Annotated in this window: 61 protein-coding genes, 1 tRNA gene and 1 pseudogene (1 of these 63 running past the window's edge); 27 read left to right on the top strand and 36 right to left on the bottom strand. The window is 64.9% G+C overall.

Going from position 1 to position 55,589, the window contains the following annotated elements; all coding sequences use genetic code 11:
- The 12 genes from BST27_RS08155 to BST27_RS08205 all read right to left on the bottom strand — a co-directional run.
- Positions 1-354, bottom strand: a 354-nt coding sequence (locus BST27_RS08155; protein ID WP_139805062.1) for a hypothetical protein, incomplete at its 3' end; no start/stop codon positions are given.
- Positions 355-371: 17 nt separating this feature from the next.
- The gene (locus tag BST27_RS08160) at positions 372-1,223 is read right to left on the bottom strand and encodes a phage major capsid protein (RefSeq protein ID WP_069419761.1); all 852 of its coding nucleotides are present in this window, start codon (positions 1,221-1,223) and stop codon (positions 372-374) included.
- Positions 1,224-1,377: 154 nt separating this feature from the next.
- Positions 1,378-1,899, bottom strand: a complete 522-nt coding sequence (locus tag BST27_RS08165) for a hypothetical protein (RefSeq protein WP_069419760.1) — start codon at positions 1,897-1,899, stop codon at positions 1,378-1,380.
- A complete protein-coding gene (locus BST27_RS08170) occupies positions 1,896-2,195 on the bottom strand; it encodes a hypothetical protein (RefSeq protein ID WP_069419759.1) in 300 nt (99 codons plus the stop codon). The genes BST27_RS08165 and BST27_RS08170 overlap by 4 nt, the downstream gene beginning before the upstream one ends.
- Entirely contained in the window at positions 2,192-2,419 is a 228-nt protein-coding gene (locus tag BST27_RS08175; RefSeq protein ID WP_069419758.1) for a hypothetical protein, read from the bottom strand. Before BST27_RS08175 ends, BST27_RS08170 begins: the two co-directional genes overlap by 4 nt.
- The gene (locus BST27_RS08180; protein WP_139805063.1) at positions 2,416-2,634 is read right to left on the bottom strand and encodes a hypothetical protein; all 219 of its coding nucleotides are present in this window, start codon (positions 2,632-2,634) and stop codon (positions 2,416-2,418) included. The genes BST27_RS08175 and BST27_RS08180 overlap by 4 nt, the downstream gene beginning before the upstream one ends.
- Before the next feature lie 5 nt (positions 2,635-2,639).
- On the bottom strand, positions 2,640-2,861 hold the full coding sequence (locus BST27_RS34980; RefSeq protein WP_428842030.1) for a zinc finger domain-containing protein: 222 nt from the start codon (positions 2,859-2,861) through the stop codon (positions 2,640-2,642).
- Positions 2,858-4,606, bottom strand: coding sequence for an AAA family ATPase (locus BST27_RS08185; protein ID WP_139805064.1), 1,749 nt, complete (start codon positions 4,604-4,606; stop codon positions 2,858-2,860). The genes BST27_RS34980 and BST27_RS08185 overlap by 4 nt, the downstream gene beginning before the upstream one ends.
- 26 nt (positions 4,607-4,632) lie before the next feature.
- Positions 4,633-4,938, bottom strand: a complete 306-nt coding sequence (locus BST27_RS08190) for a DUF2742 domain-containing protein (RefSeq protein WP_197518121.1) — start codon at positions 4,936-4,938, stop codon at positions 4,633-4,635.
- A complete protein-coding gene (locus tag BST27_RS08195; RefSeq protein WP_069419755.1) occupies positions 4,935-5,243 on the bottom strand; it encodes a hypothetical protein in 309 nt (102 codons plus the stop codon). The genes BST27_RS08190 and BST27_RS08195 overlap by 4 nt, the downstream gene beginning before the upstream one ends.
- Positions 5,240-5,755, bottom strand: a complete 516-nt coding sequence (locus BST27_RS08200; protein ID WP_069419754.1) for a hypothetical protein — start codon at positions 5,753-5,755, stop codon at positions 5,240-5,242. The genes BST27_RS08195 and BST27_RS08200 overlap by 4 nt, the downstream gene beginning before the upstream one ends.
- 98 nt (positions 5,756-5,853) lie before the next feature.
- Entirely contained in the window at positions 5,854-6,066 is a 213-nt protein-coding gene (locus BST27_RS08205; protein ID WP_069419789.1) for an excisionase family DNA-binding protein, read from the bottom strand.
- A 109-nt stretch (positions 6,067-6,175) separates the two neighbouring features.
- Between BST27_RS08205 and BST27_RS31260 the strand changes: the two genes are divergently transcribed.
- Both BST27_RS31260 and BST27_RS08210 read left to right on the top strand, forming a co-directional pair.
- A complete protein-coding gene (locus BST27_RS31260; protein WP_139805066.1) occupies positions 6,176-6,763 on the top strand; it encodes a helix-turn-helix domain-containing protein in 588 nt (195 codons plus the stop codon).
- Entirely contained in the window at positions 6,756-7,925 is a 1,170-nt protein-coding gene (locus BST27_RS08210; protein ID WP_069419788.1) for a tyrosine-type recombinase/integrase, read from the top strand. Before BST27_RS31260 ends, BST27_RS08210 begins: the two co-directional genes overlap by 8 nt.
- Positions 7,926-8,003: 78 nt before the next feature.
- Here the strand turns inward: BST27_RS08210 and BST27_RS08215 are convergent.
- Positions 8,004-8,075 (bottom strand) — tRNA-Thr (locus tag BST27_RS08215).
- A 20-nt stretch (positions 8,076-8,095) separates the two neighbouring features.
- Entirely contained in the window at positions 8,096-9,043 is a 948-nt protein-coding gene (locus BST27_RS08220; protein WP_069419753.1) for a hypothetical protein, read from the bottom strand.
- 163 nt (positions 9,044-9,206) lie between these two features.
- Between BST27_RS08220 and phoP the strand changes: the two genes are divergently transcribed.
- Both phoP and BST27_RS08230 read left to right on the top strand, forming a co-directional pair.
- The gene (gene phoP / locus BST27_RS08225) at positions 9,207-9,929 is read left to right on the top strand and encodes a two-component system response regulator PhoP (protein WP_069419752.1); all 723 of its coding nucleotides are present in this window, start codon (positions 9,207-9,209) and stop codon (positions 9,927-9,929) included.
- 45 nt (positions 9,930-9,974) lie between these two features.
- Positions 9,975-11,417, top strand: coding sequence for a sensor histidine kinase (locus tag BST27_RS08230; protein WP_069419751.1), 1,443 nt, complete (start codon positions 9,975-9,977; stop codon positions 11,415-11,417).
- On the opposite strand, the gene BST27_RS08235 is transcribed toward BST27_RS08230, so the two are convergent.
- Positions 11,410-11,814, bottom strand: coding sequence for an HIT family protein (locus BST27_RS08235; RefSeq protein ID WP_069419750.1), 405 nt, complete (start codon positions 11,812-11,814; stop codon positions 11,410-11,412). The genes BST27_RS08230 and BST27_RS08235 overlap by 8 nt on opposite strands.
- Before the next feature lie 141 nt (positions 11,815-11,955).
- Here BST27_RS08235 and BST27_RS08240 point away from each other — a divergent pair, with 141 nt between their 5' ends.
- Positions 11,956-12,879, top strand: coding sequence for a C1 family peptidase (locus tag BST27_RS08240; protein WP_170062285.1), 924 nt, complete (start codon positions 11,956-11,958; stop codon positions 12,877-12,879).
- Between the two features lie 113 nt (positions 12,880-12,992).
- A complete protein-coding gene (locus BST27_RS08245) occupies positions 12,993-14,438 on the top strand; it encodes a hypothetical protein (protein WP_069419748.1) in 1,446 nt (481 codons plus the stop codon).
- A gap of 77 nt (positions 14,439-14,515) precedes the next feature.
- On the opposite strand, the gene BST27_RS08250 is transcribed toward BST27_RS08245, so the two are convergent.
- From BST27_RS08250 to BST27_RS08290, 9 genes are all read right to left on the bottom strand, one after another.
- The gene (locus BST27_RS08250; protein ID WP_069419747.1) at positions 14,516-14,935 is read right to left on the bottom strand and encodes a ketosteroid isomerase family protein; all 420 of its coding nucleotides are present in this window, start codon (positions 14,933-14,935) and stop codon (positions 14,516-14,518) included.
- Positions 14,936-14,952: 17 nt separating this feature from the next.
- Complete coding sequence (locus BST27_RS08255; protein WP_069419746.1) at positions 14,953-16,962, bottom strand: FAD-dependent oxidoreductase; 2,010 nt, start codon at positions 16,960-16,962, stop codon at positions 14,953-14,955.
- A gap of 15 nt (positions 16,963-16,977) precedes the next feature.
- The gene (locus BST27_RS08260; protein WP_069419745.1) at positions 16,978-18,105 is read right to left on the bottom strand and encodes an NDMA-dependent alcohol dehydrogenase; all 1,128 of its coding nucleotides are present in this window, start codon (positions 18,103-18,105) and stop codon (positions 16,978-16,980) included.
- A 137-nt stretch (positions 18,106-18,242) separates the two neighbouring features.
- Positions 18,243-18,788, bottom strand: a complete 546-nt coding sequence (locus BST27_RS08265) for a Cif family virulence factor (protein ID WP_069419744.1) — start codon at positions 18,786-18,788, stop codon at positions 18,243-18,245.
- 2 nt (positions 18,789-18,790) lie between these two features.
- Positions 18,791-19,000 carry a ferredoxin gene (locus BST27_RS08270; RefSeq protein ID WP_069419743.1) on the bottom strand — a complete coding sequence of 70 codons (210 nt, stop codon included), beginning with the start codon at positions 18,998-19,000 and terminating at the stop codon, positions 18,791-18,793.
- 5 nt (positions 19,001-19,005) lie between these two features.
- Entirely contained in the window at positions 19,006-20,364 is a 1,359-nt protein-coding gene (locus tag BST27_RS08275) for a cytochrome P450 (RefSeq protein WP_069419742.1), read from the bottom strand.
- Positions 20,357-21,187: an SDR family oxidoreductase gene (locus BST27_RS08280; protein WP_069419741.1), complete on the bottom strand. Its 831-nt coding sequence runs from the start codon at positions 21,185-21,187 to the stop codon at positions 20,357-20,359. The genes BST27_RS08275 and BST27_RS08280 overlap by 8 nt, the downstream gene beginning before the upstream one ends.
- Positions 21,188-22,405, bottom strand: a complete 1,218-nt coding sequence (locus BST27_RS08285; RefSeq protein ID WP_069419740.1) for a cytochrome P450 — start codon at positions 22,403-22,405, stop codon at positions 21,188-21,190.
- Positions 22,402-23,028 carry a TetR/AcrR family transcriptional regulator gene (locus tag BST27_RS08290; protein ID WP_069419739.1) on the bottom strand — a complete coding sequence of 209 codons (627 nt, stop codon included), beginning with the start codon at positions 23,026-23,028 and terminating at the stop codon, positions 22,402-22,404. The genes BST27_RS08285 and BST27_RS08290 overlap by 4 nt, the downstream gene beginning before the upstream one ends.
- A gap of 182 nt (positions 23,029-23,210) precedes the next feature.
- On the opposite strand from BST27_RS08290, the gene BST27_RS08295 reads away from it, so the two are divergent.
- Genes BST27_RS08295 through BST27_RS08310 form a run of 4 tightly spaced genes read left to right on the top strand, consistent with a single transcriptional unit; the run spans position 23,211 to position 26,759 of the window.
- Entirely contained in the window at positions 23,211-24,680 is a 1,470-nt protein-coding gene (locus BST27_RS08295; protein WP_069419738.1) for an aldehyde dehydrogenase, read from the top strand.
- An 11-nt stretch (positions 24,681-24,691) separates the two neighbouring features.
- Entirely contained in the window at positions 24,692-25,444 is a 753-nt protein-coding gene (locus BST27_RS08300; RefSeq protein WP_069419737.1) for an SDR family oxidoreductase, read from the top strand.
- Complete coding sequence (locus tag BST27_RS08305) at positions 25,441-26,322, top strand: NAD(P)-dependent oxidoreductase (protein WP_069419736.1); 882 nt, start codon at positions 25,441-25,443, stop codon at positions 26,320-26,322. The genes BST27_RS08300 and BST27_RS08305 overlap by 4 nt, the downstream gene beginning before the upstream one ends.
- On the top strand, positions 26,322-26,759 hold the full coding sequence (locus BST27_RS08310) for a carboxymuconolactone decarboxylase family protein (RefSeq protein ID WP_069419735.1): 438 nt from the start codon (positions 26,322-26,324) through the stop codon (positions 26,757-26,759). The genes BST27_RS08305 and BST27_RS08310 overlap by 1 nt, the downstream gene beginning before the upstream one ends.
- Positions 26,760-26,835: 76 nt before the next feature.
- Here the strand turns inward: BST27_RS08310 and BST27_RS08315 are convergent, their stop codons facing one another.
- On the bottom strand, positions 26,836-27,921 hold the full coding sequence (locus tag BST27_RS08315) for an aldo/keto reductase (protein WP_069419734.1): 1,086 nt from the start codon (positions 27,919-27,921) through the stop codon (positions 26,836-26,838).
- Between the two features lie 82 nt (positions 27,922-28,003).
- Here BST27_RS08315 and BST27_RS08320 point away from each other — a divergent pair, with 82 nt between their 5' ends.
- The 3 genes from BST27_RS08320 (at position 28,004) to BST27_RS08330 (ending at position 30,312) form a co-directional block, all read left to right on the top strand.
- Positions 28,004-28,411 (top strand): MarR family winged helix-turn-helix transcriptional regulator, encoded by a 408-nt coding sequence (locus BST27_RS08320; RefSeq protein ID WP_069419787.1) that lies wholly within the window; start codon positions 28,004-28,006, stop codon positions 28,409-28,411.
- 25 nt (positions 28,412-28,436) lie between these two features.
- Positions 28,437-29,705: a phosphoribosylamine--glycine ligase gene (gene purD / locus BST27_RS08325; protein ID WP_069419733.1), complete on the top strand. Its 1,269-nt coding sequence runs from the start codon at positions 28,437-28,439 to the stop codon at positions 29,703-29,705.
- Between the two features lie 142 nt (positions 29,706-29,847).
- On the top strand, positions 29,848-30,312 hold the full coding sequence (locus tag BST27_RS08330) for a hypothetical protein (protein ID WP_069419732.1): 465 nt from the start codon (positions 29,848-29,850) through the stop codon (positions 30,310-30,312).
- On the opposite strand, the gene BST27_RS08335 is transcribed toward BST27_RS08330, so the two are convergent.
- The 3 genes from BST27_RS08335 to BST27_RS08345 all read right to left on the bottom strand — a co-directional run bounded on the left by BST27_RS08335 (position 30,306) and on the right by BST27_RS08345 (position 35,184).
- Positions 30,306-32,459, bottom strand: coding sequence for an Rv1355c family protein (locus BST27_RS08335; protein ID WP_069419731.1), 2,154 nt, complete (start codon positions 32,457-32,459; stop codon positions 30,306-30,308). The genes BST27_RS08330 and BST27_RS08335 overlap by 7 nt on opposite strands.
- 197 nt (positions 32,460-32,656) lie before the next feature.
- Complete coding sequence (gene ggt, locus BST27_RS08340) at positions 32,657-34,240, bottom strand: gamma-glutamyltransferase (RefSeq protein WP_139805068.1); 1,584 nt, start codon at positions 34,238-34,240, stop codon at positions 32,657-32,659.
- Between the two features lie 32 nt (positions 34,241-34,272).
- Positions 34,273-35,184: an alpha/beta hydrolase-fold protein gene (locus BST27_RS08345; RefSeq protein WP_069419729.1), complete on the bottom strand. Its 912-nt coding sequence runs from the start codon at positions 35,182-35,184 to the stop codon at positions 34,273-34,275.
- Between the two features lie 61 nt (positions 35,185-35,245).
- Here BST27_RS08345 and BST27_RS08350 point away from each other — a divergent pair.
- From BST27_RS08350 to BST27_RS08365, 4 genes and pseudogenes are all read left to right on the top strand, one after another.
- A pseudogene (locus BST27_RS08350) lies at positions 35,246-35,857 on the top strand (TetR/AcrR family transcriptional regulator); the annotation flags it as partial.
- A 150-nt stretch (positions 35,858-36,007) separates the two neighbouring features.
- The gene (gene purB, locus BST27_RS08355; RefSeq protein WP_069419728.1) at positions 36,008-37,426 is read left to right on the top strand and encodes an adenylosuccinate lyase; all 1,419 of its coding nucleotides are present in this window, start codon (positions 36,008-36,010) and stop codon (positions 37,424-37,426) included.
- On the top strand, positions 37,423-38,676 hold the full coding sequence (locus BST27_RS08360) for a cytochrome P450 (protein ID WP_069419727.1): 1,254 nt from the start codon (positions 37,423-37,425) through the stop codon (positions 38,674-38,676). The genes purB and BST27_RS08360 overlap by 4 nt, the downstream gene beginning before the upstream one ends.
- Positions 38,677-38,683: 7 nt before the next feature.
- On the top strand, positions 38,684-39,658 hold the full coding sequence (locus BST27_RS08365; protein WP_069419726.1) for a tellurite resistance/C4-dicarboxylate transporter family protein: 975 nt from the start codon (positions 38,684-38,686) through the stop codon (positions 39,656-39,658).
- Here the strand turns inward: BST27_RS08365 and BST27_RS08370 are convergent.
- Positions 39,639-40,256 carry a hypothetical protein gene (locus BST27_RS08370; RefSeq protein ID WP_069419725.1) on the bottom strand — a complete coding sequence of 206 codons (618 nt, stop codon included), beginning with the start codon at positions 40,254-40,256 and terminating at the stop codon, positions 39,639-39,641. The two genes, BST27_RS08365 and BST27_RS08370, sit on opposite strands and share 20 nt — an antisense overlap.
- 52 nt (positions 40,257-40,308) lie before the next feature.
- On the opposite strand from BST27_RS08370, the gene BST27_RS08375 reads away from it, so the two are divergent.
- Positions 40,309-41,202 carry a phosphoribosylaminoimidazolesuccinocarboxamide synthase gene (locus BST27_RS08375; RefSeq protein ID WP_069419724.1) on the top strand — a complete coding sequence of 298 codons (894 nt, stop codon included), beginning with the start codon at positions 40,309-40,311 and terminating at the stop codon, positions 41,200-41,202.
- Positions 41,199-43,316, top strand: a complete 2,118-nt coding sequence (locus BST27_RS08380; protein WP_069419723.1) for a S9 family peptidase — start codon at positions 41,199-41,201, stop codon at positions 43,314-43,316. The genes BST27_RS08375 and BST27_RS08380 overlap by 4 nt, the downstream gene beginning before the upstream one ends.
- Here BST27_RS08380 and BST27_RS08385 read toward each other — a convergent pair.
- A complete protein-coding gene (locus tag BST27_RS08385; RefSeq protein WP_069419722.1) occupies positions 43,278-43,724 on the bottom strand; it encodes a DoxX family protein in 447 nt (148 codons plus the stop codon). The genes BST27_RS08380 and BST27_RS08385 overlap by 39 nt on opposite strands.
- A gap of 96 nt (positions 43,725-43,820) precedes the next feature.
- On the opposite strand from BST27_RS08385, the gene BST27_RS08390 reads away from it, so the two are divergent.
- Positions 43,821-44,384, top strand: a complete 564-nt coding sequence (locus BST27_RS08390) for a TetR/AcrR family transcriptional regulator (protein WP_069419721.1) — start codon at positions 43,821-43,823, stop codon at positions 44,382-44,384.
- A 5-nt stretch (positions 44,385-44,389) separates the two neighbouring features.
- Here BST27_RS08390 and BST27_RS08395 read toward each other — a convergent pair whose 3' ends face one another.
- Positions 44,390-46,015 (bottom strand): DHA2 family efflux MFS transporter permease subunit, encoded by a 1,626-nt coding sequence (locus BST27_RS08395; RefSeq protein ID WP_069419720.1) that lies wholly within the window; start codon positions 46,013-46,015, stop codon positions 44,390-44,392.
- 115 nt (positions 46,016-46,130) lie between these two features.
- Here BST27_RS08395 and BST27_RS08400 point away from each other — a divergent pair, with 115 nt between their 5' ends.
- Together BST27_RS08400 and BST27_RS08405 are read left to right on the top strand one after the other, a co-directional pair.
- The gene (locus tag BST27_RS08400; protein WP_069419719.1) at positions 46,131-46,835 is read left to right on the top strand and encodes a DUF2334 domain-containing protein; all 705 of its coding nucleotides are present in this window, start codon (positions 46,131-46,133) and stop codon (positions 46,833-46,835) included.
- A gap of 33 nt (positions 46,836-46,868) precedes the next feature.
- Positions 46,869-48,542 carry an FAD-binding dehydrogenase gene (locus tag BST27_RS08405; protein ID WP_069419718.1) on the top strand — a complete coding sequence of 558 codons (1,674 nt, stop codon included), beginning with the start codon at positions 46,869-46,871 and terminating at the stop codon, positions 48,540-48,542.
- A gap of 70 nt (positions 48,543-48,612) precedes the next feature.
- Here the strand turns inward: BST27_RS08405 and BST27_RS08410 are convergent, their stop codons facing one another.
- Positions 48,613-49,251 (bottom strand): MBL fold metallo-hydrolase, encoded by a 639-nt coding sequence (locus BST27_RS08410; RefSeq protein WP_069419717.1) that lies wholly within the window; start codon positions 49,249-49,251, stop codon positions 48,613-48,615.
- Here BST27_RS08410 and BST27_RS08415 point away from each other — a divergent pair.
- The 4 genes from BST27_RS08415 to purQ all read left to right on the top strand — a co-directional run bounded on the left by BST27_RS08415 (position 49,228) and on the right by purQ (position 51,785).
- Positions 49,228-49,956 (top strand): ATPase, encoded by a 729-nt coding sequence (locus BST27_RS08415; RefSeq protein WP_197518120.1) that lies wholly within the window; start codon positions 49,228-49,230, stop codon positions 49,954-49,956. The two genes, BST27_RS08410 and BST27_RS08415, sit on opposite strands and share 24 nt — an antisense overlap.
- 64 nt (positions 49,957-50,020) lie before the next feature.
- Positions 50,021-50,773 (top strand): LLM class flavin-dependent oxidoreductase, encoded by a 753-nt coding sequence (locus BST27_RS08420; protein WP_069419715.1) that lies wholly within the window; start codon positions 50,021-50,023, stop codon positions 50,771-50,773.
- A 101-nt stretch (positions 50,774-50,874) separates the two neighbouring features.
- Positions 50,875-51,114 (top strand): phosphoribosylformylglycinamidine synthase subunit PurS, encoded by a 240-nt coding sequence (purS, locus tag BST27_RS08425; RefSeq protein ID WP_069419714.1) that lies wholly within the window; start codon positions 50,875-50,877, stop codon positions 51,112-51,114.
- Positions 51,111-51,785, top strand: coding sequence for a phosphoribosylformylglycinamidine synthase subunit PurQ (purQ, locus tag BST27_RS08430; protein WP_069419713.1), 675 nt, complete (start codon positions 51,111-51,113; stop codon positions 51,783-51,785). Before purS ends, purQ begins: the two co-directional genes overlap by 4 nt.
- Positions 51,786-51,879: 94 nt before the next feature.
- On the opposite strand, the gene BST27_RS08435 is transcribed toward purQ, so the two are convergent.
- Positions 51,880-52,686 carry a lysophospholipid acyltransferase family protein gene (locus BST27_RS08435; protein ID WP_069419712.1) on the bottom strand — a complete coding sequence of 269 codons (807 nt, stop codon included), beginning with the start codon at positions 52,684-52,686 and terminating at the stop codon, positions 51,880-51,882.
- Positions 52,687-52,859: 173 nt separating this feature from the next.
- Positions 52,860-53,333, bottom strand: coding sequence for a YbjN domain-containing protein (locus BST27_RS08440; RefSeq protein ID WP_069419786.1), 474 nt, complete (start codon positions 53,331-53,333; stop codon positions 52,860-52,862).
- A gap of 205 nt (positions 53,334-53,538) precedes the next feature.
- On the opposite strand from BST27_RS08440, the gene BST27_RS08445 reads away from it, so the two are divergent.
- Positions 53,539-53,937 (top strand): VOC family protein, encoded by a 399-nt coding sequence (locus tag BST27_RS08445; protein ID WP_069419711.1) that lies wholly within the window; start codon positions 53,539-53,541, stop codon positions 53,935-53,937.
- Positions 53,938-53,970: 33 nt separating this feature from the next.
- On the opposite strand, the gene BST27_RS08450 is transcribed toward BST27_RS08445, so the two are convergent.
- Both BST27_RS08450 and BST27_RS08455 read right to left on the bottom strand, forming a co-directional pair.
- A complete protein-coding gene (locus BST27_RS08450; RefSeq protein ID WP_069419710.1) occupies positions 53,971-54,426 on the bottom strand; it encodes a cupin domain-containing protein in 456 nt (151 codons plus the stop codon).
- A 13-nt stretch (positions 54,427-54,439) separates the two neighbouring features.
- Positions 54,440-55,589 carry the 3' portion of a dihydrolipoyl dehydrogenase family protein gene (locus BST27_RS08455; RefSeq protein ID WP_069419709.1) on the bottom strand. 308 nt of this gene lie beyond the right edge of the window, so the window shows 1,150 of its 1,458 coding nt (coding positions 309-1,458); its start codon lies beyond the right edge, outside the window; the stop codon is at positions 54,440-54,442.

Consider the following 55,589-nt stretch of genomic DNA (forward strand, 5'->3'; position numbering starts at 1 on the left):
GGGTGGCCCCCATGGGGGGCGGGGTGGCTGCTGAGCGGCTGGTTGCGCGGCGCTGTGCGCGTCGGTGCGGCGTTGTCGTGCTGGGTCGTTGGTGGTCGGGCTGGTGTCGCGCAGCTCGTCGCTCGCGCCCAAGGACAGGGCGGTCGTGGCGGCGGCTTGCACGGTCGAAGTGTTTGACGCGGCACCAGCGCGGCCGGTCTGGGGTTGGATGCTGTCGGCGAACCGTTGTCTGAGCCAGCGGGTGGCGAGGTGTTCGGGGACGTCGTGGATGATTCCGCTGCGGTGGTGTCCGTTGAAGTAGACGAGTGTGCCGGCGCGGACTTCGACGGTGTACACCTTGGCTGGCGTGGTCATGGTTTGGGCTGGGTTAGTTAGCTGCCGCCGGTGTCGGTGGTGATGCGCACGATGGCCGCCGGGTTGGGGAACCCGAAGCCGATGCGCAAGATGGCGCGTACGGCTACGCGGTCGCTGGTGAAGAACACTGACCGGTCGGCTTCGACTTCGGCGGCTTCTCGGATGACCATGTAGGCCATTGCTTTCGGGACTGCCCAGACGGTGTCGTCGACGGTGGTGACGTACGGCGACGTGAGCAGCGGGATGCCGAGGATCTGGCGTTTGCCCGGCATCGTTGGGTCTGCCTGTAACAGCGGGGTGTTCAGGTCGGTTCCGCTTTTGAGGCGTGCCAGCTTCATCGCGGTGGCCGGGTTGGTGACGAACGCGGTGATGACTCCGTTGTGCTGCTCGGCGGTGTAGACGGCATCGCTGAAGGGGTCGATGTTTGCGTAGTCGCCTTCGGCGTCGACGGTGGAGACGCCGCTGATGCCGGGGATGCCGCCGGGGCCGTCGGGGGTGGTGGCGGTGAACAGGGCTTGGTCGGTCTTGCGGATGAGGTCGCGGACGATGCCTTGGCCGACGACGTCGACGGCGGCTGGGCTTGAGTCGTTGGCCAGCTCGCGGGTGATGACGGTCAGGGCGGCCAGCTTCTTTGGGGTGACTAGCTCTTCGTCTATTCCTGCGTCGCTGACGTCGATTTCTTCGCCTTCGGCAGTCCAGCTGGCGGAGGGGTCGTCGGTGACTACGGGGATGCGGTATTCGTGGCTGCTGGTGGTCACGGGGGTCAGGACTTGGCCGGCGACGCTGTTGACGATCAGCGGTTGGATGACGAGTTCGCCGACCTGTTCTGGGGTCAGGATGGACGCGAAGGTGCTGGTGTTGGATGCCATGGTGTTGCTCCAAATGGGGGTGAGTGCGCTTGTGGCGCAGCGGGATTACGGATTGGTTTTCCGCGTGCTCACCCGGAGCGACGTGGTGGGCGGTCTAGCCCATCGGTTGAGTCTGGCCCGGTGCCTGCCGTCTGTCCTGACTCAGACGCAGATTCTACCGGCCCTTGATGACAGTGTCCCATCCTGCGGCCGAGGGGCCGGGTGGTGTCGCCCCGTTTTGACCCCACAGGTTCGGCGTGTGCACTTCGGGTCGGGCCAACCGGGGCCGCTGAGCTATGAGCGCTTCGGCGGCCGCGCGGACCGCGCCGGCGTCGAGGCTACCGTCTTCGCCGTAGAACGCGGCGTGGTCGGCTCCGCCGAGGTCCCACAGGTCCGCCGGCACTTCGAGCAGGTTGGCTATGGCGGCTTCGCATTCGCGGCGCTGGTAGCCGGCTAGCCGCTCGGCCAGGGCGTCGCGTTCGGCTTCGGCGGCGCGGAGTTTGGTGCGCCAGCGGGCGGCCTCAGCGTTGTGTGACTCGGTGGTGTCGTCGGGTGCCTCGGCGGCCGGCTGCGTGGGGGCGGCCGGTTCCCGCGGCGCCGGCTGCGATAGAGGTTCTGCCGGCAGGGTCGGTGTCGGCGCGGCCGGTGTATCGGCCGGCGTCGCGGCTTCCGTTGCTGCGGTGGCTGTCTCAGTCATTGTTCCTCGCTTTCCAGTGCGGGCCAGGTGCGGCGGCGCAGTGTCTCGGTCTTCCATTCCACGTGCGTTTCGAGCTCGTCGGGCAGCTCGAATCCCAAGTGTTCCAGCAGTTCTCGTTCGGTGGCGGTCGCGGGCCGCACCCACACCCATTTGCCGTCGATGCGCTGCGGGCGGCCGTGTCGCTGAAAGTCGTGGTACTGAGTCGCGTCCTCGGCGCGTTGCAGCTCGGGCGGCAGGGACTCGAAGACGAGCCAGCCGCGCGGGTCGTTGGGCACCTGGGGGCCGATGACGGTCATGGAGTTTCCTCTCCTGCCTCAAGCAGCGCTTCGCGAAGCCAGATTTGGAGCCGCTCGTCGATGTCGGTGTCGAAGTGGCGTAACACGGCGAGCACGTAGCCGGCCAGTTGGACACTGACGTGCACCAGGTCCGCGTGGGCGGCGACAGCGTACGCGCCGGGCACGTCGCCCTGGTGCAGCGCGCGGACCAACAAGACCGCGTCGGCGGCTGCGCGGCGACTCACTGCCGCCCCTTGCTACGGCGGGCTTCGCTCGCTACCTCAACCAAAGCGGCTGCCAACTCTTCCGCGTCGTCGATGCCGAGGTCGAATTCAAATGCTCCGTCGAACGCGATCGTCACGGGCCGGCCCCGTTCCTCCGTCGTGTACACGCGGGGGCGGATGATGCGGCGGCGCAGCCGCATCCGCCCGGCGTAGGCGCTTTCGTCGTCGTCGGTCATCTGGGTCATCCTTTCGCTGGGTGTCTCGGCTCGCTGAAATCGCGGTACTTGTCGGCTTGTGCCACAACGAGGCTGGCTTCGGACGCGCGCACAACACACGGCACTCGGCGGACTCTGCCGTCCGGTCTGGTACACCAATTGCCTTGCTGGGCTCCGCAATGTGGGCACTCAATCGCCAAGGCGTTGCAGTCGTTGTAGGCAGCCCAAATGGCTTTCCCGGCCTTCACGATGCCTCCTCGGCGGGTTTGAGGTGCCAGATGTGGGCCTGTCTGGGGTTGTCACCGGGAGCTGGTCGCGACTCGATGCGCGGATGCTCGTATGCCGACTTGCGCACGTTGGACCAGCTGTAGCCGGCCGCCTCGCCAGCTGCGCGCAGATCGGCCCGATCAACCTCCCTGACGTCAGGGGGCAGCGCGGCAAGGTACTGATCGACCCATTCGGCGGCCGGCTTGTATTCGGTTTGCTCTGAGGGGTCTATGCACCAGGTGGTGTTGCCCATCGTGCGGCTGATGACACGAACATCGGGGTGGCGGTTGGCCGCTGCGATCAGGCTCTGACGACCGTAACCGAGCGCTTCCCCTTCGGCGTAGACAGCAAACGACTCCACGGTCTTCTGACCGGCGCGCTGCAGCTCTGCGATGCGTTGCGCGAACCACTTCACCGCTGACAACGTCGGGTGCCCGTTTTCCGGTGATCGACGGGAATCTAGATCTGTGACGGTCGCACCGGCGCTCTGTCGTTCTGTTTGCTGGTGCTGTCGTCGGCAGCGTTCGCAGTAGCCGTGTTCGAGGGACTCGGGGGCGAGTAGGCGTTGCCCACACTCCGCGCATTTGGCTGCCTGATCGTCAGTCGGCTCACTCTCCGGACTGTGAGCTGACTGGAAAATACGCTCAGTCGGCTCATCTTGTTTGTGCTGGTCAGGTCCAGTTGGCTCAGTTGGCTCACGGTTTTCAGAGACGGGGGGTGTGCTGAGCTGACTGGGTAGGTACCACGTCGAGGTGCGGGGGAAGCCTGAGGAGCGGTCTTCGACGCCGAGCTTTTTCTTTGCTCGCTTCAGGGTGGCCTCGCTGAAGCGTTCCTTGGCGGCGTCGTTCTTGACGACCTTGGACGCGGTGGGGCCGTTGACGTTCAGGTAGTCCTGCAGCCAGTGCTCGGCGGCGGTCCGTTCGTCGCTGTCCTCTTCGGATTCGGGTGCGGCGAGCAACCCTCGTGCGTCGTGGTGGGTGGTGCCGAGCCACTCAACGCGGGCGACACCATGGTCCGGGCTGTCGACTAAGCGGTACGCCAGGGATTGCGGCATGACGCCGAGGTTGGACTTCACGCAGGCAAGCACCCGCTGGGTTGGGTCGTTGGGGTCCGCGGCCACCAGCAGGCCAGCCCGGGCGGCACCGACGATTCCGATCGACCCACCACCGCGATACATCGGGTCTCGGGACGCGCCCTTGTTCAGGTGCCGCAGCAGAAGCACGGTGCAGCGGTTGCGGTCGGCGGCCGCGCCCAGCGCCGACAGAACCCTGCGGACGTCCTGGTCCTTATGAGCATCGGTTCCGGCGGGTAGGAACGCCATGAGGACGTCGACGACCAGCAGGCGCGCATCGGTCGTAGCCATGGCGGCGTCGAGGTCCAGAACGTCGGCCAGATTGAGCGGGCGTAGGTAGCGTTCTCCGCTGTTGGGGTCGATCAGCGTCTTGCCCTCAATGGCGTGAACGCGGTTGACGTCGGCGCCGGCGGCATCCAGTCGTGGACGCACTGTGTCGGCCAGGCCGTCTTCGGCTGAGAGCAGCAGTACATCACCCGGGTGCTGGCAGCGCTCGCCAGTGGGCCACTGTCCGCCGGTTGTGACTGTGGCCGCGAAGCTGAGCGCAAGGGTGCTTTTGCCTAGGCCTGGGTCTCCGTCGGCGGTGACGATCTTGCCCAGCGGTAATCGGCTTTGCCAGAGCCATTCCACTCGCTCAGCCTTGACGTCGGACATGCGCGTGAGCTTGAGGCCATCGCCGTTCAAACTGCCCTCCGTATGTAGACCTCGCGGTGGCGGCCGATGCTGCGAGCGATGGCTGTCCAGTCGGCGGAGGCCGAGATCGCTTGGGACGCCTCGGCGAGAGCAGCGCCGATCATGTCGTTTCGGAGTGTGTCGCGGCGGCCGCCGTCCAAGACTGATGCGAGTTTCTTGGGGTCGGTGTCGTCGAGGGCTTGCCAGGCAAGGGAGCCGGCCAGCGGCCAGCTCCCCGCCCGGTCAAGCACCGGAACGACGAACAAGTGGACCGCGTAGAAGTCCACTGCCCGTGATCCGAGTCCGTGGCTCATCGGCACTCCCGCAGCAACTCGGCGGTCTTCGCCGAGACCGCGGCGAGGTCGTCGAAGATGCCCGGATGTGTGGCCAGCACGTCGGCGACGCCGGCGGTGTCTGGCAGGCCGTCGATGTAGGCCTCGAATCCGACTTCGAGCGGGCGGCGGTCGCGCTCATCCCAATACGCGAAACGCCGGACTAGTGAGACGATTTCGCCGGCGCGCACCTCCGCGCAGGTGTCCAGGACGAAGATCGGATCATCCCCTGGCTGCGGCGTTGGGAGCGGCGGCAACTCAAACCGTTGGACCGTGAGTTCGTTCATCGTGCACCGTCTTCGATCTCGTCGGCGACGGCGACCAGGTGCGCGGCGAGCTGGCGGGCCTCGAGGGGGGTCATCTTGAACGAGTCATCGACCTGTCCGTCTCCGTGGCCGACGAGTATGAAATTCATGTTTATGCAGGGCAGCTGGTTGTAGCCGCGGTAGGCGGCTACGGCGACGAATGACGGCCAGACGTTACGGCTCTGGCCTTCGCCTTTGAAGTTGACCTCGGCCTCTTCGCAGGACAACTCCACGTAATAGCTCTTGCCCCAACAAATCTGCTCGGAGCGGCCGGTAGCAGTGGTGTGCCCGTCGTTGTCCTCACACCAAACGGTGCAGGTAATCGGACGGAGTGCCGGGAACGGGCCACTGGGGTGGCTCTCCTCGAGAAGGTCGCCTCGACAGTCCCGAGTGTGGTTGCCGATACCGGAGCAGCACGGCCGGGTCGTCGAATCGACCGGGAACGGATTCCCGCCTTCCGCGGCCCGGTCGTCGTCGAGGCGTGGTTGTGCCATGATGGTGGAACCTTTCTGTTCTGTGATGGATGGGTAGCGACGACCCCCACTAGGTGCTGCAACACCGGGGGTCGTTGTTGTCATTTGGGGGAGCAGCATTAGGCCGCGCCTTTCGGCGAGCTGGCGTCAATCTGCTGGATGTATTCGCAGAGTGCGGCCTCTGAGACCAGTCGCCTGCGACCGATCTTGACGGACCGCAGTGCCCCACTTGCGATCAGTTCGAACACGGCAGATCTGCCGATGCTGAGTCTCTGCATCACCGTTTCTACGGGGTGTAGCTGCGCGTTGATCTTGTCAACCGCGGCGTCCATTGGATCCTCCTGTGTCATTTCAGCCCAAAACCGACCGGATATGTGTCGATTGATGACATGTTGACACACAGTGTTGGATCCGCACAAGTACCAGCTAGTCTGTGTTGATATGGCGCAATGGGTAGAAGATCTCCATGAGCGAGTGGCCGCAGCAGTACGGGATGCCCGTAGGGGGCACTCGGCCCAGTGGCTGGCCGACGAGACGGCTCGCCTTGGCTACCCGATCAGTCGATCAGCTATCGCGAACTACGAAAATGGACGCAAGAAGACCCTGGACATTGCTGAATTGCTGGTCCTCGCGGCAGCTCTGGATGTACCTCCTGTAATGCTTCTTTTTCCGGAGCAGCCTGACGGAGTTGTTGAAGTACTCCCCGGTGAGAGCGTGACCAGTATCGTTGCTGCGGAATGGTTTTCGGGTTCCGATGACCTGCCGTCCATGCGGGATAGGCCTGTGTCGAAAAGCGCCAATCTGATGAGGCTCGCTCACCGCAGGTATGAGTGGTCCCGCTATTTGACGAGCCGAATTTCACTGCGATTAAAACTCAACGGCGACTCGCACAACGTCCCTGAACGGCGTGCTGAGTGGGAACGTCAGTACCTTGACGAGATTCGACAGATGAATGCTGAGATCCGTGCTGCCGGCGGCTATGTCGCTGATGACGACGCCCGTGATCCTGCCGGAGGCCGCAATGCCTAGGCAGCGGATGGCGCCTGGGGAACATGGGCGCATTTCCGTAACGCAGTGCGGCAAGGGGATTTTCGAGGCGCGCACCTATGTTCGCGATAGTGACGGGGCGCGGCGGAAGGTGCGTCGTACTGGCCGGTCGGATGAGGATGCTCGCCGCGCCTTGCAGCGTCATCTGAGGCAGCGGACGGCACCGCTCACAGGCCAAGTCATCAGCGACACAACGACTCTCACTGAGCTGTTTGACGTTTGGATCACGCGCAAGGTCAGTGAGGATCGCCTGATGCCGCAGTCTGAGGCGCAGTACCGGAAGGTGTGGCGTGTCCACGGTGCGGGCAAGCTCGGGGCGTTGCGGATTCGGGAGCTGTCGACGAGTCGCGCCGATGCCCACTTGAAGAGCGTGCAGTCGGTGCGGCAGGCGCAGCTGTTGCGGATCGTGCTCAAAGGCATGTTCACGCTTGCCGTGCGGTTCGACGTGGTTGCTGTGAATCCGATCGTGGAAGCGCGGCCAAATAGGGCATCGAAGCGGGTTGTGCGGGCGGCTACTCCCGAGGAGTTCCGCAGGATCAGGCAGGCCGTCGCCGAGTATGCAGGCGCGGCGGTACGGGGGCCGCAGCGCGGCCGGTACTTGCCGGCTTTCGTCGAGGTCGCAATGGCCACGGGGGCGCGGCCGGGGGAGGTCCTGGCGATCCGCTGGGAAGACGTCGACTTGCTGGCCGATCCGCCCACGGTGACGATCAACGGCACGATCATCGATCACCAGACCATTCCGGGAATGCCAGCGCACCGCCAGGACGTCCGCAAGCACGGGGCTCCGCCGCTGACAACGATCCTGCCGGCGCATGGGGTGGAGGCGTTGACGGAGCTGTTCGGCGCGACCGGGCCGGCGGGTCTGGTCTTCAAGAATCGCGACGGAGGTCCGATGTCCGCATGCAACCTGCGTCGGTCGATGCGCGCCGCGCTGCCCGAGGATTTGCGTTGGTGTACACCGCATTCGTTCCGTCGCACCGCGGGCACGGTCGTCCGGGACGCGCACGGTGTCGAAGCGGCGCAACAGCAGCTCGGTCACGCGCACCTAGCCACGACTGAAGGTCACTACGTCGAGAAGAAAGCCATCGGCCCCGACGCCCGGAAGGCGCTTGATGCGTTCATGGACGGGGAAAGTGGCCGGTGAATGTAGTCGGAAAGTAGTCGATTCTGGCCAAGCTCCGGAGTGAGCGCGGCCTGTAATCAGCGTTTCCGCTGGTAGTTGAGCCCCCTGTCAGGATTGAACTGACGACCGCTCGCTTACAAGGCGAGTGCTCTACCACTGAGCTAAGGAGGCCGGTTAAAACCGGTGCAAGCCTAACCGGAGTCGTCCGCGTCGATCACACGCTGGGACCGAACCGTCCGAGATGACGAGGAACGTCGGGGTGTGCGCCGCGGCAGTGGGATGCGTTCGGCGATGTTGCTGAGCGGATTGACGACCAGGGTCAGCGCGGTGACGGCATCCTGCAGGGTTTGAATGGCCGGCTCGAGAGCCTCCATCCCGGGCGCCAGTCGGCCCAGCGTGTCGGCGAGGTCGGTGAGCTGCTCGATCGGCCCGTTCTGCGCGGTCAGCAGGTCGATCACGCCGCCCTCGGCAAGCAGCCGTTGGGCCACGCCATCTTCGCCCAGCAGTCGGTCGATCAGCCCATCCTCGGAAGTCAGCGAATCGACCACCCCACCTTCGGCGAGCAGCCGGTCGGCCAGCCCGCCCTCGGCCAGCACCCGGGCCACCGGTCCGTCATCCGCGAGTATCCGGTCGGCTAGTCCGCCCTCGGCCAGCACGCGAGACACCGGTCCGTTTTCGGCGATGATCTTGTCGGCCAGTCCGCCCTCGGCCAGCACGCGAGACACCGGTCCGTCCTCGGCGATGATCTTGTCGGCCAGTCCGCCAGGCTGCAGTGCGCGCTGCACAACGCCGCCCTCTGCTGTAAGCCGGTCGAGCAATCCACCTTCGGTGGTCAGAAGGTCGACCAACCCGCCGGGACGCAGAAAACGGTCCAAGACGCCGTCCTGCGCGATGGCCCGCCCCAACGGCATGTCGTCGTCCAGCAGCCGGGCCAACCGGTTGGCGCGCGCCAGCGCGACTTCGTCGATCCCCAGCATGCTCGCCATGGCCCGCGAACCGCTGGTGCCGCGGGGATCACCCACCGCTTGCTTGGCCACGCCAACTGCAGCGTTCGCCAGATTCAAGCCCGCCCCGACACCGGCGAGCCAGATGCGCGCGGGCGCGGTTGCTAAATCCACCAACGATTTGCCGAGAGCCATCTCGCCAGTGTATTCGCGGGTACCGATCCGAATGTGGCGCGGGTTACTAAGCAATTGCCCGGTTTCCTGGCAGACTATTAGCAGATTGCTAGCACCGAGCTCCCAGGAAATACTCAATGACTATTAAGCAAATGTACAAGAAGTCTCTCGGGGGTCTGGCGTCATGACTGCGCCAAATCCAGGCGCAGCCGCCACGCCCGAGGCCCGCATCCTCGTTGTCGACGACGAAGCCAACATCGTTGAGCTACTTTCCGTGAGCTTGAAGTTCCAGGGATTCGAAGTTCATACGGCCACCAACGGCGCGCAGGCGCTGGACAAGGCCCGGGAAGCCCGCCCCGACGCAGTGATTCTCGACGTCATGATGCCGGGGATGGACGGTTTCGGAGTACTGCGCCGTTTGCGAGCAGACGGCATCGATGCGCCCGCGTTGTTCTTGACGGCGCGAGACTCATTGCAGGACAAGATCGCCGGCCTCACGTTGGGTGGCGATGATTACGTCACAAAGCCTTTCAGCCTGGAGGAGGTCGTTGCCCGGCTGCGTGTCATCCTGCGGCGCGCCGGAAAGGGCAGGGCCGAACCTCGCAACTCCCGCCTCACGTTCGCCGATATTGAACTCGACGAAGAGACGCACGAGGTGTGGAAGGCCGGCCAGCCAGTCTCCTTGTCGCCCACCGAATTTACGTTGCTGCGCTACTTCGTCATCAACGCGGGCACCGTACTGAGCAAGCCAAAAATCCTCGACCACGTTTGGCGCTACGACTTCGGCGGCGATGTCAACGTCGTCGAGTCCTACGTCTCATATCTGCGTCGCAAGATCGACACCGGTGAGAAGCGGCTGCTGCACACGCTACGCGGAGTGGGCTACGTGTTGCGGGAGCCCCGGTGATCGCCGCCGTGAGCGGCACGGCCTCACCGGCCTAGGTAGCAGGTCATGGCCCCACGCCGTCCACGCGGAGTGCCACTGCGGGTAGGCCTGGTGGCCGCCATGCTGGTGCTGGTGGCGGGGGGATTGTTGACATCGGGCATCGCGGTCACCTCGATCCTGCGGCACAGCCTGATCAGCCGCATTGATGCGGCGCTGCTGGAAGCGTCCCGCACCTGGGCGCAGTCACCGTGGAAGCACGACCCGAACCGCGGCAACGCCGATCCTGCCCGGCCGCCCTCGAAGTACTACGTGCGGGGCGTGAGCCCCGACGGGCATACCGTGACAGCGATCAACGACCGCAATGCCGAGCCCGCATTGCCGCCCAACAATGACGTGGGCCCCAACCCGGTCACGTTGCCCTCGGTTCGCGGCTCCGAAATCGAATGGCGCGCTGTGACCGTGCACGGATCCCATGGGGGCTTGACCACGGTCGCCATCGACCTGACCGACGTCGAGCACACCATCTGGTCGTTGGTCTGGCTGCAGGTCGGCATCGGGGTGGTGGTGCTGGTTGTGCTCGGGATCGCCGGTTTCGTGGTGGTGCACCGCAGCCTGAAGCCACTGGCCGAAGTGGAGGGGACCGCGGCGGCGATCGCCGCCGGTCAACTGGATCGACGCGTCACGGAACGCGATCCCCGCACCGAGGTGGGCCGACTTTCGTTGGCGCTCAACGGAATGCTGAGCCAAATTCAACAGGCGGTGGCCGCCTCGGAAGCCTCGGCCGACACCGCCCGTCGCTCCGAAGAGCGCATGCGGCGCTTCATCACTGACGCCAGCCACGAATTGCGCACCCCGTTGACCACCATCCGAGGCTTCGCGGAGCTGTATCGCCAGGGGGCCGCACGCGACGTGGCAATGCTGCTGTCGCGCATCGAAAGCGAGGCCAGCCGGATGGGCCTGTTGGTGGAGGATCTGCTGCTGTTGGCCCGGCTGGACACGCCGCGACCGCTGGAGAACCACCGGGTCGACCTGCTCGCGCTTGCCAGCGACGCGGTGCACGACGCCCGCGCCATCGACCGCAACCGCAAGATCACCTTGGAAGTCCTCGACGGCCCCGGCACGCCGGAGGTGCTCGGCGACGAAGCGCGGCTGCGCCAGGTACTGAGCAACCTCGTTGCCAACGCGCTGCAGCACACGCCAGAAAGTGCGGACGTGACCCTCCGGGTCGGCACCGAAGGCGACGACGCAGTGTTCGAGGTCGCCGACAAGGGACCGGGCATCAGCCCGGAGGACGCGGCACGGATCTTCGAGCGGTTCTATCGCACCGATTCATCGCGGGCACGCGCCAGCGGCGGGACCGGACTGGGACTGTCGATCGTCGATTCGTTGGTACGCGCCCACGGCGGTTCCGTGACGGTGACAACCGCACCCGGCGAGGGTTGCTGTTTCCAAGTCCGGATGCCGCGCGTGAGCGACGTGGCGGCGACGGTCAGCGAAACGGTCAGCTGAGCTGCGCCAGCGCCGCCTTGATCCGGGCCTGCGCGTCGTCCAGCGACTCCGGTGACGGGTTGCGGTCGACGTTGGCGAAACCGAAGTCGCTCAGGCTGCGGGTGGGGAACACGTGCACGTGCAGATGGGGCACTTCCAGACCGGCGATGATCAGACCGGCACGCTCGGCCTGGAACGCTTTGGTGACGGCCTTGCCGATCAACTGGGCTACCGACATCACGCGACCGAAGGTCTGCGCGTCGACGTTTTGCCACTGATCGATTTCGGCGCGCGGCACCACGAGCGTGTGGCCCTGTGTCATCGGCTCGATCGTCAAGAAGGCGACGACGTCGTCGTCCTCGTAGACGAAGCGGCCAGGGAGTTCACGGTTGATGATCTTGGTGAAGATCGACGCCATTGCTCAAGCATATGCGGCCGGCCTTTCTCGCCGAGATTGCCGCCACGGCTGTAGCCGCCGCCCGAATCGCGACCCCAGCGGCAATCTCGACGCACCCGCGCGCGATGGGGCACGCTTTTGCGCGTGGCGATGCGCGTGGAGATGAGTAGGCGCTCAATGTTGGCGCTGGCGGGAGCCGGCGTCCTGGCGGCTGCGTTGCCTGCCTGCACGGACCCCGACAACGACGCAGTCGAGGAGCCGTACGAGCTCGACAGCTATGGCTACGACCCCGACGTCGCCGAACCGGTCCCGGTCGAGGTGCCGGCAGGCCGTGGCACGGTACCGCGGGCGGCGTCCGTCCGGACCGAGTGGTTGCCACCGGTGGGCAGGCAAACCATGCCGAACTGCTTCGTGTGGGGCTCCATATACGGGCTGGCGACGTTCTATGCGGCGCGCAAGAGCCAGACGCCGCCCACGACGCCGGACCGCCAAGCCGCGCCAGATTACGCGTTCATCCGGTATGAGATCGCGAACAAGACCGAGCCAAACAATTGCCACGGCGGCCAGATCGGCAAGTGTCTCAAGTGGCTTCGCGACAACGGTGGCACCCCGTCACTGGCCGCGGCTCCTAACCACCGTCGACAGGGTCCCAAGTCCTCGTGTGAGATCAACTGGGAAGAGTATGGTTCGCGCACCATCCCGCCCGACCCGAAATTCCTTATCCCCGAATACAAGTCCACGAAAATCACCGGACCACAGGGCTTGGACAACCTGCGCACAGTCATCGCGTCCGGCATGCCGATCGTCTTCGGTACCTACCTATACAGCGACTTTGACCGTTACCGCGGTGCGCAGCAGCCCTACGTCGGCAACGGGCAGCTCATGCACAACAAGGCCGGCAAGAAGGCCGGTCATGTAATGCTCATCGTCGCCTACGACGACGATTTCACCGCGAAGACCGGCGCCGTGCGGATCCAGAACAGCTTCGGAAAGCGTTGGGGCAATGAGGGGTTTGTGTGGATGGCCTACGACACGCTGGAGGCTATCGCGCAGGGGTCTGGGGTCTACATACCCCACGATGCCTGAACCGGGCCTGAACAACACGCCGCGCTGACGCCGAAACGTTAACGCAGTGTGGCCGTGTCGTGTCTCGCGGTCACGACAATCACCATGACCCATTTTACGGGGAGGGGTCTAGCGTGAGGCTACCTTCGGCAGTGCTGGCGACCGCCGTTGCAGTGATGACGGCGTGTTCCACTTGCCTTGTCCCCACGATGTTTCCGGCCGCCGTCAAGGCGGTCTCTTCGTTTGGGCCACTGGCACCGCCCAACCCGTTCATGGCGCCAAATGGTCTGGCGTCCATGCATAATGACGCCGGCTCGGCCGACGCCGGACCACTCCCAGGACCCGGCGCCAGCCTGCAACCGATATTTGCCTACCCGCTGTTGGCCGCCTGCCCGACGATCACCCAGGGCACCGACGGACTAGTGGTGGCCCTGTGCACCACCATTGTCGGCCAGAACCCCATCGTGCATCTCCTCGATCCCGGAGCCGTTCTGCCGCAACCTGTTCCGCTGGCAAGCCTCGGAATCGCCAAGGGCGGTTTGCTCGGCGGCGTCTACGCATATCTGGACAACAACAACCAGCTGGTGATGATCGACGGGACCAATCATCTGCTGCGAATCGCGCATATCAAGGACGCGAAGGGGTGCTGGCAGCTAGTCATCACCGAATCCACCGACGTGTCCAGCGTGATACCCGCCGGTGACAGCTCGGTGGGAGTGGTTCCCGACTATTTGGGCAACGTGTGGTTCGCCACCGCCACCGGTGTGGTCGGAGTTGCCAAAGTGGGTGGCGGCGGGGTGGCCAGTGTGCACCTGAACGCCGGTGAGCGGGTGGCGAACAGCATCTCGAGCTCACCCGCCAATCGGGTGGCCGTCGCCAGCACCCACGCGCTGTACGAGCTCAATCTCGACGGGGTGGGCAACCCGCAGATCCTGTGGCGTCAGGCCTACGACCGTGGCCCGGCGCGCAAGCCAGGCCAATTGAGCTGGGGGACCGGTTCAACACCAACCTATTTCGGGCCGACCGGCGCCGACTACCTCACCATCATCGACAACGCCGAACCCATCGTGCATGCGGTGGTCCGCGAGTCCGGGACCGGCAACCTCATCTGCGAGCAGCCGGTGCTCACCCAGGGCGGCCCGGGCAGCGAGAATTCCCCGATAGGGGTGGGGAGCACGATGTTCATCGCCAGCACCTACGGCTATCCATACCCGGCCGTTCCGCCTGATGCTGGTCCGGCGGTGCCGCCGACGGCACCGTTCGTCGGCGGAATGACCAGGCTAGACATCGACAATCCCGGCTGTCACACGGTGTGGGACAACCGGGTTCGCAGCGCGGCGCTGCCGCACCTGTCCATCGGTGACGGTCTGATCTACACCATCACCCGCCTCGGGTTGGACACCACCACGCCCGTGGACGGCTTCGCCTTCGCCGTCGTCGACCCGAACAACGGCAGATTGCTACTGCAACAACCGAAATCGCTGACCATACTGAGCGATCCGATACAGACGGCCACCATGGTCCTGATGGGCAACAAGATCATGCAGGGCAACATCACCGGCATCGGCCGGATCGGCTAACCCCGCGAGCAGACGCAAACTTGTACGAAAACCGCTGATTCTAAACAAGTTTGCGTCTGCTCGCCGGAAGAGCTAGCTCACTCTTCCTTGCCGAATTTCATTGTCTCCAGGTTCCAGTAGCCGCGCAGGTTGGTGATCAGGCCTTCGTCATTTACCCGATAGGTGAACACACCACGGACCGAACTGGTGAAGCCGCCCTCGAACTTGCTGTCCAACACGAGGATATGAGCGATCTCGTTGGGCGAGCTCGACGGAAACGTCTCCTCGCACGTGATCGTAAGGTTGTTCGCGGCGATGTTGGTGTCGTAGAACGCGGCCACGTTCTCCTTGCCCTTTATGCCCGTACCCTCGGGATTGGTCACCGACTTGCCGATCGGGTCTTCGATGACGACATCGTCGGCCATCAGCGCCAGCCAGCCCTCGCGATCGTGGGTCTGGACACAGCGCCACGACGATTGCGACGCGGTGAGTGCCGGGGAGTCGACTGTTTGGGTCATCGCTTACATCTCCTTTGTCATATGGCACACGCGGCGCGGGCGCCGTCTTCGGTGGCTTTGCGAATCAGGCCCAAACCGCTGCAGTCGCCCGCGGCGTGCAACGGCGTATCGGGCAGCGCGGCTTTCAGCTCGTCGAAAAACCTAGTGTCGGGCTCGACCGACCCGGCCAGCACGACGCTGTCGGCGGCCAGGTCGCGCGAAGCCCCTCCGGCAGGGGTGAATACGACCGCATCAGAGGTGATTCGCTCGACAACCGCCCGCACGTGGATGGTGACACCGAGTCGATCCAACCGATCCATGTGCTCGGTCTTTCGCTTGTTACCCACTTCTGGGGCGATGTCACGGCCGGCCTCGAGCACCGAAACCAGTCGTCCCCGCGTGGCTAGGAACTCGGCAAGCTCCAGCGCGACAAGGTCGCCCCCAATGATAACGACGCGCCGCCCCAGCGGCATCCATGCTCGGGTGGCCAACCGGAAAGCCTCCGGACGCACCAGTCGTTGCCGCCAGCCGCCGAACAGCTTGTGGTCGAGCAACTCTCGCAATCCTGGCCCGGTGTAGACGTGCGGCAGGCCGGCACCTGGGATGTGGGGCAAAGCGATACGACCGCCGGTGGCCACCACCACCGCGTCCGGCGCGGCCGCCACCACATCGTCAGGCGTAATAGCTTGCCCCAATGCCACTTTCACCGAGCTGAGCCGAATCTCGTCGCGCAGGTAACGCAGGAAGGGCTCGTTTTCCGGGTGCAGCACGCTTGCCCAGCGCAGTGCGCCGCCCAGTTCCCCGCCTCGCTCGAACAGGGTGACGCGGTGTCCGCGTTCGGCGGCCACCCGCGCGGCTTCCAGGCCGGCGGGGCCGCCCCCGACCACCACCACATCCTTGGGACCGCTGGCCCGAGAAGCGGTCAGTTCGCGTTCCTTACCGGTGCGCGGGTTGACGGCGCAATCTACTGAGAAGCGCTGTTCCATTGCATCGATGCAGTTTTCACACGAAATGCACCGCCGGATTCGCTGTTCCTGGCCGCACCAGAGTTTCCGGGCGAACTCGGGATCGGCCAGCAGCGGCCGTCCCATCGCGATGAAATCGGCGCGCCCGTCGGCGAGAATCCGTTCGGCCGTGGTGGGGTCGTGGATTCGCCCGACGGCGATCACCGGAACATCGACCACCTGCTTGACCGCGGCGGCGGCACCGACGTTGAGCGCGTCGCCGTCGTCGGCAGCATTGACCATCCCGGTCACCAGGCGGTCGATCACGCCCCCGCTGACGTGGAACGCGTTCACCCCAGCGGCCACGAGTTCGGGTGCCACGCGGGCGGTTTCGTAGATCGGCCGACCACCGGCCACGCGTTCGTAACCCGAGATACGCAGCGTGATCGGCAGTGCCTGGCCGATCTCGGACCGGATCGCGGCCAGCGTCTGCAGTACCACCCGCAGCCGACCCCGGACTGAGCCACCATACTCGTCGGTTCGCCGATTGCGTTGGGGAGCAAGGAAAGATCCCAGCAACATGTAGCCGTGCGCGGCATGCAACTCGATCCCGTCATACCCCGCCTCGACGGCACGCCGCGCCGCGGCCTTGAACAGATCCAAGACCTCGCGCAGTTGCTGGGCCGTGATCTCGGCCGATGGTCGGCCGGTCAGGTATGACGGGATCACCGACGGTCCCAGTGACGTCACGCCGAACATCTCCGGTCCCAAGCCGTCGGGTCCGGCGTGCACAATCTGCGGCTGGATCTTCGCGCCGTGTTCGTGCACCACGTCGACGAGCGCGCGGTGCGCCGGCACGGCGGCATCGGTGGCCAGGTGCAACCCGCCGGGAGTTTCCGGGTGTTGGCTGTCCACGCCCGTGGCGCCCAGCGTGATCAGCCCGACGCCACCCGCGGCGCGGGCGGCGAAGTAGTCCCGGGTGCGCGTCGACGGAAGCCCGTCCGGCGTCCCGTACATCGTCTCCATCGGAGACATGACCAGCCGGTTGCGCACCGTCATGGCGCCGATTCGTCCCGGCGCCAACAGGTGCGGAAAACGGGTCACTTAGGACCGGGGTTGTTACCGATCGGCGTCGGTGTAGCGGATGACGCCGCGAATGTTCTTGCCGTCCAGCATGTCCTGGTAGCCCTCGTTGATCTGCTCGAGGCGGTACTGGGTGGTGACCATGTCGTCCAGGTTGAGCTTGCCGGCCTTGTACATCGACAGCAGCTGCGGAATGTCGTATTGCGGGTTACCGCCGCCGAAGATGGTGCCCTGCAGGTTCTTCTGCAGCAGGGTCAGCATCGCCAGGTTCAGGTTCACGTTGGTGTCCAGCATGCTGCCGATTGCGGTCAACACGCAGGTGCCGCCCTTGGCGGTGATGTTCAGGTAGTTGTCGATGTCGGCGCCCTGCAGTTCACCGACGGTGACGACCACCTTGTGTGCCATCAGGCCGTAGGTGACCTCCATGATCCCCATCAGCGCGGTATTGATGTCCGGGTAGACGTGGGTGGCGCCGAACTTGAGCGCCTGGTCGCGCTTCCACTCCACCGGGTCGATCGCGAAGACGTAGCGGGCACCGGCGTTCACCGCACCCTGCAGCGCCGCCATGCCGACACCGCCGACGCCGACGATGGCGACATCCTGTCCGGGCCGGATGTCGGCGGTGCGGACCGCCGAGCCGTAGCCGGTGGTGACGCCGCAGCCGACGAGCGCGGCGACCTCGAACGGAACCGACGGGTCGATCTTCACGACGGAACTGCGGTGCACGACCATGTACGGCGAGAAGGTGCCGAGCAGGGTCATCGGGTAGACGTTCTGGCCGCGGGCCTGGATGCGGAAGGTGCCGTCGGATACCGCGGTGCCGCCGAGCAGGCCGGCGCCCAGGTCGCACAGGTTGCGCATGCCGGCTTGACAGGTCGGACACTGCCCACAGGACGGGATGAAGGACAACACCACGTGGTCACCCGGTGCGATGTCCTCGACGCCAGGTCCGACCTCGGTGACGATGCCCGCTCCCTCGTGGCCGCCGAGCACCGGAAAGCCCGCCATCGGGATGCCGCCGGTCACCAGATGGTGGTCGGAGTGGCACATGCCCGCCGCTTCCATCTGGATCTTGACCTCGTGGGCTTGCGGATCGCCGATCTCGATCTCCTCGACCGACCACGGCTGGTTGAACTCCCAGATGAGAGCGCCCTTTGTCTTCACGAACCTGACCCCATTTCGCCTTTGAATTGATCAGTACTACCTGGCCCCATCATGCCTGGCGGCCGTAGTGACGAGTGCCACAGGGCACTGCTTGTGGCGCCAGCATAGCGCGCCAGGCAAACAAATGCTTGGTTGGGTCACCAGAGCGGGACGGGTGCCTTGCCCAAGGGGTAATAGCCAGGCAGTTTCTCGCCCGCCAGGCTGCGCTCGATCCGCTTCTGCATACCCTTCGACAGCCTCCCGGCTTTCATCAGGTCCATGTAGAGGGACTGAACGTGGCCGAAGTCGAAGAAGTCGCGTTGCCATTCGATCTTGGCGTCGGCGTTGAGGCGGAACCAACTGCCGCCGATGCCGTAGATCTCGGACTGGGTGCCGTCACCGTCGGTGGCCACCTGCTTCCAGAAGCCGACGATCTCGCCCTGCTTGTCGTCGATGATGACTTTCTGATACGGGTACTGCCAGTTCTCCAGACCCTCCATCTCAAGCCCTAGGGCGATGTCGCGGATCTCGTCGATGCCGACGCACATCACGTCTTCTTTGGGGCCGATGTTCCAGCCGTAGGTGGCGTCCTCGGCGTAGAAGTCGGCCAGCGGCTTCCAGTTGCCTTCCCGCTCGGCCACCCGGTTGGCCTCCAGCCACCGTTCAACCCAGTCCTCCAACACCTCGCGGGGGTGTGACGCCATGATCAGTCTTCTTTCTCTTTGATGAGTAGTGCTTGGGTAGGGCACATTTCGACGGCCCGCTCGACCTCGTCGCGGGCGTCGTCTGAGGGTTCGGCGTCGAGGATCTCGACTTTGCCCCGCTTGGGCACCCGGAAGTAGTCGGGTGCTTCGAGTTCGCACATGGCATGCCCCTGGCACAGATCCAGATCAACTTCGATTCTGAACGAGCCCATGACGGTTACGCCTTGGTGCGCTTGCGGTAACGGACTTTGGCGGGTCTGGCGAGTTGCACCACCATCTTGGAATGGTCGTTGCGGTAGCTGTCGGCGGGCTGCGCCATTTCGAACTCGTACTCGCGCAACAGCACTGAGAAGATCGCCTTGATCTGCATGGTCGCGAAGGCGGCGCCGACGCAACGGTGCCGGCCCGCGCCGAACGGGATCCAGGTCCACCGATTGGCCGTGTCGGCCTGCTCGGGCTTGTTGTAGCGGTCCGGCTTGAACGCGTCGGGGTCGGGGAAGTCCTCGGGAATCCGGTTGGAGATCGCCGGGGAGGCGGCGACGAAATCGCCCTTGTGGATCGGGAAGCCCTGCACTTCGAACTCGCCCTGGGCGACTCGCATCAAGATGATCAGCGGCGGGTGCAGGCGCAGCGTCTCCTTGACCACGTTGTCCAGCTTCGGGATCTGGCGCAGCGCATGGAAACTCACCTCCTGGCCGTCGGCATAAAGCTCTTCGAGCTCGGCCAGCACTTCGGCGTAGACCTCGGGATGGCGGATCAACTCGATCAACGTCCACGCCGAGGTACCGGAACTGGTGTGGTGCCCGGCAAACATCAGCGAGATGAACATGCCGGTGACTTCGTCGGCGGAGAACCGCGGGTTGCCTTCTTCGTCCTTGATCGAGACCAGCACGTCGAGCATGTCGCGGTCGCGCTTGTCCTTGGGGGGATTGGCCAGCCGCTGGTTCATGATTTCCTGCACCAGGCCAACGAGTTTCACGCGCGCTTCGTCGCGGCGTCGGAAGCTCTCGATCGGCAGGTACGGGTCCACGTAGCACAGCGGGTCGGTACCGCGTTCCAAGTCGTGGTAGTACTCGGCGAATCGGTGATCAAGTTGTTCGCGGAATTTCAGCCCGATCAGGCACGCCGTCGAGGTGTAGATGGTCAACTCGGCGAAGAAGTCGAGCAGTTCGATCTCACCTTCGTCGCCCCAGTCGGCGATCATCTTCTTGACTTCGCCCTCGATGGTCGCCGCGTGGCCTTTCATCTGTTCGCCGCGCAGTGCGGAGTTGTGCAACATCTCCTTGCGCCGCTCCGGGCTGGCGTCGAACACCACGCCCTTGCCGAAGATCGGCGTCATGAACGGGTAGGCCTCGGCCTGGTCGAGATCCTCGTCGGCCGAGCGGAAGAAGAACTCGTTGGCTTCTGCGCCGGAGAGCAGTATGACGTGCTTGTCGACCAGTTGGAACCAGCCGACGTCGCCGCATTCCTCGCGCACGCGCCGCATCAGACCGATCGGGTCGGTGCGGAACTCTTCGAGGTGTCCGTGTTCTTCTTCGCCGCCGGATACCCGCGGCACGACAGTAGTGCTAGTCATTTGACGGCATTCCCTCCTCGCCCAAAGCGAGCTTCTGGCGTTCCTTGACCGCCGCCAACGGCGCCTCGGGCTGCAACTCCATGTTGGCGATGAAACCCCCACGTGGTGTTTCGGCGACGAACGTGATCGCCCGCGCCAGGTCGGATGCGCGCAGGAAGTAGTCGTGGCGCGCCTGGCCCCACTTGGCCCAGTCCTCGAGCGCTGGTCCGATCAACTCAGCGGGCAGGCTCCAGCCCATCGCGGTCTTCGTCGGCCCCGGGTGCACGATCGACGCCCGCACCCCAGTGCCCTCGAGTTCCATTTGCAGGTTGGTGACCATGGCCAGCAGTCCGGCCTTCGCGGCGCCATATGCACCCATGTGCGGACGCTGCCGCAGGGCGACATCGGACCCTACGAAGATCAGGTCCCCGCGCTGACGCTCGACCATGCCGGGCAGCACCGCGGTGGTCAACCGGTTGGCCCCGATCAGGTGGATCTGAATCTGCTGTTCGAACGCCTCGGTGTCGATCTCGTGCAACTTTCCGAAGTAGGTGTCACCCGCACCGGTGACGAGAAGTTCGATGTCGCCAAGCTTTTCGGTGGCCTGACGCACGAACTCCGTGACGGATTCGGCGTCGGTGACATCGAGTGGCAAAGCGATGGCCTCGCCGCCGTCGGCCTGGATTTTGTCGGCGATCTCCTGGCACTTGTCCACCCGGCGGGCGCCGAGCGCAACCGGAAAGCCATGAGCGGCGAGCTCAACCGCCGTCGCCGCACCAATGCCCGACGAGGCGCCCGCGACGATCGCCGGTCGACGCGCAGGATGTGGTTCGAAACGGGGCATCTAACAGACCTCCAGGGTCATGGGCAGGTGGGCGAACCCACGGACGTTACTGGAATGGACACGAACGGAATTGGCCTCGTCAACCTCGTATCCCTTGATGCGTTTGAACAACTCGGTCAGCGCCACCCGTGCCTCCATGCGGGCCAGGTGCGCGCCCAGGCAGAAGTGCGCGCCGCTGCCGAAACTCAGTAGCTTCGAGCCGATTTCACGCCCGATCAGGTACTCGTCGGGGCGGTCAAAGGCTCGCTCGTCCCGGTGCGCCGAACCCGGCAGCAGGAGCAGGACGTCGCCCTCGGGAATGGTGGTGTCGTAGAGGGTCAGCTCGCCGGAGACGGTGCGGGCCAGGATTTGGCTAGAGGTGTCGTAGCGCAGAGTTTCCTCGACCCACAGCGGAATTCGAGACAGGTCGGCGTAGACGGGTGTCAGTTGGTCCGGGTTCTTGTGTCCCCAATATGCGGCGTTGGCGAGCAGTTTCGTGGTGGTCTCGTTGCCGGCGATCACCATCAGGAACATGAAGCCCAGAATCTCGTCATCGGTGAGCCGGTCGCCGTCGATCTCGGCTGCCAGCAGCGCCGACGTCAGGTCGTCGGTCGGCGTCTTGCGGCGCTCGGCGATCATGCCCTGGTAGTACACGATCAGGTTGATCGATGCTTCGATCGCCGCGGGAGGGACGTCGGTGACACCGTCATCGCGGTGCATGACGCCGTCCGCCCACGCGCGAACCTGGTCTCGGTCCGCCTCGGGCACGCCCATGAGCTCGGAGATGACGTCCATGGGTAGCTTGCCCGCGAATTCATTGACGTAGTCGACCGTGCCGGTGCCGGCCTTTTCCAGCATGACCTCGAGGTGGCGGTGGGCGATCTCGGTGACGCGGGGCTCGAGCTCGCGAATCCGCCTGGGCGTGAAACCCTTTGAAACCAGGGTGCGCAACCGCAGATGCTCCGGGTCGTCCATCGCCAGGAAGGACATCGTCTTGGCGGCGTGTGGCCCGCGCGACGCGGGATCCAGGGACACGCCGTAGCGGTTCGACAAGGTAGTGCTGTTGCGAAATCCCTGATGCACGTCGCTGTGTCGCGACACGGCCCAGAAACCTAGGTCCGCGTTGTGGTAGAGCGGCGCCTCGTCTCGCAACCGGCGGTAGTACGGGTACGGATCTTCGTGGAAGTCGTAATCGTAAGGGTCCAGGACCAATTCGTGGTCGCCAAGGTGTACGGTCACGCCTTGCCTCCTTGGGCACTCTGGGCTTTCTGGGCTCTTTGGGAATCAGCGCCCGCCAAGATGAGGTTCACCACGTCGGCCAACCGGTCCGCAATGTCGTGGTAGGTGAATTCGCCGCTGCCGGCCTGCACGAGCGCCCCAAAAAAGGCCATCTCGAGTGCGGACACAGTGCCGGGCGCGGCGTCGGGCCCGATCGCTGATGCGATACGGCGGTGGATCTCCGCTCCGATCCGGTCACGTGCGGCGGCCACGGCGGGGTCGGCGCCGCCGCCGAGCAACGCCGCGGTGCAGGCGGCGGCGACCTCGGGCTCGTCCGCGACCACCAGCGCCAGGTGGCGCAGCGCCTGATCGACCCGGACCGGCATCGGCTGGTTCACGTCGGTGAAGAACGGAACTCGGCGAACCAGATCGAGGTAGACCTCGGCGATCAGGTGGTTCTTCGACGAGAAGTAGGTGTAGGCGGTCGCGGGGGCCACCTTGGCGCGGGCCGCCACCATGCGCACTGTCAGATCGGCGTAGGAGTTCTCGCGCAGCGTTTCCATGCCGGCGGCCAGCACCTTGCGGAAGGTCTCCTCCTGGCGCCGGTTGCGTGGCGCGTCGGTAACCGCTGCATCGCTGGACACATGTCCAAGTTAGAGGAAGGCGGGGACGTCTAGCAAGGCCGCTCACTGAATATGCAGGTCGTCGAACTGCTATGAGCCACTGGCGGCTGACGTGCCATATCCGTGCTTGCACCGAAAGCGAGCCCGCGGCTATGGTTCGAGAAGTCGATATCGGACAAGTGTCCATTGGATTGGGGGCAGGTATGACGTTGCTGGCCGGCGGTGTGAGCGCACTGTTCATCGACGGCAAGCTCTCCGAAGGTCGCGCAGGCACCTTCCCGACGGTCAATCCGGCCACCGAGGAAGTGCTCGGCGTTGCCGCCGATGCCGACGCCCAGGACATGGAGCGCGCCATTGAGGCCGCCCGGAGGGCCTTCGACGACACCGACTGGTCGCGCAACACCGAATTGCGGGTGCGGTGTGTTCGGCAGCTACGCGAGGCGATGCAGCAGCACGCTGAGGAGCTGCGCGAACTCACCATCGCCGAAGTCGGGGCGCCGCGAATGCTCACCGCCGCCGCGCAGTTGGACGGTCCGGTCGACGACCTGGCGTTCTCCGCGGACACCGCGGAGTCCTACGCATGGACGCAAGACCTCGGTCAGGCAGCGCCGATGGGAATCCCCACCCGGCGGACCATTGTCCGCGAGGCCGTCGGCGTGGTCGGCGCGATCACCCCGTGGAACTTTCCGCACCAGATCAACCTCGCCAAACTGGGACCGGCGCTTGCCGCCGGCAACACCATCGTCCTCAAACCCGCCCCCGACACACCGTGGTGCGCTGCGGTACTCGGTGAGATCATCGCCGAGCACACCGATTTCCCGCCCGGGGTTGTCAACATCGTCACCTCGAGCGACCACGGCGTCGGTGCCTTGCTGGCCAAGGATCCTCGGGTGGACATGATTTCGTTCACCGGCTCGACGGCCACCGGCCGCAGTGTGATGGCTGACGCCGCCGCCACCATCAAGAGGGTCTTCCTTGAGCTGGGCGGAAAGTCGGCATTCGTGGTGCTCGACGACGCGGATCTCGGCGGTGCCGCAGGGGTTTCCGCCTTCACGGCTGCCATGCACGCGGGCCAGGGCTGCGCGATCACGACCCGGTTGCTGGTGCCGCGGGCCCGCTACGACGAGGCCGTCGCCATCGCGGCGGGCACCATGTCCTCGATCAAGCCCGGTGATCCCAACGACCCGAGAACCATATGCGGACCACTGATTTCGGCGCGGCAGCGGGATCGGGTGCAAGGCTACCTCGACCTGGCGATCGCCGAAGGTGGGACGTTCGCGTGCGGCGGCGGCCGGCCGGCCGACAAGGACGTCGGCTTCTTCATCGAGCCCACCGTGATCGCCGGTCTGACCAATGACGCGCGTCCCGCCCGCGAGGAGATTTTCGGGCCGGTACTCACGGTGATCGCCCACGACGGCGACGACGACGCGGTGCGCATCGCCAACGACTCGCCATACGGTCTGTCGGGCACGGTGTTTGGGGCAGATCCTGAGCGAGCGGCGCGGGTGGCTGCCCGGCTGCGGGTGGGAACAGTCAACGTCAACGGCGGCGTCTGGTACTCCGCCGACGCGCCATTCGGCGGCTACAAGCAGTCCGGCAACGGCCGTGAGATGGGCGTCGCGGGGTTCGAGGAATACCTGGAGACCAAACTCATTGCAACGGCTGCGAATTAAGGGAGATCGGTGTGGGACAGTTCGATAACAAGGTAGCCATTGTCACCGGTTCCGCCGGTGGCATTGGCCAGGCATATGTCGAGGCACTGGCCCGTGAGGGCGCCGCGGTAGTCGTCGCCGACATCAACGCCGACGCGGCCGAGGGTGTGGCCAAACAAATCAACGCCGACGGCGGAACGGCCATCAGCATTCCCGTCGACGTGTCAGACCCCGTGTCAGCCAAGGCAATGGCGGATCGCACGCTGGCCGAATTCGGGGGTATCGACTATCTGGTCAACAACGCCGCAATTTTCGGGGGCATGAAGATCGACTTTCTGCTCACCGTCGACCCCGAGTACTACCGAAAGTTCATGAGCGTGAACATGGACGGCGCGCTGTGGTGCACGCGCGCGGTATACAAGAAAATGGCCAAGCGCGGCGGCGGGGCGATCGTCAACCAGTCGTCCACGGCTGCTTACTTGTACGCGAACTACTACGGCCTGGCCAAGGTCGGCATCAACGGCTTGACTCAACAGCTTTCGCGGGAACTGGGCGGACAGAACATCCGGGTCAACGCCATCGCGCCGGGCCCCATCGACACCGAGGCCAACCGGACTACCACGCCCAAGGAGATCGTCGACGACATCCTCAAGGGTCTTCCGTTGTCGCGCATAGGTACTCCAGATGATCTGGTGGGAATGTGTCTATTTCTGCTGAGTGACCAGGCGTCCTGGATCACCGGGCAGATCTTCAATGTCGACGGCGGACAGATCTTCCGCCCATGACTGACGCTGCAACGCCCCGCCTCGGATACATCGGCCTCGGCAACATCGGCACTCCAATGGCCAAGAGGATGGCCGAATGGCCCGGCGGGCTAACGGTCTACGACGTACGACCCGAGGCTATGGCGCCGTTCGCCGAACGCGGCGCAACGTTGGCCGACAGTATCGCCGACATCGCTGCTACCGACATCATCAGCATCACCGTGCTCAACGACGAGCAGGTACGCAACGTAGTTGGTGAGCTGGCATCGCACGCTAAGCCGGGAGCCATCATTGCGATCCACTCGACGATCAGCGACACGACCGCCGAAGAGCTCGCGCGCGAGTTGCAGCCCCAGGACATCCATGTCATCGATGCGCCGATCAGCGGCGGTGGGCGTGCCGCGCGCTTCGGTCAACTCGCGACGATGGTCGGTGCCAGCGATGAGGTTTTCGCCCGGGTGAAAGAACCCTTTTCCCACTGGGCGGAATTGGTCGTGCACGCCGGGCCTCCCGGCGCGGGGACTCGAATGAAGGTGGCTCGCAACATGCTCACCTTCACGACGTATGCGGCAGTGGGGGAGGCGTGGAAGCTGGCCGAAGCCGCCGGGCTGAACCTGCAGGACCTCGGCAACGTGGTGCGGCACACCGACAAGTTGACCGGCGGTGCCGGGTCGATCATGTACCGCGATGACACCAAAGATCTTGAGCCGGGTCACTTTTTGTATGACGGATTCACGCACACGCGTGAGCTCGGCGAAAAGGACCTACGTTTGGCGCTGGCGTTGGCCGAGTCCGCTTCCATTGACTTACCGCTGGCTAGGCTGGCCCTCGAGCGGCTTGCGCCCAACCTTGGTGTGCCGCGCGCCGACTCCGGCCAGAAGGAACAGGAGGATTCGTGATGGACGAGTTGCGCCGCAAGGGCCTGGAGAAGATGAACGAGGTCTACGGCTGGGAGATGCCCAACGTCGAAGGCGATCCGTATTTCGACCTGACCGTCGACCACCTGTTTGGCTCGATCTGGAGCCGGCCGGGGTTGTCGATGCGGGACAAGCGCATCATGACACTGACCGCCGTGACGGCCGCCGGAAGTCGGGACTTGGCCGAAATCCAAATCAACGCAGCCCTTTTGAATGGCGAACTTACCGAGGACGAGCTGAAGGAGATGGCCGTCTTCCTCACCCACTATCTCGGGTTCCCGCTGGGTTCGGCGCTCAACGGTGCGGTCGACACCGTCGTCAGACGCCGCAAGAAGGCTGCGGCAAAGGGCGCCGAAGAGGACAAGAAGGCCAACGTGGAGTCCGCGCTCAAGCTGCACGCCGGAGAGAAGCGGGAGTAACCCTATCCCGCGAGCAGACGCAAACTTGTACGTGGAAAGGCATTTTCGTACAAGTTTACGTCTGCTCGCGGTCGGATCAGTAGGGTCGGGCACCCGCCGGCATCACGTATTCCGAGATGGGCGCCGACTCGCCATTGACGGTGGTGCCACCGTTGATGATGCCCGGCGCCATGTCCAACATGTACTGCGGGAACCCGAATGTCGGTGCGGTGAGGGCGTCCAGGTGGGCGATTTCGTCCGCCGTGAGGTTGACGTCGACCGCGCGAACGTTCTCTTCGAACTGCGAAATGCGGCGCGCGCCAATGATTATGGACGTGACGGCCGGGCGTGCCAGCAACCAGGCCAGCGCGACGCTGGACACGCTGGAGTTGTGCGCCCGGGCGATGAGTTCGAGTTCGTCGATGAGCGCGTAGGTCGCCTCGTTGAGGACGCTGTCGACCAACGCGCCACGTCCGCCCTGCTGCTGACCGGCATTGGCCCGCGTGTACTTGCCGCTGAGCAAGCCACTCTTGAGCGGCCCCCACGGCGTGATGCCGAGGCCGAATTCGCTTGCCATCGGGACGAGTTCTCGTTCAACGGTGCGTTCAAGCAACGAGTACTCGATCTGCAATCCGATGAATGACGACCACCCGCGGAACCGTGCGATGAGGTTGGCCTCCGCGATCTTCCATGCCGGGGTGTCCGAAACCCCGAGGTAGCGCACCTTGCCCGCCCGTACCAGGTCGTCGAGGGCGGCCATCGTCTCCTCGATCGGTGTGTGCCTGTCCCACAGGTGCAGCCAGTACAGGTCGATGTAGTCGGTTTGCAGGCGGCGCAGCGAGTTCTCGCAGGCGTTGATCACCGCTTTGCGACCGGAGCCGCCACCGTTGGGATCGCCGGGGTACAGGTTGCCGCTGAACTTGGTCGCGATCACCGTGCGATCGCGGCGGGCCGGGTGGCGCCCGATGTGGTCGCCGATGATCTTCTCCGAGTGGCTTCGGGTGTAGAAGTTTGCGGTGTCGATGAAGTTGCCGCCGATTTCGAGGTACCGGTCGATGATCTGTTGGGATTCCTCGACGCTGGTGCCCCAGCCGAGGTCTTCGCCAAAGGTCATCGCGCCCAGGCACAACCGGCTGACGCGTAGACCGGACCGACCGAGTGTCACGTATTGATCCAGAGACATGGGAGGCTCTTTCTGGTAGATTGTTCAAACATGCGATTGTTCATAAATAAACTAGTTCATGACTGAACGATCTGGCAAGTCGATGTCTGAAGTCGATCCGGCCAAGATCTGGTCGCTGAACCACCGGCTACTGTCGTCAGTCATTGCCAGCGTCCAAAGCGAGATGGGTGCGCTCGGGCTGGAGGCCAAGGAACTCTTTGTGCTCGCCGAGATCGACGAGCATCCGTACCCGGCCGAACTTGCGGTGGCACTGACCATGCCCAAGGCCACGGTCACGCTCTACCTGAAAAAGCTCGAGTCGGCGGGGTTCGTGCGCCGCGAGATCGATCCGACCGATCTGCGCCGGCATCGCCTGCTGCTCACCGACAACGGGCGGCAAGCGGCTAACGAGGGCCTTGCGCTGCTCGCCAACGAATTCGACAAGCGGCTCTCCCGCCTTGGCCCCGCCCAGCAAAAAGAGCTGAAAAACCTGCTCGAGGAGATCGTCTAAGGCATTGCGGCTAGTCTGACGTGCTGTGCGCGTCCTGGTGATCGGTTCCGGTGCCCGTGAACATGCCCTGCTGTTGGCCTTGAGTAAGGATCCGCAGGTCACGGGCCTCGTCATTGCGCCCGGCAATGCCGGCACCGCCCGACTGGCCGAGCAGCGCAATGTAGACATCACCAACGCCGACGAGGTCGTGGCGCTGGCGCGCGACGTCTCCGCCGACCTCGTGGTGATCGGTCCGGAGGTGCCGCTGGTCCTCGGGGTTGCCGACGCCGTGCGGGCTGCCGGCCTCGTGTGCTTCGGGCCCAGCAAGGCCGCGGCGCGCATCGAAGGCTCCAAGGCGTTTGCCAAGGAAATCATGGCGGCGGCCGGCGTGCGCACCGCCCGCAGTGAAATCGTGGACAATCCGGCCCGTTTGGACGAAGCGCTCGATCGCTTCGGACCGCCCGCCGGTGACCCGGCCTGGGTGGTGAAAGACGATCATCTGGCCGCGGGCAAGGGTGTGGTGGTCACACCGGACCGCGAAGCCGCACGTTCACACGCCGCCGGTCTACTCGACACCGGTCATCCGGTGCTGCTGGAGTCCTTCCTCGACGGTCCCGAGGTCTCGCTGTTCTGCGTGGTCGACGGCGAGACCGTGGTGCCGCTCCTGCCCGCGCAGGACTTCAAGCGGGTCGGCGAAGGAGACACCGGACCCAACACCGGTGGCATGGGCGCCTACGCACCGCTGCCCTGGCTGCCCGACGACGTCTATCGGGAAGTGGTCAGCCAAATCGTCGAACCCGTTGCGGCCGAGATGGTTCGGCAGAGCAGCCCATTCAGCGGACTGCTCTATGTCGGTCTGGCGATCACCGCGAAGGGCCCGGCGGTGGTCGAATTCAATTGCCGTTTCGGGGATCCGGAGACGCAGGCGGTGTTGGCCCTGCTGGAGTCGCCGCTCGGACAACTGCTGTATGCGGCCGGCGCGGGCAAGCTGGCCGAGTTCGGTGAATTGCGCTGGCGAGATGGCGCGGCCGTCACGGTTGTGGTGGCCGCCGAGAACTATCCTGGGCGGCCACGGGTCGGAGACACCGTCATCGGCTCCGAGGCCAGTGGAGTGCTACACGCGGGCACCGCTCGGCGTGACGACGGAGCCATCGTCTCTTCCGGCGGACGGGTGCTGTCGGTGGTCGGTACCGGTGCGGATCTCGTCGAGGCGCGCGCACAGGCGTACGACATCCTGCGCTCGATCAAGTTGGCCGGCAGTCATTTTCGAACGGACATCGCGCAGCGGGCAGCCGAAGGCAAGATCAGCGTCTAGCTCCCGCTAGCTCCGCGGGCCAGAGTGAGTTGCGGGCACACACAAAGCCAGTAGCCTTGCCGACACGATGCTCGCGCGTGTGTAGGAGGCAGTGTGCTGGGAGCTGTGGCCGGTGTGTGACTATTTTTCGTCGGATTCTGCTGTGGCGCAGTACGACGACTACGGGTCGGGATTCGACGACTTGCCTGACACATTCGGAAAGCGCCCAAGGCCCAACGCACTTGGTGTCGTGATCTTAGTCCTGATGTTGGCTTTTGGGGTCGGCACGGCTGTCTCTTCCTGTTTCAAGTCTCGGGAATTCGAGAGTGAAAGTCGGGCGCGGGCGGCGTCAGACCAGCGATGCAAGGAGATTCAGCCACTTTTCATAAGACTGGTCAGGTGGCATGGCGCGCTACTTGCCAACCCCGACGAGGTCAAGATGCTTGGTCAAGAATTGTCGGTCGACGTAGAAGTAAAGCGTGACAGCGTCGACGGGCTCGGACCCTACGAATCTGTCCTGGTCGCCGACCCGGACCGGCCGGGCGACAATAAGCAGCTATTTCGCCTAAATGGCCTCAGCATGGGGGGGTACTACGACCCCTGGGCGCAGTGCAAGCCAGCCTACTGACTAGTGCAATGCGCCGGCGCCCCAGCACCGTTCAGGCTGCGTCGCAAACTTCGCACCGAAGGGGCCGGCGCATAGGAGAACCTGAGCATCGCCACCGGGGATTCGTCGGGTCCGGTGTGGGTGAGCGCGTGGAATGCGCACTGAAGTCGTTGCAGGGGAACAGCGAAACCCGAAGACAGTTCGCGCAATTCCACACCGCTACGGGCATACAGGAAAACGGGTGTGATCGGCTGGACCGAAAGGCCTAGCTCCTGGGCTGTTATCCAGACGGCTTCCATCGCCGAGCCGCCCCGTGCGTAGTCGGTCAGCGTGTCGCCCTGGACCGTCACCATGCCCAAGCCGGAGCTGGCGCAGATCCGGTCGTGGGTGTATTTGCCTAGCGCGCTTCCGCTTCCCCACTCCGCCAGCTTGCTGACCACGTCATGGCGCTGAGCGATTTGGAAGTTGGACAATTCGGCAGGGTTCATCTCGAGGCTGCGCACGTCTATCCCCGATTCCGCGGGGTCTTGGTCTTCCGCAGGCCAGCGGACCTCCGACAACATTTCGGCGTGCATGCGTGGTGTCAGGTATCGGATGCGGTCTGTCTTGGCCAGAATCGTCGCGACCTTTTCAATGGCGTTCCGGTCCGTCAGTAGCTCCAACCGAGCGCCTTCGGCGACCGCGGCCGCATGGACTGCTGCGGCAATCTCCTCGTCGAGGGCGGCAAGTGTGCCGAGATGACGATTGGTCTCGCGCTGCAGCATCGGCTCATACAGCTGAGCGAGTTCCGGATCACTGCCATCTTGCAGTCGCATTGTTGCGGAAAGGGGGAATTCGCCGTCGGTTTCGGATATGTGCACCGGACCGAGGAGTCCGACGGTCGCTGCAGCCACCTTGGCGTTGAACAATGCGGAGCCGACCGCGACCGCGCTCGCGCGGAAGCCGATATCCAAGGTTGCCGTGCGCTCGGGCCTGAGCCGGATGGTCACCGACCTCGGCTCCGCTTCGATCTGCCACGGTTGCATGTTCGCCACGGAAGGTGCGCGTTGCGCCGCGGCCGCAATGATGGCGGGAAGCTCAGGCGCCAACGGAGAGGCGGGCGCGGGGTGTTCTTCGATGGGTGGTGCGGGAGCACCGGGCGTAGCAACAGGCTCGGCGATCTGATCGAGTGCGCGTGCAACATCGATACGGATTCTGCCGGACGGAAGGCTCTCACCGAGGCCGATTCGCCGTACGGCTTCGGCGACCGCGGCCGCGCCGAGCGCAACGTCGCCGGCCAATTGTGGCCACGCCGTTATGGTTTCGTCGACCTCTAGCAGTGATGCCGCAGCTCGGGTGGACAGTTCCGAGACTTTGACGATGCGCAGAACGTAGGGATCTTTATCAAGATAGGGGCCTTCGTCCAGCAGGCCGTGGAGAAGACCGCGGGAGGGATCCAGGTCGAATCGCTCGACGTCGAGCACACCTTGGTCTCCGGTCGGCATCAGGACCGGTATCTGCAAGGCGCGGGCCGCCTCGCGCAACTGCGTTTTGGTCTCTAGCGAATCGCTTCCATCGACGACGACGTCGAGTCCGTCCAGAAACAAGGTCAGGGTGTCCGGGGAAAGGACGGATCGCACGAGCTCGACAGGCAAGTATGGGTCGAGTTCGGCGATTCGCCGTGCGGCTACGACAGCCTTGTTCATCCCCAGGTCGAAGACCGTTGCCGGCACCCGATTCAGGTCAGACAGGTCAAGGCTATCGGAGTCGGCGAGTCGAAGCTGTCCGCACAACCCTTCTGCGGCAAGGAGGTACGCGATGACATGACCCGCACCCATGCCAATGACACCAACCCGGAGTCCGGACAGTTCGTGCTGCTCCTCGGTCGTGATGAGATTGCGGTTGCGGTCGAGGCGCAGCGTCTGAAACGGCCGGCGCGCAAGGATGCTGATCAGGGTGTGGCGCCACGGGTAATACGCCCATCGCTTTGACTCTGCAAGCACGTAGGGTTCGAATGGCGGTAGCAGGCGACGGGCGCTGGCCACCTGGTCCTTCCACCTGTCGATGACGACGGTGCGGGGATCGGCGCGCAACCGGGCCAGTGCGCGCCGGCCGTCAACGTCGCGCGCGTTGAGAATGACTGCAGCGCAGTAATGGTCATCGTAAGAACAATGAGTTGCGCTATTCACGGCCAATCCATTGTAGTGTCCGACACTGCACCTGCTGGTGCGATACCGTACGACAGATTCGCTTGGGGGACAATAGATTTCTGCAAGACTTTGGCGAGGGAAAATGGACGAAGAGGTGTTGTCGTCAAAAGGCTTTACATGCAGCCATTTGTGGCATATTGCGCGTGTAAAAGAGTTGGACAGTGGTTTGTGGTTGTTCAGAATGCGGCAGCCTGGCCATCGCGGCGTGGATCGCTGGCCGCAACATATCCGTCATCGAGTCGCCAGATCGCCTGACAGCTACCGAACTGGTTGTAGTCGTCGACCTCGACCAGATCGTGTCCGCGTCGGCGTAACTCATCGAGAGTCGCAGGCGGAAAACCCCTTTCGCAGCTGACCTGTAGACCTTGCACCCAACGGAAGCGGGGGCCGTCACAGGCCGCCTGCGGGTTCTGGCCGTAGTCCGCGATACGGACCATCAGCTGGACGTGACCCTGGGGTTGCATCTGGCCGCCCATCACGCCGAAGCTCATCACCGGTGCGCCGTTTCGGGTGACGAAGCCCGGAATGATCGTGTGAAAGGGACGCTTCCTGGGGCTGGCCTGGTTCGGATGTCCCTGTCTGGCAGAGAAATCCGAGCCGCGGTTTTGTAGCGAGATACCCGTTCCCGGCACCACGACCCCAGAACCAAAGCCCATGTAGTTCGACTGGATCATGGAGACCATCACTCCCGACGCGTCTGCGGCCGTGAGGTAGACGGTGCCGCCTTTCGGAGATCCCGCCGACGCCGTCTTTGCTTGCTTGGGATCGATCAGCTCCGCTCGCTGGCGCAGGTAATCCTTGGTCAGGAATTGTTCGGGCGGGATCGGCATGTGGTCGATGTCGGCGACATACGCTTGCGCGTCGGTGAAGGCGAGCTTCAGCGCCTCAATTTGCAAATGCACACTGTCCGCGGAATCCACTGTCCACGAAGACATGTCGAACTTCTCAAGTATCCCCAATGCGATCAGCGCGACGATACCCTGGCCGTTGGGCGGAATCTCATGAATGGTGTAGTCGCGGTACTGGCCCGCTATGGTGCCGACCCAGTCGGCGCGATGTTCTGCCAAGTCGCTGACACGCATCGCACCGCCGTGGGCGGCGGCGTGCGCCTCCATCCGCTCTGCCAACTCGCCGCGGTAGAACGCCTCACCGCCGGTGGCGGCGATCTTCTCCAGCGTGGCCGCGTGGTCGGGCAGGGTGAACAGCTCGCCGGGCCTCGGTGCTCGCCCGTCACGCAGGAACGCTTCGGCGAAACCGGGTTGGCTTGCGAATATCGGCACCTGCGCAGCCCATTGGTCCGCGACGGTCGGCGAGACGAGAAACCCGTTGCGGCCGTAAGATATTGCCGGCTCGAAGAGTCGTTCGAACGGAAGTTTCCCGAACCTGGCGTGCAGTTCACGCCAGGCCGACACCGCGCCAGGAACGGTCACCGAGTTCCAGCCGAACAGCGGAACGCCTTGGTCACCAAAGTACTCCGGAGTCCAGGCCGCCGGCGAGCGTCCCGACGCATTCAGTCCGTGCAATTGCTTGCCGTCCCAGACGATGGCGAAAGCGTCCGATCCGATGCCGTTGGAAACCGGCTCCACCAGGGTCAGCGTGATGGCGGTGGCGACGGCGGCATCGACCGCGTTGCCCCCGTCGGCGAGCATCCGCAGACCGGCCTGCGCGGCCAGCGGTTGGGAGGTGCACACCACGTTGGCCGCGAGGACGGGCATCCGCGGCCAGGCGTAAGGGAAGCTCCAATCGAAGGGCATGCCCACGCAGGTGAGCGTAACGCTCGCGGCGAAGAGCCCTAAGCCGTCAGCAGTGGCGCGATCCAGTCCAGCTCTGCCGGCAATTGCGAGCTCCAGAAGGCGCCGTTGTGTCCGCCGGGTGAAAACCCGCCCGCGGGCGGATTGGGCAGTTGAGCAATGAACTGCTTGGTCGCCGAATAGAACGGGTCGCTGTCGCCGCAGTCAATGCGGATCGGAATTGACCCCAACGCCGGCATGCCCCACACCGAGTTCGCCGCGTAGTCGTCGGCCCCGTCAAAGGCGCCGGGTGCCGCCGCTCCCGCGGACGTCCACAGTGCCGGGCTCACCGCGCAGATCGCGGCGGTGCGTCCCGGGCCCAGGCGGCCGCCGAGCAGCAGTGCCCCGTACCCACCCATCGACCAGCCGAGGAACGCCACCCGGGAGGTGTCCAGGTTCTGGCCGGCCAGCATTGGGATGAGCTCGTTGAGCACCATCGCACCGGAGTCCTCGCCGGAGGCCCGCCTGTGCCAGTAACTGCCACCGCCGTCGACGGCGACCACCGCAAATGGGGGTAGTCCGGCGTCCACCGCCTGCGCCAGGCCCTGCTCGACGCCGCCCGCCATGACGGTTGCCGCGTCGCTGCCCTTGCCGTGCAGCGCGATGACCGGACGCAGTGGTTTGGTCTGGCCGGGTGGCCGAGCGATGGCCCAATTGGTGGTGATTCCGCCGCGCGCGGCCGACGCGAAAGACCCTGTCACCATCGTCGGCGCGGCTTGAGCGGGTGGCGGCGGATCGAGCGGCCGTGTCGGCGCCAATGGAACGTTTGTACCAGTCCGCGGCATCGGCGCAGCCTCTGACGTGCGAGGCTGAAACAGCACGTCGAGTGCATATGCGCCGACCGCACCGCATGCTGCGCTGGCGCCGAGGCTCAGCACGGCACGACGACTGACGGGAGGCATGCGGGCCATCATGCCATGTCCGTTTCTCGAAAATGGCAATGCAGTACCACTTTGACTGGCAGCATAAGCAGGCGTGACAGCAGCAGTTACTCCAAAAGGAGAACGTAGGCGGTACGCGTTGGTGAGTGCCGCCGCAGAGCTGCTTGGCGAGGGCGGGTTCGAAGCGGTGCGCCATCGGGCGGTTGCCCGACGGGCTGGCCTACCGTTGGCATCCACCACGTACTACTTCTCGTCGCTCGACGATTTGATCGCCCGCGCGGTCGAACACATCGGGATGATCGAGGTGGCGCAGTTGCGGGCGCGGGTTAACGCCCTGTCCCGCCGGCGACGTGGCCCTGAGACCACCGCTGAAGTGCTGGTCGACCTGCTCGTTGGAGATGTCGTTTCCGGTCCGGGGCTCGCTGAGCAGCTGATATCGCGATATGAGCGTCATATCGCCTGTACCCGTCTTCCCGCATTGCAGGAAAGCATGCGGCGCAGCCTGCGCCAGCGGGCGGAGGCGGTGGCCGAAGCCATTGAGAGGTCAGGACGGTCGGTCCACATCGAACTGGTGTGCACCCTGATCTGCGCCGTCGACGGCTCGGTGGTCTCCGCGCTGGTCGAAGGGCGGGATCCGCGCGCCGCGGCGCTGACGACGGTGGTGGACCTGATCGACGTGCTGGCGCCCGTAGATCGACGGCCGGTCCGGCTCGTCTCAGACGGGGAGGTCGGCAACGTCGGCAACGGAAACGTCGGCAACGTGGGCACCGACACCGTGCCGATCGTGTGAGTGCACTCGGCTGAGACGTGATCGGCCACTCATGGCCGGTGCCCGCGCGCCGTAAGCTGTGATTCCGTGAGCATTCCGAACGTGCTGGCCAGCCGCTACGCCAGCGCCGAGATGGTGGCGATCTGGTCACCGGAGGCCAAGATCATCGCGGAACGGCGGCTGTGGCTGGCGGTACTGCGTGCACAGGCCGAACTGGGCGTGGCGATTCCGCCCGAAGCGATCGCCGACTACGAGCGGGTGCTCGAAGACGTCGACTTGGCATCGATCGCGAACCGCGAACGAGCGCTGCGCCACGACGTCAAGGCCCGCATCGAGGAGTTCAACGCGCTCGCGGGTCATGAGCAGGTGCACAAGGGCATGACCAGCCGTGATCTCACCGAGAACGTCGAGCAGTTGCAGATCCGACGCTCGCTGGAGCTCGTCTTCTCGCACGGGGTCGCCGTGGTGGCGCGGCTGGCCGAGCGGGCGGTCGCCTACCGCGACCTGGTGATGACCGGTCGTAGCCACAATGTGGCGGCACAGGCCACCACCTTGGGCAAGCGGTTCGCCTCGGCCGCGCAGGAGACCTTGGTCGCGTTGACCCGGCTGCGCGAGCTGATCGACCGCTACCCGCTGCGCGGCATCAAGGGCCCGATGGGCACGGCGCAGGACATGCTCGACCTGCTGGGCGGTGACAACGCCAAGCTGACCGAACTCGAGCAACGGGTCGCCGAATTTCTCGGCTTCACGCTGGTCTTCCACAGCGTCGGGCAGGTCTATCCGCGCTCGCTGGACCACGACGTGATATCGGCGTTGGTGCAACTCGGCGCGGGGCCGTCGTCGCTGGCGCACACCATCCGATTGATGGCCGGGCACGAACTCGTTACCGAAGGATTCGCGCCGGGGCAGGTCGGCTCGTCGGCGATGCCGCACAAGATGAACACCCGCAGCTGCGAACGAGTAAACGGCCTGCAGGTCGTGCTGCGCGGCTATGCCTCGATGGCCGCCGAACTGGCCGGGGCCCAATGGAACGAGGGCGATGTGTTCTGCTCGGTGGTGCGCCGAGTGGCGTTGCCGGACAGCTTTTTTGCCATCGACGGACAGATCGAGACGTTCTTGACGGTGCTCGACGAGTTCGGTGCCTACCCAGCGGTGATCCAGCGCGAGCTGGACCGCTACCTGCCGTTCCTGGCCACCACCAAGGTGTTGATGGCCGCGGTGCGCGCCGGCATGGGCCGCGAACAAGCGCACCACGTCATCCGGGAGCATGCGGTGGCCACCGCCCTGGCGATGCGCGAACACGGTGCCGAGCCCGACTTGCTGGATCGACTAGCCAAAGACCCGCGGCTACCGCTGGGTCGAGACGCGCTCGACGCCGCGCTGGCCGACAAGAGGGCGTTCACCGGCGCCGCCGGCGATCAGGTCGACCAGGTCGCCGCGCTGGTGGATGCTCTGGTAAGTCGCTACCCAGAGGCCGCAAAGTACGCCCCGGGGGCGATCCTGTGACTCTTGCCGGTTCACTCAGAGACATCGACTTCACTGATCTGGACAACTTCGCCAACGGATTTCCGCACGACTTGTTCGCGGTCCATCGCCGTGAAGCCCCGGTGTATTGGCATGAGCCGACCGACAACACCCCGGACGGCGAGGGCTTTTGGTCGGTGGCCACCCACGCCGAAACCCTTGAGGTGCTGCGTGATCCGGTGACCTACTCGTCGGTCACCGGTGGGGACAGGCCGTACGGCGGCACGTTGCTGCAGGACTTGGCCATCGCGGGCCAGGTCCTCAACATGATGGACGACCCCCGGCACTCGCAGGTTCGGCGACTGGTCAGCTCCGGCCTGACGCCACGAATGATCCGCCGCGTCGAGGACGACCTGCGCGCCCGGGCGCGTCGACTGCTCGACGACGTGGTGCCCGGCCAGCCGTTCGATTTCCTCGTCGAAATCGCGGCTGAACTACCGATGCAGATGATCTGCATCCTGCTGGGAATTCCTGAGTCCGAACGACATTGGCTGTTCGAGGCGATCGAGCCACAGTTCGACTTCGGTGGCTCCCGCAAGGCGGCACTGTCGCAGCTGTCCGTCGAAGAGGCCGGCTCGCGGATGTACGCCTACGGCCAGGAGTTGATCGCCGCGAAGCGCGCCAACCCTACCGACGACATGCTGTCCGTGGTGGCTAACGCGCTGGCTGAAGATGCGGCAGAAACGGATTCCCGCATCCTGTCCGACCTCGAGGTCTACCTGTTCTTCAGTCTGCTGTTCAGCGCCGGCGCCGAGACCACCCGCAACGCCGTCGGCGGCGGGCTGTTGGCGCTTGCCGAGCATCCGGACCAATTGCGGGCGCTGCGAAGCGATTTCGACCTGCTCCCCACGGCGGTGGAGGAGATCGTGCGGTGGACATCGCCGTCGCCGTCGAAGAGGCGTACTGCCACCCGCGGCATCACCCTCGGCGGACAGCACATCGAGCCGGGTCAGAAGGTACAGATCTGGGAAGGATCGGCGAACCGCGACGAGCGCGTGTTCGACCGCGCCGACGAGTTCGACATCACCCGAAAGCCCAATCCGCACTTGGGTTTCGGTCAGGGCGTGCACTACTGCCTGGGGGCCAACCTGGCTCGACTGGAACTGCGGGTGCTCTATGAGGAACTGCTGTCGCGATTCGGCGCGGTGCGGCTCGTCGAGCCCGTCGAATGGACGCGCAGCAACCGGCACACCGGCATTCGGCACCTCGTCGTGGAACTCGACGAGGCTTAGCGGCTTAATGGCCGTCCGGCTCGCCGAAGTCGAGCCGTCACCCGATATCTTCGCCGCGGTGATGGCAACCGGCATCCTGTCGATCGCGGCCAATATGCATGCCTTCCATTGGATCAGCGACGCGCTGGGCGTCTTGGCCACGCTCGGTCTCCTCGTCCTCGTCGTGTTGGTGCTCGGGACCCGGGCCGTCACGAAGTGGGACTTGGCGGATCCCGACGTCACTTTGCGGTTGTTCACCTTCGTTGCCGCATGCTCGGTCCTGGACAGCCGGTTGGCTCGGATCAGCTTGGTGGTGCTGTCACTTGGTGTGGTCGCGCTGTCTGCGTGGCTGGTGCTGGCGGCCCTCTCGGCCCGCAATATGTGGGTTCATCGGTGGGTGCCGTTACGAGACCACGCGCACGGTGCGTGGGAGTTGGCCAGTGTGGGGACATCGGGTTTGGCCATCGTGGCCGCGCAGGTGGCTCGGCACACGCCACAGCACTGGGCGTTCGGTGTGGCCGTGCCGGCCTGGGTGCTGGGGCTGGTCGTCTACGGCCTGATGACCTGGTTGATCCTGTGGCGCACGTTTGAGGAACGCCCCGACGGATTCGCCCCCGACTCGTGGATTCTCATGGGCGGGTTGGCTATTGCAACTCTGGCCGGCGACGGCATCCATGCGCTCGCACCCGCCTGGCTGGCGCCGGCCATCAAGGGAATCACCGTGCTGACCTGGGTGGCGGCCACCCTCTGGATACCGCCGTTGGTCTACTTCGGCCTGCAACGCATCAGCCGGCGCCCGTCCACGCTGCAGTTCGCCGGCGTGTGGTGGGCGATGGTTTTCCCATTGGGCATGTATTCGGCGGCGACCGCCGCCACGGCGGCCGAACTAGGCCAGCGGCCGTTGACCACCGTTTCGCTGGTCTTCTTCTGGGTCGCGCTGGCGACGTGGGTCATCGTGGTCGTCGCCGGATTCCGTCGACTGTTCAGAATTCAGGCACCCTGATCCCGGCCGCCCGCAATTCGAGCGCCGCCAACCCGTGGATGATCACCGGATCTTCGTGCCGCCACCCGCCGACCGGATCCGCGCTGACGGCGGCGAGCTTGGCCGGCGACCGGTTCGCCAGTGCCCGCAGCGCCAGCAGTTGTTGCCCGGCCGGCGTGGCGGCCAGCGCCGACACGATCCATTTCCGACGGAAGAAACGCACCCGCAGGAAGAGCCACGGGCCGCCGACCGTCAGGATCGGCGTCGCAGCCACCGCGATCGCCAGCACCCACGCCAGCCAACTCGCCGTCGTCGCCAGGTCATGTCCGGCGCCGGCGATGTCGAGGGCGGCGTCGCTGGCCGCGGTGAGCGGTTTGCTCACGGCATCGCCTACCAGCGGAATGTTGTGGGCGCCGTGTCCCGCCGAGGCCAGGTTGCCGGCGACGCCGTTCGAGCCCGCCTCGACCTGGCGACCGGCCTCGGCGATCATCGAGATCGCCTCGTGGACCGCTAGCCCGACGAAAACCCAGATGATCGTCCACACGGAGACGGTGATGTCGCTCATCAGCTGGACGAACAGTCGGATGGGTCTGGTGGAGTAAGGCAAGTACCGCGTCATAGGGCTGATCCCAGCACAGGCCCGCCGTGGGCGTGGCCGATACGCTGACCCGATGCGCCCCGCACTGTCCGACTACCGACATCTGGCCAGCGGCAAGGTCCGCGAGATCTACGAAATCGACGACGACCATCTGTTGCTGGTCGCCACCGACCGGATCTCGGCCTACGACTACATCCTGGACAGCACCATCCCCGACAAGGGCCGGATCCTGACCGCGATGAGCGTGTTCTTCTTCGCCCTCGTGGATGCCCCCAACCATCTGGCCGGCCCGCCCGACGACCCGCGGATTCCCGACGACGTGCTGGGGCGCGCGCTGGTGGTGCAGCGGCTGGAGATGCTGCCGGTGGAGTGCGTGGCTCGGGGCTACCTCACCGGTTCTGGACTGCTGGACTATCAGGCGACCGGGCAGGTCTGCGGCATCCCGTTGCCGCCGGGTCTGGTCGAGGCCAGCAAGTTCGCCGAACCGTTGTTCACGCCGGCGACGAAGGCCGAACTGGGCCTGCACGACGAAAACATCTCGTTCGACCGGGTCGTCGAATTGGTAGGCGAGCTTCGCGCCAACCAGTTGCGTGACCTTACCCTGAAAATCTATGTGCAGGCCGCCGACCACGCGCTGAGCAGGGGAATCATCATCGCCGACACCAAGTTCGAGTTCGGGACCGACCGCGACGGTAATCTGCTGCTGGCCGACGAAATCTTTACTCCTGACTCCTCGAGGTATTGGCCCGCCGCGGAATACCACCCGGGAGTGGTGCAGACAGCGTTCGACAAGCAGTTTGTGCGCAACTGGCTCACCAGCCCGGCATCCGGCTGGGACCGCGGCGGTGAACTGCCACCGCCGCCACTTCCCGACGACGTCATCGAGGCCACTCGGGGCCGTTACATCGAAGCCTACGAACGCATTTCGGGTTTGCGGTTCGACGACTGGATTGGCCCGGCCGCATGAGCGAACCGGCTGTACCACCCGTCGCCAAGCGTGTCGAAACCCGTCGGGAACATCACGGCGACGTCTTCATCGACCCTTACGAATGGCTGCGCGACAAGGACAACCCCGAGGTCATCGCCTATCTCGAAGCGGAGAACGACTACGTCAATCAGGTCACCGCTCACCTCGAACCCTTGCGGCAGAAGATCTTCGACGAAATCAAGGCGCGCACTAAGGAAACCGACCTCTCGGTACCGACCCGCCGCGGCGACTGGTGGTACTACTCGCGCACCTTCGAAGGAAAGCAGTACGGCGTTCATTGCCGATGTCCAATAGCGGGTCCCGACGACTGGAACCCGCCGAAGTTGGACGAGGACACCGAGATTCCCGGCGAACAGGTCTTGCTCGACGAGAACGTCGAGGCCGACGGACATGACTTCTTCGCCCTCGGCGCGGCCGGCGTCAGCCTGGACGGCAACCTCTTGGCCTTTTCCGTGGATGTCGTCGGCGACGAGCGATACACGCTGCGGTTCAGGGATTTACGCACCGGACAGAACTATCCGGACGAGATCACCGGGATCGGTGCCGGGGTAACCTGGGCCGCCGACAACCGCACCGTCTACTACATCACCGTGGATGAGGCCTGGCGCCCGGACACCGTCTGGCGGTATCGGCTTGGTGCGCAGAATTCGTCGGAGCAGGTCTATCACGAACCCGATGAAAGGTTTTGGCTTGCCGTGGGGCGTACCCGCAGCGACGCTTACATCTTCATCGCCGCCGGCTCCGCCATCACCTCCGAGGTGCGCTACGCGGATTCGACTGACCCGCAGGCGCAATTCACCGTCGTATTGCCGCGCCGCGACGGCGTCGAGTATTCGGTGGAGCACGCGGTCGTCGGCGGCCAGGACCGGTTCTTGATCCTGCACAACGACGGCGCGGTGAACTTCACGCTCGTTGAGGCGCCGGTCGAGGATCCGACCCGACAGCGCACCTTGATCCCGCATCGCGACGACGTCCGCCTCGACGGTGTCGACGCGTTCGCCCGGCATCTGGCGGTCAGCTATCGGCGTGAGGGCCTGCCCCGTATCCAGTTGTGGCCCATCAAGACTGACGGCGGCTACGACGAGCCGGAAGAACTCACCTTCGACTCCGAGCTGATGTCGGCCGGCCTGGGAGCCAATCCGAACTGGGACTCGCCCAAACTGCGCTTCGGGGTGGGATCGTTCATCACCCCGGTGCGGATCTACGACCTCGACCTGGTCACCGGCGAGCGCACCCTGTTGCGCGAGCAGCCCGTGCTGGGCGATTACCGGCGAGAGGACTACGTGGAACGCCGCGATTGGGCGTTTGCCGACGACGGGGCCCGGATCCCCGTATCGATCGTCCACCGTGCTGACATCGAATTCCCGGCTCCGGCACTGATTTACGGTTACGGTGCCTACGAAATGTGCGAAGACCCGCGGTTTTCCATCGCGCGGCTGTCCCTGTTGGATCGCGGCATGGTGTTCGTCATCGCCCATGTTCGCGGTGGCGGTGAGATGGGCCGGTTGTGGTACGAGCACGGCAAGCTGCTGGAAAAGAAGAACACCTTCACCGACTTCATCGCGGTGGCAAGGCATTTGGTTGACACGGGCCTGACCCGTCCGCAGCAGTTGGTTGCGATGGGGGGCAGCGCTGGCGGTCTGCTGATGGGGGCGGTGGCGAACATGGCGCCGGAGCTGTTCGCCGGGATCCTTGCCCAGGTGCCGTTCGTCGATCCGCTGACGACGATCCTCGATCCTTCGCTGCCGCTGACCGTGACCGAGTGGGATGAATGGGGAAACCCGTTGGCCGACAGCGATGTCTACGCGTACATGAAGTCATATTCCCCGTATGAGAACGTCTCGACCAAGCCGTATCCGGCGATCCTGGCCATGACGTCGCTGAACGACACCAGGGTCTACTACGTGGAACCGGCCAAATGGGTCGCCGCCCTGCGACACGCCAACAGCACCGGCAGGCCGGTGCTGTTGAAGACCCAGATGCACGCCGGTCACGGCGGAATCAGCGGTCGCTACGAGCGCTGGAAGGAAATCGCATTCCAGTACGCCTGGATGTTAGATGCCGCCGACTGCAACGACGGCGGCGGCTCCTAGAAAGACGGCCTCTTCGAGGCTGCGCAGCGACAGCCGCGTGGTCATCGACTTGGGCGGGTTGGGCATCCGGGCGGCGTAGACATTGGCCGGGAACATGGCCAGCATCAGTGCCAGCAGGCACACCGCCGCCGCGACTCGGGTGCTGGGCAGCAACAGGCCCACCGCCCCCAGGAGTTCGAGCACGCCGGTGATGGTGACCAGCAGACCGGGGGCGGGCAGCCGCGGCGGCACGATCGCGATCATGTCTCTCCGCATCGGTGGCACGAAGTGAGCCACACCCGTAAGTACGAACATGGCCGCCAGGCCGACGGCGACCACGTTGGTCCAGTTGTCGACATACGCGACGCCTAACCAACCGACGATGCGTGCGCCGATGCTGCCCAACAGCAGCGCGATGAGTGGTGCCATGAGAATCTCTCCAATCTAGACAGTGACAAGATCTGTCATCGCCCACGGTAGGCGGGCAATCTAGTCACTGTCAAGTTATGCCGGTATGCTGGCCTTATGAACCGCCCGACCTACCACCACGGCGACCTGCGGGCCGTCATCCTTGCCGAGGCCGCACGCCTGGTGGCCGAACGCGGCGCGGAGCGGGTCTCGCTCCGCGGATTGGCACGCGAAGCCGGTGTCTCACATGCCGCGCCGGCTCACCACTTCACCGATCGCCGGGGTTTGTTCACGGCGTTGGCGACGGAGGGTTTTCGAATGCTGTCCGAGGCTCTGGTGCGGGCTCGCCCGCGGTTCGCCGATGCGGCCCTGGCCTACGTGCGATTCGCGCTCGAGCATCCGGGCCACTATCAGGTGATGTTCAACCGTTCGCTGCTGGACGGCTCCGATCCGGAATTCGCCGCGGCCGAAGCCGCCGCCGCCGCGGAATTGTCACGTGGGGTGGAGACGTTGCGCGATCCCAACGCTCGGTCCGATCCAGCGGGGGCTCAGCTGGCGGCCTGGTCTCTGGTGCACGGGTTCTCGACGCTCTGGCTCAACGACGCGTTCAATGCCCAAGTGCGAGCGGCGGATCCGATGGACACTGTGAACCGGATCGCGGGGATGCTGTTCAGCGAATAGCGCGATCAACGAGCTGGGTGAGCGGCCGGGTGCACGGCGGGCTTTTTGGGCAGGAACCACGCCGGAACGAGCGTCGCCACCATCAACACGACCGCCACCAGCAGCACCGCCGCGTATGCGTGCGACAGGTCGTTCAGCAGGGCGGTCCCGAAGTCGGCGGCGCGTGCCGGTGCGGGTAGCGCCGACGGGTCGACGGGCACGCCGCGGCGGGCGGCGTCCTTCTCGAGTAGCGCAACCTTGTTGGCAATGGTGATGTTCTCGCTGCGGTCGAACTGATTGGTGAGCAACACCGACATCAGCGCCGTGCCCACCGAGCCGCCCACCTGTTGGTTGACGCTGATCAGAGTGGAGCCACGGGCAATCTCATGCGGCGTCAGCGTCTGCACCGCGGCGCCGGAGAGCGGCATCATGGTGCAACCCATGCCCAACCCCATCAGCGCCAGGCCGGTCACCAACAGCGGGAAGTAGCCTGCCTGTTTGGCGACGCCGAAGGTGAAGGCGGCCAGGCCCAGGGTGATCAGGCTCAGGCCGAACAGCACGCTCTTTCCCGGGCCCCGCCGGTCCATGAAGGCTCCGGCAAACGGCATGGTCAGCATGGCGCCGACCCCTTGTGGGGCCAGGTGAATTCCCGATTGCATCGGGGTCTGGTGCAGTACCTGTTGCAGATAGCTCGGCATCAGCAGGCCCGTGCCGAAGAACGCGACGGCAAACACCAGCATTGTCACGCTGGCTTGGGTGAACACTCGGTTGCGAAACAGCCGCACGTCGATCAGCGGATGGTCGGCTCGATGCAACGCGTGCATGACGAACGTCACGATCAACACCACGCCGACGCTTATCGGTATCAACACTTTGACGTCGGCGACCGTGCCGCGGCCGGGGATGGATGAGACCCCGAACAACAGCATCGCCAGGCCGGGCGACAACAGCATCACACCGACGGCGTCGAACGTTTCGGATGGTGTCGGGCGATCTTTCGGGAAAACCACTGCCGCGAGGACGAACGCGAGCAATCCGATGGGCAGGTTGACCAGAAAGATCCAATGCCAACTGAATTCGCTGACCAACCAGCCGCCCAGGATCGGTCCGAAAATGGGGGCGAGCAGCATCGGGATGCCGAATATCGCCATCAGGCGACCCAGCCGCGCCGGCCCCGCTGCGCGGGTGAGGATCATGAACCCCAGCGGCATCAACATGCCGCCACCGATTCCCTGGACCACCCGGAATGCGATGAGCAGCAATATGTTTGGCGCCGTCGCGCAGAGCACCGAGGCGAGTGCGAAGGCAAGCACCGAGCCCATCCAGAGGCGCTTGGTGCCGAATCGGTCGGCGGCCCAACCTGTCACCGGGATCACGGTGGTCAGAGCGAGCGTGTAACCGGTCATCGTCCAACCGACAACGGCCTGGGTCGATTCGAACTCGACGATGAACGTGCGCTGCGCGACGCTGACGACGGTGACGTCCAGGATCGTCATTATCGATGCCAGCACGACGACCCCGGCGACCCGCAACGTCCCGGCGTCGAGCTTGCTGGGATAGACGTGTTCGCCGGGGTGGGGCTGCCCCGGCTTGGTGGGCAGCGCGACATCTGCCGGTACGGAACTCGCCTTGTCCATGGCGTTCCATAGCATATCTATGCGGATGACCGGACCTTGGTTGAACCCCGTGATTCGGCCAATCGCGAAATACTTCTGACGTCCGCGTGTACTTCACCGTCCGTAAACCTGGCATCGGCAAACTGCAAGCGTGTCTGGAAAGTTGATCGTCTCGGTCTCGGGGATCTGCGAACGCACCCTGGGTGATGTCGAGGCATTCTGCGGGCAAATGGACGCCCGCTCGGTACCGGTCTCATTGCTGGTGGCCCCGCGCGTGGGCACCGGCTACCGACTCGATCGTGACCCGCGCACCGTTGAGTGGCTCACGGCACGACGCGCCGGTGGTGACGCGCTGGTGTTGCACGGCTACGACGAGGCCGCCACCAAGCGGCGCCGCGGTGAGTTTGCGACGCTGGCCGCACATGAGGCAAACCTGCGATTGATGGCCGCTGACCGGGTGCTCGAGCACCTCGGACTACGTACCCGGCTATTCGCCGCACCGGGCTGGCTGGTCTCGCCCGGGGTGGTCAAAGCGCTGCCCCGCAATGGCTTCCGGCTGCTGGCCGACTATCACGGAATTACCGATCTGGTACGCAACGAGACCGTACGCGCTCGGGTGTTGGGTATCGGCGAAGGTTTTCTGGCCGAACCGTGGTGGTGTCGAATGGTGGTGATGTCGGCCGAGCGCATCGCCCGGCGCGGCGGCATCGTCCGGGTCGCGGTCGCCGCGCGGCATTTGCGCAAGCCCGGTCCGTTGCAGGCGATGCTGGACGCCGTCGACCTGGCGCTCATGCACTCGTGCGCGCCCACCGTGTACCAATGGCGGTCCGACAAGGCCATGCCTGACGCCGCGTAGTACCCCGGTGGGGTGGTACTACCCTCTACCACCATGAGTGACTCTCCGGCGGTTTCAGAGGGGTTCACCGCTGACGCGATCATCGTCGGGGCCGGACTGGCAGGGTTGGTGGCCGCCTGTGAACTGGCGGACCGCGGCCTGCATGTTTTGATCCTGGACCAGGAGAACAGCGCCAATCTGGGTGGGCAGGCGTATTGGTCGTTCGGCGGCCTGTTCTTCGTGAACAGCCCCGAGCAGCGTCGGCTCGGCATCCGCGACAGCCATGAACTCGCGTTGCAGGACTGGCTGGGCACCGCGGCCTTCGATCGGCCGGAGGACTACTGGCCGGAGCAGTGGGCCCATGCCTATGTCGACTTCGCGGCGGGGGAGAAGCGCAGCTGGCTGCGCGAACACGGGCTGAAGCTCTTTCCGCTGGTGGGTTGGGCCGAGCGCGGCGGCTACGACGCTCAGGGGCACGGCAACTCCGTGCCGCGCTTCCACATCACGTGGGGTACCGGGCCGGCCCTGGTGGAGATATTCGCCCGTCAGCTGCGCGACCGTCCGACCGTGCGGTTCGCGCACCGGCACCAGGTCGACAAGTTGATCGTCGAACGTGATGCCGTGACGGGCGTGCGGGGCACGATCCTGGAGCCCTCCGCAGCACCGCGGGGTGTGCCGTCATCGCGACAGGCGGTGGGAAAATTCGAGTTTCGCGCCTCCGCGGTCATCATCACCAGCGGCGGCATCGGCGGCAATCACGATTTGGTCCGCAAGAATTGGCCTCGACGGATGGGGCGTGTCCCTAAACAACTGCTCAGCGGTGTGCCGGCGCACGTGGACGGCAGGATGATCGGCATCGCGCAGAAAGCCGGTGCGCGGGTGATCAATCCGGACCGGATGTGGCACTACACCGAGGGCATCACCAACTACGATCCGATCTGGCCCAGCCACGGAATCCGCATCATTCCCGGTCCGTCGCCGCTGTGGCTGGACGCCTCGGGCCATCGGCTGCCGGTTCCGTTGTATCCGGGGTTCGACACGCTTGGCACGTTGGAGTACATCACCCAATCCGGTTACGACTACACCTGGTTCATCCTGAACCAAAGGATCATTGAGAAGGAGTTCGCCCTGTCGGGTCAGGAGCAGAATCCCGACCTGACGGGTGCGAGTGCACGAAAGCTGTTGCGCGCCCGGGTGGGCCAAGGGGCACCAGGGCCGGTGCAGGCTTTCATCGACCAGGGTGTGGACTTCGTCAGCGCGAACTCGTTGGCCGAGTTGGTGGATCGGATGAACGAGCTGCCCGATGTGGAGCCGTTGGACTACGACACGGTCGAAGCCGCCGTGCAAGCCCGCGACCGCGAGGTGGTGAACAAATACACCAAGGACGGTCAGATCACCGCAATCCGCGCCGCGCGAGGCTATTTGGGTGATCGGCTGGGGCGGGTGGTGGCCCCGCACCCCCTGCTGGATCCCAAGGCGGGACCGCTGATCGCCGTCAAGTTGCACATCCTGACGCGAAAGACGTTGGGCGGCATCGAAACCGACTTGGATTCCCGGGTGCTCAAGGGCGACGGCACGCCGATCACCGGGTTGTACGCCGCCGGCGAGGTGGCGGGCTTCGGTGGCGGCGGCGTGCATGGCTACCGCGCTCTGGAGGGCACCTTCCTGGGCGGCTGCATCTTCTCGGGTCGGGCCGCCGGTCGCGGCGCCGCCGACGACATCACCTAAGTTCCTTCGCGAGCAGACGCAAACTCGTACGTTTCGACGCCGGATCGTACGAGTTTGCGTCTGCTCGCCGTTAGAAGGTGACGCCGCTCTCCTCGGGGAGGACTTGGAAGTCGGTGCTGGTCATCTCGGTGAGGCGGCCGTAGTAGATGCCGCGCGCGTCCGGAGCGATGATCCCCTGGTGGATGGGCACCGCCCGCGCCGGTGCTACCGCGCGCAGATAGTCGACGGCCTCGGAGATCTTCATCCAGGGCGCCGCGGCCGGGGTGGCCAACACGTCCACCGGCTCGTTGGGGACGAACAGCGCGTCACCGGGATGCATCAGCCGGGCGGGATGGTCGCCATCACCCACCAGATACGAAATGTTCTCTATGACAGGGATTTCCGGGTGAATGACGGCGTGAACGCCGCCGACCGCGCGAACGGTCAGCGTCCCCACCGCAAACTCGTCGCCGACGTGGACGGCCCGGCATGGCTCGCCCAGTTGCTCGGTGGTCTGTGGGTCCGCGTACAGCGCGGCACTTGGGTTGCTCTCAAGCAGCGCCGGTAACCGCGAAACGTCGACGTGATCGGGGTGCTGGTGGGTGATGAGAATCGCCGACAGGCCGGTAATTCCCTCGAAGCCGTGTGCAAATGACCCGGGGTCGAATAGCACTTTCGTTTCACCGAACTCGGCGAGAAGACAGGAATGCCCGAAATGCGTCAGTTGCATGTCTACGATTGTGCCCTGATGGTGGCCGTGCCGATGCGGGTGATGCTGGCGATAGTGCTAGTCGCCGGCAACTTGGCGATTGCCCTGGTAGTGGTGCCGCCGGCCTGGGCGGAACCCGAAACGTGCCCGCCGGTGTGCGATCAGATTCCGAACTCGGCGTGGATCGATCGGCGAGCGGTGCCCCTGGTCTCGGTCTACGGCTGGCCCGCGCCGGCCGGCGCGGCCGTATCGGCCCCGGGCACGACACCCCGATTCCGCTTTGAACAGGTGTGCGCGACCCCGTCGTTTCCGCAGGACAGTCGGATTTCGGCGGTCGCCGCCCGGGCCACGGCGGAGCGCCCGGAGGGGCAATGGCAGCTGCAGGCCCAGGTCATCCACTGGCGCGGTGACACGGCCCGCGGTGGAGCTGTCGCCGCGTCGGTGTTCGCTGCGGCCGTCGCCGCCGTCCGCGCCTGCCAATTGGGGTCACCGAACCAGTCGCCGTCGATCACCGACGACGAGCCCAACCGGATGGCGGCAGTGATCAGCGGCCCGACCATCATGCACACCTACCTCGTCGCCCACCCAGCGAGCAGCACCTTGAGCGAACTCACCCTGTGGGCGGCGTCGCCACCGAAGGTGGAATGGCCGGTGGTCTCGGATGCGGCCGTATTGGACGCCCTGACCGCCCCCTTGTGTGAGGCCTACATCGGTTCGTGCTCATGACGGCTGTGCCACAAAATGCACTGCAGTGCAATAGATTTAAGCGCTGCACCCGGAAGCCCGGCCCGTGGTGACTCTCGATGTCCTCTACAGCGCTGCCAGCTACTGCTGGCCGGAGTTGCGTGACAACGTCTTGCGTGCGGAAGCCGAAGGATTCGGGACCGCGTGGGTCTTCGATCACCTGTCCGGTGCGATGATGTCGAGCCCGCGCATGCTGGAGTGCTTTTCGCTGGCGGGCGCGCTGGCCGGGGTCACGTCGACCATCGGCATCGGGACGTTGGTCGTCAACGCGGCCAACCGCAGCGCGGGTGTGACGGTCAACGCCGTCGCGTCGCTGCAGGAGATCAGCGGTGGACGCTTCGTGTTCGGTCTCGGCGCGGGTTCTGGCCCCGGCAGTCCCTGGGCGCTGGAACACCGCCTGCTCAACATCCCGCTGCACGACTCCGTCCAAGCCCGCCACCAGCACCTCGTCGACGTGCTTGACTTGTGTGACACGCTGTGGGACCCGCTGCGCGAGGAGAAGTGGACCGGATTTCCGCTGCCGATTCCCCGTCCACCGGTACTTCTCGGGGTCAACGGCGTCGCACTGGCCAAAGTGGCCGGCGCGCGGTGTGACGGAGTCAACGTTCGGCTGGAGCATCCGCGGATCGGCGAGATTTTCGAGGCGGCGCGGCACGCCCGGGCCGAGTCCGTCCGCGCCGATACGCCCCTTGACCTCAGCGCTTGGACGGCCCTTTGCGAAGAATCCCTCGATCCCGACGGGGACGTGCAGCGCCGACTCGCCGACGTCGGTGGTAACCGGTTGATTCTGGTGTCCTGACCCCGCGCCGGTAGAGTTGGCGAGAACCCTTTGCCCATCGCTTTGAGCGCGTCCTGGCGCATGCCGCTGGGCAAAGTGATCAGAACTGAGGAGGAGCGCCGGTGGCCCGGGTGGTCGTGCATGTGATGCCCAAGGCGGAGATTCTCGACCCGCAGGGTCAGGCGATAGTCGGTGCCCTGGGCCGCCTCGGGCACACCGGAATATCAGATGTCCGTCAGGGCAAGCGGTTTGAGCTCGAGGTCGACGACACCGTGGATGACGCGACGCTCGCCGAAATTGCGGAATCATTGCTGGCGAACACGGTAATCGAAGACTGGACCATTAGCCGGGACGAACAGTGACAGTACGAATCGGAATCATTACCTTCCCGGGCACGCTCGACGATGTGGACGCCGCGCGCGCCGCACGCCGAGTGGGTGCCGAGGCCGTGAGCCTGTGGCACGCCGACGCCGACCTGAAGAACGTCGACGCCGTGGTGGTGCCCGGAGGGTTTTCCTACGGCGACTACCTGCGGGCGGGGGCGATCGCCAGATTCGCCCCAGTGATGGGCGAAGTGGTGGCCGCCGCCGGACGCGGGATGCCGGTATTGGGGATTTGCAATGGGTTTCAGGTGTTGTGTGAGGCCGGTCTGCTGCCTGGAGCGTTGACCCGCAATGTGGGCTTGCACTTTGTCTGCCGCGACGTATGGCTGCGCGTCGCGTCGACTTCGACGGCTTGGACGTCGCGGTTCGAAGCCGACGCGGAACTGCTGATTCCGCTGAAGTCGGGTGAGGGGCGTTACGTGGCGCCGCGCGAGGTGCTCGACGCGCTGGAAGGCGAGGGGCGAGTGGTGTTTCGCTACACCGACAACCTCAACGGATCGCTGAACGACATCGCCGGTATCAGTTCGGCCAACGGCCGCGTCGTCGGCCTGATGCCCCATCCCGAACACGCCATCGAGGCCTTGACCGGCCCATCTGATGACGGGTTGGGCTTGTTCTATTCGGCGCTCGACGCCGTCTTGAGCGTCTAAGACCGGCAAGGCCGAAGTTTTCTCGGCCGCTCGCGCGGAAAATCCTGCGGCGTTCTGCAACTCGTCGTCCATGCCGTCGAGTCGCCTCATCGCCTCACCCCAGGATCGGGAACCGGCGCTGCCGGGAAAGTCGGTCGAGGGCGGACTGCATCACCGAACGGACGTGCGCATCGACCTCATCGATGTCGGGATCCGCACCGAATTGCGCGGCGACATCGATAGGCTCGAGTACCTCGGTGACGACCTTGGAAGGCAGCGGCACGTTCGGCGGGAAGAACACGCTCAGTCCGAACGGGAAGCCGAAGCTGACCGGCAGAATGTCCGACCGCAGCTTGTTCAAACCCAATTTGCCGGCCAGCCAATTGCCGCGGGTCAAGAACAGCTGAGTCTCTTGAGCGCCGATGGATACCGTCGGCACGATCGGCACGCCGGCTTCCACGGCGGTGCGAACGTAGCCGGTGCGCCCGTTGAAGTCGATCCTGTTTGCAGCGAACGTGGGCCGGTACGCGTCGTAGTCACCACCGGGGAACACGATCACCACGGCATCGGAGTGCAACGCTGCGGCCGCGTTTTCCCGGCTCGCTTCGATCACACCGAGTCGGCGCAGCCATCCCTCCGTCGGGCCCAGGAACAGGCCGTAATGGCCCAGGGTGTAGACGGGGCGGACGTAACCGAAGGTGTCATAGAAGGCCGGTGAGAAGACGAAGGCGTCCGGGGTGAACATCCCGCCGGAGTGGTTGGACACCACCAGCGCTCCGCCGGCGGCGGGAACGTTGCCGACATTGTGGACTTCGGCCCGGAAATACCGTTTGACCAGGGGTCCGAACGCGTCCATGACTTGTTTGGTGAACGCCGGATCCCACTTGGCGACTTCGTGGTTGTCGATCGTGCCGTCGTTCATGCTGCCCCCCGGCTGTCTGCCTGTCATAGATCGCCGGCCGTATGGGCTCGGCGTCATATTGACATACAATACTCTCTCTTTAGGAGAATGGCATATCCGCTGGCGCGTTGGATTCGCGAGCCGTAGTGATGACCGAAAAGGTGCTAGGCACCGGGGCTTTCGGGCTCGTCGGCTCAGCCGACATCGAGCAGCAGCGGCGCGGTCGGTAACTCCGTCGCTGGTGCCAGCCCGTCAAACAACTCGACAGCGGCCCCGATGGCTTCGTCGACGAACGCGGTGAAATCTTCGAAGCGCACGCGGCCGCCCATCCGCTGCGACCTGGCCCCGGCCACCCCGATGCGCAGCGGGTCCGAGGAACGGTGCACGTCCGCGGTGATCTCGCGGTGTTCCCGGTTCCATTCCTCGGCCAACCGCTGCAACCGATCGCGGTCTTCGGCGGGGAAGAAGCACGCCGGGGTGACCCGGATGGCGACCACATCGGGATGCAGAGGCGGGATCTCGACGTGGACGTGCAGACGCCGCTGGCCGGTGTTGATGACAAAGAAAAATTCGCCGTCGTGTTGCCCGCGGAAATACCGCCGCCCCCGGACGCGCAGGTAGCGCTCAATGAGGTCAGTACTCAGGGGCTCGGCCAGATGCGCAGTCATGATTGCCATCGTGGGGGCGCTGCCTATGTGTGTGCTTTGAGCCAGGGAAAGCGGTGGCGAAGAATCTGTTGAGAATTTGCTGAGTGACGCGGGCGGTGCCGGCGTTCAATGCCCTACTAGGCGTGTCGACATGACGTTGCTCGACTCGCTCGACGATCCCACCTAACGTTGGCGGTGACCGGTGAATTTGCTAGGAGGGCTGACGGTGGTACTCGCAGTCGATCGGATTGACCACGTGGTCTTGAACTGCAACGACGTTGAGGCCACTGCCGCGTGGTACGAACGGGTGCTGGGCATGACGCGAGAAACCTTTGGGGCATCGCACCGAGTTGCGCTTCGCTTCGGCAACCAGAAGATCAACCTGCGGCCGGTCGGGGCGCAAGCCGACGATCCCGACTGGGCTACCGGGTCCACCGAGGCGGCGGGATCCGCAGACCTGTGCTTCGTCACGCGTGCGACCCCAGGCGAGGTGCGTGCGCACCTCATCGAGTGCGGGGTGAAAATTACCGCCGGGCCGGTGATCCGGACCGGCGCGCTGGGCGTGATGACGTCGCACTATTGTCGCGACATCGACGGCAATCTGATCGAAATCTCCGTCTACTGAGCGTGATTCGCGGCTCGCCTAGATATCCGGTATTCACAGCGGATACAGGGCCGGCAGGTTGACCACAATGGCCTCCTGCGTGCTGCGCGCGATGACGACCTCGGTGGGCGTGGTCGGGTCCGGGTTCTCTTCCCGGTGCGGCAAGTACGGCGGGACGAAGATGTAGTCACCGGGCTGCGTCGCGATGCGAACCTCTTGAACTCCGTCGTGAAACACGAACTCCGGGTTGCCACTTCGTACATAGATGGCCGTCTCGGAGTCGCCGTGATGATGATTGGCCGACGCCGTCCCAGGCGAGACATGAGTCTCGCCCATCCAGAGCTTCTCGGCGCCGACCGATCGCCCGCTGAGCGCGGCAAAGCGGCGCATTCCGTCGGATTGCGCGGTGTCGGAACTGATCTCCGATGCCTTGACGTGGTGCACCCGGTTGCGTGCCACCGTGGGTGTGGATTCGTCGAAGTCGGGGTGGAATCCGTCCGCTGTTGCCATGAGTGTCCTTCTGCTAGACGACGGTGAAAAACGAATCGCGATAGGCCTCAAGGAGTCTCAACCACAGCTCGCTGATGGTGGGGAAGCATGGCACGGCGTGCCAGAGTCGATCGACGGGAACCCGACCGGCCACCGCGACGGTGGCGGCATGCAGCAGTTCCGTGACACCGGGGCCTACCAGGGTCACGCCGAGCAGGTGGCCCCTGTCGACATCGACCACCATGCGTGCCCGGCCGGTGTACCCGTCGGCAAAGAGTTCCGCACCCTTGACTGCATCTCCGATCTCGACATCGATGGCCTTGATCCGATGACCCGCCCCGGCGGCCTGTTCGGCGGTCAGGCCCACCGCGGCGGCTTCGGGGTCGGTGAAGAAGGCCTGCGGTACCGCCAGGTGATCGGCGGTGATCGCGTGCGCGCCCCACGCCTGGGTGTCCAGTGGCTGTCCGGTTGCGCGGGCGGCGATGGCGGCACCGGCGATGCGGGCCTGGTACTTGCCCAAATGCGTCAACAACGCATGATGGATCACGTCGCCGGCGGCATAGAGCCAACCGTCGTCGATGCCCCGTACCCGGCAGGTGTCGTCGACGTCCAACCAGTTGCCCGGCGTCAATCCCACTGTCTCCAAACCGATGTCATCGGTGAGTGGTGCCCTGCCGGTGGCGAACAGGATCTCGTCGACGGTGAGCTTGCTGCCGTCGTCCAGGTCCAGCTCCACCGCCTCCGCGGGGTCGGGTCGGTGCAGTGCGCGGACCGACACCCCCAATCGCACGTCGACGCCGGCATCGGCCAGGCCGCGGCGGACGTATTCGCCGACGAACGGCTCCATCCGGGGAAGCAGGCCAGAACCCCGAACCAGTAGGGTCACCGCCGAGCCCAATCCCTGCCAGGCCGTGGCCATTTCGACACCCACACCACCCGCGCCGACGACGGCGAGCCGACCCGGGACCGAGCTGCTGTCGGTGGCCTGACGGTTGGTCCACGGTCGCGCGTCGGCGATGCCGGGCAGGTCGGGCAGGAGCGGCCGGCTTCCGGTACAGACGACCACCGCGTGGCATGCGGTGAGCACCAATGGCTCGCCGTCGGCTGTGGCCACGGCGACTTGGCGCGGACCGTCCAGCCGGCCATGGCCGCGGATCAGCGTGGCGCCGATGTCGCCCACCCAG

Source organism: Mycobacterium intermedium, assembly GCF_002086275.1.
Classification (GTDB): domain Bacteria; phylum Actinomycetota; class Actinomycetes; order Mycobacteriales; family Mycobacteriaceae; genus Mycobacterium; species Mycobacterium intermedium.

Bases quoted from the DNA above. Each gene is read 5' to 3' on its own strand.
- phoP (WP_069419752.1), top strand. From the start codon at position 9,207: ATGACTGCGCCAAATCCAGGCGCAGCCGCCACGCCCGAGGCCCGCATC.
- BST27_RS08450 (WP_069419710.1), bottom strand. From the start codon at position 54,426: ATGGCAACAGCGGACGGATTCCACCCCGACTTCGACGAATCCACACCC.
- BST27_RS08315 (WP_069419734.1), bottom strand. From the start codon at position 27,921: ATGTCTCTGGATCAATACGTGACACTCGGTCGGTCCGGTCTACGCGTC.
- BST27_RS08310 (WP_069419735.1), top strand. From the start codon at position 26,322: ATGGACGAGTTGCGCCGCAAGGGCCTGGAGAAGATGAACGAGGTCTAC.
- BST27_RS08220 (WP_069419753.1), bottom strand. From the start codon at position 9,043: ATGGCTCTCGGCAAATCGTTGGTGGATTTAGCAACCGCGCCCGCGCGC.
- BST27_RS08415 (WP_197518120.1), top strand. From the start codon at position 49,228: ATGCCCGAAATGCGTCAGTTGCATGTCTACGATTGTGCCCTGATGGTG.
- BST27_RS08410 (WP_069419717.1), bottom strand. From the start codon at position 49,251: ATGCAACTGACGCATTTCGGGCATTCCTGTCTTCTCGCCGAGTTCGGT.
- BST27_RS08275 (WP_069419742.1), bottom strand. From the start codon at position 20,364: ATGACTAGCACTACTGTCGTGCCGCGGGTATCCGGCGGCGAAGAAGAA.
- BST27_RS08435 (WP_069419712.1), bottom strand. From the start codon at position 52,686: ATGAACGACGGCACGATCGACAACCACGAAGTCGCCAAGTGGGATCCG.
- BST27_RS08320 (WP_069419787.1), top strand. From the start codon at position 28,004: ATGTCTGAAGTCGATCCGGCCAAGATCTGGTCGCTGAACCACCGGCTA.
- BST27_RS08165 (WP_069419760.1), bottom strand. From the start codon at position 1,899: ATGACTGAGACAGCCACCGCAGCAACGGAAGCCGCGACGCCGGCCGAT.
- BST27_RS31260 (WP_139805066.1), top strand. From the start codon at position 6,176: ATGGCGCAATGGGTAGAAGATCTCCATGAGCGAGTGGCCGCAGCAGTA.
- BST27_RS08180 (WP_139805063.1), bottom strand. From the start codon at position 2,634: ATGACCGACGACGACGAAAGCGCCTACGCCGGGCGGATGCGGCTGCGC.
- BST27_RS08375 (WP_069419724.1), top strand. From the start codon at position 40,309: ATGCGCCCCGCACTGTCCGACTACCGACATCTGGCCAGCGGCAAGGTC.
- BST27_RS08395 (WP_069419720.1), bottom strand. From the start codon at position 46,015: ATGCTATGGAACGCCATGGACAAGGCGAGTTCCGTACCGGCAGATGTC.
- BST27_RS08345 (WP_069419729.1), bottom strand. From the start codon at position 35,184: ATGATGGCCCGCATGCCTCCCGTCAGTCGTCGTGCCGTGCTGAGCCTC.
- BST27_RS08200 (WP_069419754.1), bottom strand. From the start codon at position 5,755: ATGGCACAACCACGCCTCGACGACGACCGGGCCGCGGAAGGCGGGAAT.
- BST27_RS08270 (WP_069419743.1), bottom strand. From the start codon at position 19,000: ATGGGCTCGTTCAGAATCGAAGTTGATCTGGATCTGTGCCAGGGGCAT.
- BST27_RS08380 (WP_069419723.1), top strand. From the start codon at position 41,199: ATGAGCGAACCGGCTGTACCACCCGTCGCCAAGCGTGTCGAAACCCGT.
- BST27_RS08205 (WP_069419789.1), bottom strand. From the start codon at position 6,066: ATGGACGCCGCGGTTGACAAGATCAACGCGCAGCTACACCCCGTAGAA.
- BST27_RS08170 (WP_069419759.1), bottom strand. From the start codon at position 2,195: ATGACCGTCATCGGCCCCCAGGTGCCCAACGACCCGCGCGGCTGGCTC.
- BST27_RS08195 (WP_069419755.1), bottom strand. From the start codon at position 5,243: ATGAACGAACTCACGGTCCAACGGTTTGAGTTGCCGCCGCTCCCAACG.
- BST27_RS08440 (WP_069419786.1), bottom strand. From the start codon at position 53,333: ATGACTGCGCATCTGGCCGAGCCCCTGAGTACTGACCTCATTGAGCGC.
- BST27_RS08265 (WP_069419744.1), bottom strand. From the start codon at position 18,788: ATGGCGTCACACCCCCGCGAGGTGTTGGAGGACTGGGTTGAACGGTGG.
- BST27_RS08250 (WP_069419747.1), bottom strand. From the start codon at position 14,935: ATGACCCAAACAGTCGACTCCCCGGCACTCACCGCGTCGCAATCGTCG.
- BST27_RS08240 (WP_170062285.1), top strand. From the start codon at position 11,956: ATGAGTAGGCGCTCAATGTTGGCGCTGGCGGGAGCCGGCGTCCTGGCG.
- BST27_RS08210 (WP_069419788.1), top strand. From the start codon at position 6,756: ATGCCTAGGCAGCGGATGGCGCCTGGGGAACATGGGCGCATTTCCGTA.
- BST27_RS08370 (WP_069419725.1), bottom strand. From the start codon at position 40,256: ATGACGCGGTACTTGCCTTACTCCACCAGACCCATCCGACTGTTCGTC.
- BST27_RS08305 (WP_069419736.1), top strand. From the start codon at position 25,441: ATGACTGACGCTGCAACGCCCCGCCTCGGATACATCGGCCTCGGCAAC.
- BST27_RS08390 (WP_069419721.1), top strand. From the start codon at position 43,821: ATGAACCGCCCGACCTACCACCACGGCGACCTGCGGGCCGTCATCCTT.
- BST27_RS08190 (WP_197518121.1), bottom strand. From the start codon at position 4,938: ATGAGCCACGGACTCGGATCACGGGCAGTGGACTTCTACGCGGTCCAC.
- BST27_RS08365 (WP_069419726.1), top strand. From the start codon at position 38,684: ATGGCCGTCCGGCTCGCCGAAGTCGAGCCGTCACCCGATATCTTCGCC.
- BST27_RS08385 (WP_069419722.1), bottom strand. From the start codon at position 43,724: ATGGCACCACTCATCGCGCTGCTGTTGGGCAGCATCGGCGCACGCATC.
- BST27_RS08160 (WP_069419761.1), bottom strand. From the start codon at position 1,223: ATGGCATCCAACACCAGCACCTTCGCGTCCATCCTGACCCCAGAACAG.
- BST27_RS08185 (WP_139805064.1), bottom strand. From the start codon at position 4,606: ATGTCCGACGTCAAGGCTGAGCGAGTGGAATGGCTCTGGCAAAGCCGA.
- BST27_RS08405 (WP_069419718.1), top strand. From the start codon at position 46,869: ATGAGTGACTCTCCGGCGGTTTCAGAGGGGTTCACCGCTGACGCGATC.
- BST27_RS08295 (WP_069419738.1), top strand. From the start codon at position 23,211: ATGACGTTGCTGGCCGGCGGTGTGAGCGCACTGTTCATCGACGGCAAG.
- BST27_RS08230 (WP_069419751.1), top strand. From the start codon at position 9,975: ATGGCCCCACGCCGTCCACGCGGAGTGCCACTGCGGGTAGGCCTGGTG.
- BST27_RS08280 (WP_069419741.1), bottom strand. From the start codon at position 21,187: ATGCCCCGTTTCGAACCACATCCTGCGCGTCGACCGGCGATCGTCGCG.
- BST27_RS08235 (WP_069419750.1), bottom strand. From the start codon at position 11,814: ATGGCGTCGATCTTCACCAAGATCATCAACCGTGAACTCCCTGGCCGC.